Annotated in this window: 53 protein-coding genes (1 of these 53 cut by a window edge); 31 read left to right on the top strand and 22 right to left on the bottom strand. The window is 72.6% G+C overall.

All coding sequences use genetic code 11. The annotated features are described in order from the left end of the window. Positions 1-96: the beginning of an SIR2 family NAD-dependent protein deacylase gene (locus ACZ5CZ_RS06360; RefSeq protein ID WP_385842948.1), read on the bottom strand. Its footprint begins 648 nt before the window's first position; 96 of the gene's 744 nt are visible here — the first part of the coding sequence; the start codon lies at positions 94-96; its stop codon lies off the left edge, out of view. Positions 97-325: 229 nt separating this feature from the next. Between ACZ5CZ_RS06360 and ACZ5CZ_RS06355 the strand changes: the two genes are divergently transcribed. Next, positions 326-1,891 (top strand): MFS transporter, encoded by a 1,566-nt coding sequence (locus ACZ5CZ_RS06355; RefSeq protein WP_468939718.1) that lies wholly within the window; start codon positions 326-328, stop codon positions 1,889-1,891. Positions 1,892-1,996: 105 nt separating this feature from the next. Continuing rightward, the gene (locus ACZ5CZ_RS06350) at positions 1,997-3,553 is read left to right on the top strand and encodes a MurL-like N-terminal domain-containing (protein ID WP_468939715.1); all 1,557 of its coding nucleotides are present in this window, start codon (positions 1,997-1,999) and stop codon (positions 3,551-3,553) included. Positions 3,554-3,729: 176 nt separating this feature from the next. On the opposite strand, the gene ACZ5CZ_RS06345 is transcribed toward ACZ5CZ_RS06350, so the two are convergent. Genes ACZ5CZ_RS06345 through ACZ5CZ_RS06335 form a run of 3 tightly spaced genes read right to left on the bottom strand, consistent with a single transcriptional unit; the run spans position 3,730 to position 5,948 of the window. After that, complete coding sequence (locus ACZ5CZ_RS06345) at positions 3,730-4,224, bottom strand: NUDIX domain-containing protein (protein ID WP_468939713.1); 495 nt, start codon at positions 4,222-4,224, stop codon at positions 3,730-3,732. A 28-nt stretch (positions 4,225-4,252) separates the two neighbouring features. Continuing rightward, on the bottom strand, positions 4,253-5,338 hold the full coding sequence (locus tag ACZ5CZ_RS06340) for an ADP-ribosylglycohydrolase family protein (RefSeq protein ID WP_468939710.1): 1,086 nt from the start codon (positions 5,336-5,338) through the stop codon (positions 4,253-4,255). 40 nt (positions 5,339-5,378) lie between these two features. After that, positions 5,379-5,948 carry a hypothetical protein gene (locus ACZ5CZ_RS06335; protein WP_468939708.1) on the bottom strand — a complete coding sequence of 190 codons (570 nt, stop codon included), beginning with the start codon at positions 5,946-5,948 and terminating at the stop codon, positions 5,379-5,381. Between the two features lie 343 nt (positions 5,949-6,291). Here ACZ5CZ_RS06335 and ACZ5CZ_RS06330 point away from each other — a divergent pair, with 343 nt between their 5' ends. Beyond that, the gene (locus ACZ5CZ_RS06330; RefSeq protein WP_385843027.1) at positions 6,292-7,230 is read left to right on the top strand and encodes a L,D-transpeptidase; all 939 of its coding nucleotides are present in this window, start codon (positions 6,292-6,294) and stop codon (positions 7,228-7,230) included. A 12-nt stretch (positions 7,231-7,242) separates the two neighbouring features. Here ACZ5CZ_RS06330 and ACZ5CZ_RS06325 read toward each other — a convergent pair whose 3' ends face one another. Continuing rightward, on the bottom strand, positions 7,243-7,911 hold the full coding sequence (locus ACZ5CZ_RS06325) for an NAD(P)-dependent oxidoreductase (RefSeq protein WP_468939705.1): 669 nt from the start codon (positions 7,909-7,911) through the stop codon (positions 7,243-7,245). A gap of 151 nt (positions 7,912-8,062) precedes the next feature. On the opposite strand from ACZ5CZ_RS06325, the gene ACZ5CZ_RS06320 reads away from it, so the two are divergent. After that, the gene (locus ACZ5CZ_RS06320) at positions 8,063-9,199 is read left to right on the top strand and encodes a glycerate kinase (protein WP_468939702.1); all 1,137 of its coding nucleotides are present in this window, start codon (positions 8,063-8,065) and stop codon (positions 9,197-9,199) included. A gap of 76 nt (positions 9,200-9,275) precedes the next feature. Here ACZ5CZ_RS06320 and pssA read toward each other — a convergent pair whose 3' ends face one another. The 9 genes from pssA to ACZ5CZ_RS06275 form a co-directional block, all read right to left on the bottom strand. Then, complete coding sequence (gene pssA, locus ACZ5CZ_RS06315) at positions 9,276-10,094, bottom strand: CDP-diacylglycerol--serine O-phosphatidyltransferase (protein ID WP_385843026.1); 819 nt, start codon at positions 10,092-10,094, stop codon at positions 9,276-9,278. 22 nt (positions 10,095-10,116) lie between these two features. After that, the gene (locus tag ACZ5CZ_RS06310; RefSeq protein WP_385842942.1) at positions 10,117-10,773 is read right to left on the bottom strand and encodes a phosphatidylserine decarboxylase; all 657 of its coding nucleotides are present in this window, start codon (positions 10,771-10,773) and stop codon (positions 10,117-10,119) included. Positions 10,774-10,943: 170 nt separating this feature from the next. Next, positions 10,944-12,149 carry an acyl-CoA dehydrogenase family protein gene (locus ACZ5CZ_RS06305; RefSeq protein ID WP_385842941.1) on the bottom strand — a complete coding sequence of 402 codons (1,206 nt, stop codon included), beginning with the start codon at positions 12,147-12,149 and terminating at the stop codon, positions 10,944-10,946. Between the two features lie 3 nt (positions 12,150-12,152). Further along, a complete protein-coding gene (locus tag ACZ5CZ_RS06300; protein ID WP_019757884.1) occupies positions 12,153-12,665 on the bottom strand; it encodes a MaoC family dehydratase in 513 nt (170 codons plus the stop codon). 5 nt (positions 12,666-12,670) lie between these two features. Next, positions 12,671-13,633, bottom strand: coding sequence for an HpcH/HpaI aldolase/citrate lyase family protein (locus tag ACZ5CZ_RS06295; protein ID WP_385842939.1), 963 nt, complete (start codon positions 13,631-13,633; stop codon positions 12,671-12,673). Next, entirely contained in the window at positions 13,630-15,678 is a 2,049-nt protein-coding gene (locus tag ACZ5CZ_RS06290) for a protein meaA (protein WP_385842938.1), read from the bottom strand. The genes ACZ5CZ_RS06295 and ACZ5CZ_RS06290 overlap by 4 nt, the downstream gene beginning before the upstream one ends. 9 nt (positions 15,679-15,687) lie before the next feature. After that, positions 15,688-17,025, bottom strand: coding sequence for a crotonyl-CoA carboxylase/reductase (gene ccrA / locus ACZ5CZ_RS06285; protein ID WP_385843025.1), 1,338 nt, complete (start codon positions 17,023-17,025; stop codon positions 15,688-15,690). A 450-nt stretch (positions 17,026-17,475) separates the two neighbouring features. Beyond that, entirely contained in the window at positions 17,476-18,297 is an 822-nt protein-coding gene (locus ACZ5CZ_RS06280) for a TetR family transcriptional regulator (protein ID WP_450786032.1), read from the bottom strand. A 136-nt stretch (positions 18,298-18,433) separates the two neighbouring features. Then, entirely contained in the window at positions 18,434-20,239 is a 1,806-nt protein-coding gene (locus ACZ5CZ_RS06275) for a 3-hydroxyacyl-CoA dehydrogenase family protein (RefSeq protein ID WP_385842936.1), read from the bottom strand. A 386-nt stretch (positions 20,240-20,625) separates the two neighbouring features. Between ACZ5CZ_RS06275 and ACZ5CZ_RS06270 the strand changes: the two genes are divergently transcribed. After that, positions 20,626-21,210 carry an adenylosuccinate lyase gene (locus ACZ5CZ_RS06270; RefSeq protein ID WP_468939696.1) on the top strand — a complete coding sequence of 195 codons (585 nt, stop codon included), beginning with the start codon at positions 20,626-20,628 and terminating at the stop codon, positions 21,208-21,210. A 20-nt stretch (positions 21,211-21,230) separates the two neighbouring features. Here the strand turns inward: ACZ5CZ_RS06270 and ACZ5CZ_RS06265 are convergent, their stop codons facing one another. From ACZ5CZ_RS06265 to ACZ5CZ_RS06255, 3 genes are all read right to left on the bottom strand, one after another. Further along, positions 21,231-21,629, bottom strand: a complete 399-nt coding sequence (locus ACZ5CZ_RS06265; protein WP_468939693.1) for a RidA family protein — start codon at positions 21,627-21,629, stop codon at positions 21,231-21,233. Positions 21,630-21,679: 50 nt separating this feature from the next. Then, entirely contained in the window at positions 21,680-23,239 is a 1,560-nt protein-coding gene (locus ACZ5CZ_RS06260; RefSeq protein ID WP_468939691.1) for an alpha/beta hydrolase, read from the bottom strand. 135 nt (positions 23,240-23,374) lie between these two features. Continuing rightward, positions 23,375-24,415 carry an Rv2578c family radical SAM protein gene (locus ACZ5CZ_RS06255; protein WP_385842931.1) on the bottom strand — a complete coding sequence of 347 codons (1,041 nt, stop codon included), beginning with the start codon at positions 24,413-24,415 and terminating at the stop codon, positions 23,375-23,377. Between the two features lie 146 nt (positions 24,416-24,561). Here ACZ5CZ_RS06255 and ACZ5CZ_RS06250 point away from each other — a divergent pair, with 146 nt between their 5' ends. The 10 genes from ACZ5CZ_RS06250 (at position 24,562) to ACZ5CZ_RS06205 (ending at position 38,748) form a co-directional block, all read left to right on the top strand. Further along, a complete protein-coding gene (locus ACZ5CZ_RS06250; protein WP_385842930.1) occupies positions 24,562-25,005 on the top strand; it encodes an SRPBCC family protein in 444 nt (147 codons plus the stop codon). A 180-nt stretch (positions 25,006-25,185) separates the two neighbouring features. Further along, complete coding sequence (locus ACZ5CZ_RS06245) at positions 25,186-27,585, top strand: MFS transporter (RefSeq protein WP_468939687.1); 2,400 nt, start codon at positions 25,186-25,188, stop codon at positions 27,583-27,585. Positions 27,586-27,737: 152 nt separating this feature from the next. Next, positions 27,738-30,188, top strand: a complete 2,451-nt coding sequence (locus ACZ5CZ_RS06240) for an ATP-binding SpoIIE family protein phosphatase (RefSeq protein ID WP_385842928.1) — start codon at positions 27,738-27,740, stop codon at positions 30,186-30,188. Between the two features lie 132 nt (positions 30,189-30,320). Continuing rightward, positions 30,321-31,040, top strand: a complete 720-nt coding sequence (locus ACZ5CZ_RS06235; RefSeq protein WP_468939683.1) for a class I SAM-dependent methyltransferase — start codon at positions 30,321-30,323, stop codon at positions 31,038-31,040. 64 nt (positions 31,041-31,104) lie between these two features. Continuing rightward, positions 31,105-31,938 carry a M55 family metallopeptidase gene (locus tag ACZ5CZ_RS06230; protein ID WP_468939680.1) on the top strand — a complete coding sequence of 278 codons (834 nt, stop codon included), beginning with the start codon at positions 31,105-31,107 and terminating at the stop codon, positions 31,936-31,938. Further along, positions 31,931-33,235, top strand: a complete 1,305-nt coding sequence (locus ACZ5CZ_RS06225) for a M20/M25/M40 family metallo-hydrolase (RefSeq protein ID WP_468939678.1) — start codon at positions 31,931-31,933, stop codon at positions 33,233-33,235. Before ACZ5CZ_RS06230 ends, ACZ5CZ_RS06225 begins: the two co-directional genes overlap by 8 nt. A 17-nt stretch (positions 33,236-33,252) precedes the next feature. Beyond that, positions 33,253-35,208 (top strand): prolyl oligopeptidase family serine peptidase, encoded by a 1,956-nt coding sequence (locus ACZ5CZ_RS06220; RefSeq protein WP_468939675.1) that lies wholly within the window; start codon positions 33,253-33,255, stop codon positions 35,206-35,208. Beyond that, complete coding sequence (locus tag ACZ5CZ_RS06215) at positions 35,205-36,128, top strand: S66 peptidase family protein (protein WP_385842923.1); 924 nt, start codon at positions 35,205-35,207, stop codon at positions 36,126-36,128. Before ACZ5CZ_RS06220 ends, ACZ5CZ_RS06215 begins: the two co-directional genes overlap by 4 nt. A 27-nt stretch (positions 36,129-36,155) precedes the next feature. Continuing rightward, the gene (locus tag ACZ5CZ_RS06210; protein WP_385842922.1) at positions 36,156-36,707 is read left to right on the top strand and encodes a GNAT family N-acetyltransferase; all 552 of its coding nucleotides are present in this window, start codon (positions 36,156-36,158) and stop codon (positions 36,705-36,707) included. Between the two features lie 70 nt (positions 36,708-36,777). After that, positions 36,778-38,748: a DUF5107 domain-containing protein gene (locus ACZ5CZ_RS06205; RefSeq protein WP_468940161.1), complete on the top strand. Its 1,971-nt coding sequence runs from the start codon at positions 36,778-36,780 to the stop codon at positions 38,746-38,748. Positions 38,749-38,753: 5 nt separating this feature from the next. Here the strand turns inward: ACZ5CZ_RS06205 and ACZ5CZ_RS06200 are convergent, their stop codons facing one another. Next, positions 38,754-39,104, bottom strand: coding sequence for a VOC family protein (locus ACZ5CZ_RS06200; RefSeq protein WP_468939671.1), 351 nt, complete (start codon positions 39,102-39,104; stop codon positions 38,754-38,756). 80 nt (positions 39,105-39,184) lie between these two features. On the opposite strand from ACZ5CZ_RS06200, the gene ACZ5CZ_RS06195 reads away from it, so the two are divergent. Then, the gene (locus tag ACZ5CZ_RS06195; RefSeq protein WP_468939668.1) at positions 39,185-39,628 is read left to right on the top strand and encodes a phage holin family protein; all 444 of its coding nucleotides are present in this window, start codon (positions 39,185-39,187) and stop codon (positions 39,626-39,628) included. A gap of 31 nt (positions 39,629-39,659) precedes the next feature. On the opposite strand, the gene ACZ5CZ_RS06190 is transcribed toward ACZ5CZ_RS06195, so the two are convergent. Further along, positions 39,660-40,616: an LLM class F420-dependent oxidoreductase gene (locus ACZ5CZ_RS06190; protein ID WP_468939666.1), complete on the bottom strand. Its 957-nt coding sequence runs from the start codon at positions 40,614-40,616 to the stop codon at positions 39,660-39,662. A 164-nt stretch (positions 40,617-40,780) separates the two neighbouring features. On the opposite strand from ACZ5CZ_RS06190, the gene ACZ5CZ_RS06185 reads away from it, so the two are divergent. From ACZ5CZ_RS06185 to ACZ5CZ_RS06125, 13 genes are read left to right on the top strand one after another with little or no spacing between them, the layout of a single operon-like run. Then, positions 40,781-42,223 (top strand): NAD(P)/FAD-dependent oxidoreductase, encoded by a 1,443-nt coding sequence (locus tag ACZ5CZ_RS06185; protein WP_385842918.1) that lies wholly within the window; start codon positions 40,781-40,783, stop codon positions 42,221-42,223. Then, complete coding sequence (locus ACZ5CZ_RS06180) at positions 42,220-44,067, top strand: transketolase (protein ID WP_468939662.1); 1,848 nt, start codon at positions 42,220-42,222, stop codon at positions 44,065-44,067. The genes ACZ5CZ_RS06185 and ACZ5CZ_RS06180 overlap by 4 nt, the downstream gene beginning before the upstream one ends. Beyond that, positions 44,064-44,999 carry a non-homologous end-joining DNA ligase gene (gene ligD / locus ACZ5CZ_RS06175; RefSeq protein ID WP_385842916.1) on the top strand — a complete coding sequence of 312 codons (936 nt, stop codon included), beginning with the start codon at positions 44,064-44,066 and terminating at the stop codon, positions 44,997-44,999. The genes ACZ5CZ_RS06180 and ligD overlap by 4 nt, the downstream gene beginning before the upstream one ends. 44 nt (positions 45,000-45,043) lie before the next feature. Next, entirely contained in the window at positions 45,044-45,415 is a 372-nt protein-coding gene (locus tag ACZ5CZ_RS06170; protein ID WP_385842915.1) for a gas vesicle protein GvpO, read from the top strand. Positions 45,416-45,453: 38 nt separating this feature from the next. Beyond that, the gene (locus ACZ5CZ_RS06165) at positions 45,454-45,876 is read left to right on the top strand and encodes a gas vesicle structural protein GvpA (protein ID WP_385842913.1); all 423 of its coding nucleotides are present in this window, start codon (positions 45,454-45,456) and stop codon (positions 45,874-45,876) included. Further along, complete coding sequence (locus ACZ5CZ_RS06160) at positions 45,873-46,643, top strand: GvpL/GvpF family gas vesicle protein (RefSeq protein ID WP_468939658.1); 771 nt, start codon at positions 45,873-45,875, stop codon at positions 46,641-46,643. The genes ACZ5CZ_RS06165 and ACZ5CZ_RS06160 overlap by 4 nt, the downstream gene beginning before the upstream one ends. A gap of 30 nt (positions 46,644-46,673) precedes the next feature. Then, entirely contained in the window at positions 46,674-46,931 is a 258-nt protein-coding gene (locus tag ACZ5CZ_RS06155; RefSeq protein WP_468939655.1) for a gas vesicle protein GvpG, read from the top strand. A gap of 1 nt (position 46,932) precedes the next feature. Continuing rightward, the gene (locus ACZ5CZ_RS06150; protein WP_468939653.1) at positions 46,933-47,592 is read left to right on the top strand and encodes a DNA primase; all 660 of its coding nucleotides are present in this window, start codon (positions 46,933-46,935) and stop codon (positions 47,590-47,592) included. Next, the gene (locus ACZ5CZ_RS06145; RefSeq protein WP_468939650.1) at positions 47,589-48,731 is read left to right on the top strand and encodes an SRPBCC family protein; all 1,143 of its coding nucleotides are present in this window, start codon (positions 47,589-47,591) and stop codon (positions 48,729-48,731) included. The genes ACZ5CZ_RS06150 and ACZ5CZ_RS06145 overlap by 4 nt, the downstream gene beginning before the upstream one ends. Continuing rightward, the gene (locus ACZ5CZ_RS06140; protein WP_385842907.1) at positions 48,728-49,087 is read left to right on the top strand and encodes a gas vesicle protein; all 360 of its coding nucleotides are present in this window, start codon (positions 48,728-48,730) and stop codon (positions 49,085-49,087) included. The genes ACZ5CZ_RS06145 and ACZ5CZ_RS06140 overlap by 4 nt, the downstream gene beginning before the upstream one ends. Then, complete coding sequence (locus ACZ5CZ_RS06135) at positions 49,084-49,962, top strand: GvpL/GvpF family gas vesicle protein (RefSeq protein ID WP_468939647.1); 879 nt, start codon at positions 49,084-49,086, stop codon at positions 49,960-49,962. Before ACZ5CZ_RS06140 ends, ACZ5CZ_RS06135 begins: the two co-directional genes overlap by 4 nt. Further along, positions 49,959-50,180, top strand: a complete 222-nt coding sequence (locus ACZ5CZ_RS06130) for a gas vesicle protein (protein ID WP_385842905.1) — start codon at positions 49,959-49,961, stop codon at positions 50,178-50,180. Before ACZ5CZ_RS06135 ends, ACZ5CZ_RS06130 begins: the two co-directional genes overlap by 4 nt. After that, positions 50,177-50,467 (top strand): gas vesicle protein K, encoded by a 291-nt coding sequence (locus ACZ5CZ_RS06125; RefSeq protein ID WP_385842904.1) that lies wholly within the window; start codon positions 50,177-50,179, stop codon positions 50,465-50,467. Before ACZ5CZ_RS06130 ends, ACZ5CZ_RS06125 begins: the two co-directional genes overlap by 4 nt. Before the next feature lie 7 nt (positions 50,468-50,474). Here ACZ5CZ_RS06125 and ACZ5CZ_RS06120 read toward each other — a convergent pair whose 3' ends face one another. The 3 genes from ACZ5CZ_RS06120 to ACZ5CZ_RS06110 all read right to left on the bottom strand — a co-directional run bounded on the left by ACZ5CZ_RS06120 (position 50,475) and on the right by ACZ5CZ_RS06110 (position 53,138). Further along, a complete protein-coding gene (locus ACZ5CZ_RS06120) occupies positions 50,475-50,645 on the bottom strand; it encodes a hydrophobic protein (RefSeq protein ID WP_385842903.1) in 171 nt (56 codons plus the stop codon). 42 nt (positions 50,646-50,687) lie between these two features. Further along, positions 50,688-51,509 (bottom strand): class I SAM-dependent methyltransferase, encoded by an 822-nt coding sequence (locus tag ACZ5CZ_RS06115; RefSeq protein ID WP_468939643.1) that lies wholly within the window; start codon positions 51,507-51,509, stop codon positions 50,688-50,690. Between the two features lie 132 nt (positions 51,510-51,641). Continuing rightward, positions 51,642-53,138 carry a phosphatase PAP2 family protein gene (locus ACZ5CZ_RS06110; protein ID WP_468939640.1) on the bottom strand — a complete coding sequence of 499 codons (1,497 nt, stop codon included), beginning with the start codon at positions 53,136-53,138 and terminating at the stop codon, positions 51,642-51,644. A gap of 52 nt (positions 53,139-53,190) precedes the next feature. Between ACZ5CZ_RS06110 and ACZ5CZ_RS06105 the strand changes: the two genes are divergently transcribed. Then, positions 53,191-53,841, top strand: a complete 651-nt coding sequence (locus ACZ5CZ_RS06105) for a histidine phosphatase family protein (protein ID WP_468939637.1) — start codon at positions 53,191-53,193, stop codon at positions 53,839-53,841. A 65-nt stretch (positions 53,842-53,906) separates the two neighbouring features. Continuing rightward, a complete protein-coding gene (locus ACZ5CZ_RS06100) occupies positions 53,907-55,526 on the top strand; it encodes an ABC-F family ATP-binding cassette domain-containing protein (RefSeq protein ID WP_385842899.1) in 1,620 nt (539 codons plus the stop codon). The last annotated feature ends 167 nt before the right edge of the window (positions 55,527-55,693 follow it).

Below are 55,693 nucleotides of genomic sequence, written 5' to 3'. Positions count from 1 at the left end.
CCGCCGCCACAGTCCGTTCGGGCCGCGGTAGTCCGGGATACCGGAGTCGGTGGAGATACCGGCGCCACTGAGGACGGCGACGAGCGGTCTGTTCATGGGCCGAGGGTAGGACGCCCATGCGCGTGAGGCGAACGGATTCCAGGGCGCGGCCGGCCGGGCGGCCGGATCCCGGTGGCCGGCCCCACGGCATCGGTGGCACCATCGCGCCCAGGACGGTGACCAACCCGGACGGCACCGGACCCCACTGGGCCGAATGCCGGTCTTCCGGGCGCGTCGGCCCGGGGAAGCGCGGGGGCCCGCGGGGACCGGGCTACCGTCGACCGGTATGCGGCGCGGAAACACAGGAGACACCGCGGTGCCGGAGGCCGGGCCACGCACTGCCCCGCTGCCGCTGCCGCTCATCGTCGGACTCGCCCTCGCCTTCACGGTCACGGTCGTCGACCCGCTGGTGCTCAGCCTGAACATGCCGGAGGTCAGCCGGGCTCTCCATGTGCCGCCGCAGGGGATCGGGTTGCTGGGCGGAGCGGCGACGCTGGTGATGGCCGCCTCCGTTCTCGGCGCGGGCAGGCTCGGAGACGCCGTCGGCCTCAAGCGGCTGCTGATGCTGGGACTGGTCGTCGTGACCGTCGTCGACCTGCTCGCCATGCTGGCTCCCGGCTACGGCTACCTGCTGACGATGCGCTTCCTGGCCGGGCTGGGGATGACCGCGCTGCTGGGAGTGCCACTGGCCCTGCTGAAGGTGTCCGTGGCACCGGAGAAGCGACCGGTGGCCATCGGTCTCCTGATGGCCGTCGACGTGATCCTGTGCGGACTGGTTCCCGCGTTCACGGGCTGGGCGGTGGAGGCCGTCGGCTGGCGGCTCCTGTTCCTGGTCGCCCCGCTGCTGTGCATGGTCTCGCTCTGGTTGACCGCCCGGTACGCCCCGGAGTCGTCCGTCCGGCAGGGCGGTCGCCTCGACATGGCGGGTATCGCCCTGATCGGCCTGACCCTCCTGGCCCTCGTGGTCGGTCTCGCCGCCGCGCAGAACGGCGTTCTGCGGTTCCAGACCTGGCTGCCGCTGCTGATCAGCGTCCTCGCGGCCGTGCTGTTCGTGCTGCACGAGCGGCGCACCCCCGAGCCCGCACTGGACCTGACGCTGTTCCGCAGCGCACCGTTCAGCGTCGCCCTGGCGGCGACCTTCACACTGAACTTCCTGATCGCCGGGTTCGGCATCGTCCTCGGGCAGTTCGGCAGTGTGGTGCTGGCCCTGTCCCCCGAGTCCGTCGGCCTGCTGTATCTGCCCGGCACGCTGCTGATCGCCGGTGCCGTGACCCTGGCCGGGCGCCTGGTCGGGACGTACACCCCGCGGCCGGTGATGGTCACCGGCCTGCTGGTGATGACGGGAAGCGGGCTGCTCATGGCGGCCACCGCCGGCCCGACCATGGCGGTGTGGCTGCTCGTGCTCGCCACATGGATGTGCAACCTCGGGTCGGTGGTCGCCTCCACGTCGGTGTCCGAGACCGTGCTCTCCCAGGCACCACCCGGGCGTTCCGGCACCGTGGCCTCCGTCCAGATGGCGTTCGCGGTGACCGGCGCCGCGTTCGGTCCCACCGTCTACCTGCTGATCCTCGACTTCTTCTTCCGGCGGCAGTGGCAGGCGGACGCGACGTCACGCGGGCTGTCGGTGACCCAGGCCGATCAGGCCGTGACCGCCGTGCGCAGCGGGATGGCACAGAGCCCGGGCAGCACCGTGTACGACCCCAACCTGCTCCGCCAGGCCTCCGGACTGGACCTCGGGCTGGACTTCGCCCAGGGACTGCGGCTCACGATGCTGACCGTCAGCGTCCTGCCCTTCGTCGTGGCGGTGGTGGCCTTCATGCTGATGCCCCGCCGCCGGGCACCCCGGGCGTAGGCGCGGCTCCTGCCACGGCGGGGCGTCGGCCGGCCCGGTGGCGAACCGACCTCGGCGCTCCTAAGGTGAAAACGGAGTCGCTTTCACAGGAGTGGCGGAGCCCCCATGGCCGTGAAACCGCGTCCCTCACCTCCGGCCCCGACCGGTTCTCTCACCGCCCGGCCGGAATTCGACGCAGTGGTGCGTGACTTCTCGCTCGATGACGGACCCGCCAGGCTGAGTTACCGCGTGCACGTCGGGCGTATGTCCTTCTCCTCCACCATCTCCTACAGCTCGATTCCGGCATGGTCCGACGTGTTCGGTCCCATGCCGACCCGGGAGAACGGTCTGCGACTGGTCAGCTCGCTGATCGCCTGGGATGCCATGCGCTTCCTCGCGCTGGGGGGCGAGCGTCTTGTCCTGCCGCCCGAACTGCCCTGCGATGCCGTGATCAGCAGAGCCTGGCGGCGCTGTTTCCTGAGCCAGTTCGGCGAGTGGCGCTACCGCAACGGGATCCGGTACCGCGACGGCGCACCGGAACTGCTCTCTCCCGCGCACTCGTCGGCCGTCGTGCGCGGCGGAGGCGGCAGGCCGCAGGCCGGAAACAGGGCCCTGCTGACCAATGGCGGCGGCAAGGACACGTTGGCCGGAATGATGATCCTCGCCCGGAGCGGAATCGAGCACGACGTGTACGAGGGGTACCTGCCGGTCGGCGGCGGGCATGACCTCCAGCGCCGGCTGCTGGACGAGGTGAGGTCCGGTGCGGCGGCGCCGGGGACCGGGGTCGTCCGTGTGTACGTCCAGGACGACTTCTACCGCCGGCCGGCCGCGGAGTTCGCCGACGCCGGTGTGACGGTGGACCACTTCCACACCGACTTCGCGGTCGGGCACACCGCTTGCTACGTCGGCTACATGCCGGTCATCCTGCACGGCGGCCATGAACGCGTCTGGTTCAACATCGAGCGGTCCGCGGATGACGCTCACGTGAGGTGGGACGGCGAGGAGATCAACCATCAGTGGTGCAAGAGCGCGGAGTACCAGGCGATATCGTCGCGTCTGTTCTCGGAGCTCACCGGCTGCGACTGGTTCACGGGGTTCGATTCCACGCTGCGCGGCCTCTACGACCACATGATCTACCGCGTGGTCGCCACCCGGCCGGGCCTGCTTCGCCGGACGCATTCGTGCAACTACGCGAAACCTTGGTGCGGCCGATGCCCCAAGTGCTGCTACTGCTATCTCATGACGGCCGCGTTTCTGGGTGAAGATTACGCCCGCGGACTTCTCGGGGTGACGGAAAGCCTGTTGGCGGATCCGCGGAACCTTCCGGTCTGGGAGTCCCTCATGGATGCGTCGCAGGTGGCATGGGAATGCGTACCGTCTCATCAGGAAGTCGTCACCGCAGCGGAGCAGTGCCTGAGCCGGGGCGTCGATCACCCGGTGCTGCGCCGGTACGCACCCGGGCCCGCGACGGCGGCCCGGCTCCGGGCCCGCTTCACCGGCATCGACTGGTCGCGCGTTCCCGCCCCGATCGCGGAAGCCGTGCGGGACCTGGCGCGCGAATCCGCCGGGCCTGCAACGGGCCTCCCCGGGGGCTGGCGAACCGGCACCGGCGGGCCGCGCCGGGTGCCGTCCGTGACCCCATCGGGCGCGGAACCGTCCAGAGGCGCGGGCTGCGGCCCGTGAAGAGACCCTGCGCGAGGGGGACCCCGAGCCGAGGGGCGTCGGGGACCGAGCCGCTCAGGGCGGCGGCCGCACGGGTGCCGTCGCCGCGCGCATACCCCGTTCCGTCAGGCGGGAGAGGTCGGGCAGGGCCGCGGCGACGGCCTCGCGTTCCTACGCCTCGGCGGGGCCCGCGGCCCTCAGGCCACGCGGTGGCCGTTCTCCAGCTCGGCGGTGCCGGAGCCGTCCGCGAGGATGTCGAGCGCGGTCAGCACGCGCCGCCCGAGCGCCCCGGGGAGGTGGTCGGCGAGTTCCGCGCGCGGGACCAGCCGCCAGGACAGCAGCTCCTCCTCCTGCAAGCGGATCGCCTTGAGGTCGGTCTCGGTGAGCACCCCGCCGTCGTACAGGTACGCCACCAGCGGCGGCCGCCCCGGGCCCACCACCCAGTCCACCGCCAGCAGCCGGCCCGGCTCGCGGTCCAGGCCGATCTCCTCCAGCGTCTCGCGGCGCGCGCCCTGGCGCGGGGACTCCCCGTCGTCGGACTCGACGGTGCCGCCCGGAAGGGCCCAGCCGTCACGGTAGTTGGGTTCGACGAGCAGCACGCGGCCCTCGGCGTCGCGGAAGAGCGCGGCGGCACCCACGAGGACGCGGGGCAGGGACGCGATGTACGAGGCGAAGTCAGGCGTCGAGGTCATTCAGGAAGGGTATCCAGCCGCGGCCGGGCTACGGCCCGCTCGTCACCAGGCGCAGGGTGCGTTCGGCCAGCGCACTGATCCGCGTCCCGTCGAAGCCGAACACCGCGCTGCGCACCGTGTCCTGGAGCGGTTCCTTCCATTGGCCGGGGATCGCGGCCGCGCCGGTCAGCACCCCGGCCACCGAGCCGGCCGTCGCCCCGTTGGAGTCGGTGTCCAGGCCGCCGCGCACGGTCAGGGCCAGGGTCCGGGTGAAGTCGCCGGTGCCGTACAGCAGTCCGGCGGTGAGGACGGCGGCGTTGGGCACGGTGTGGATCCAGCCGAGCCCGGCGGTCTCCGCGGACAGGGTGGCCACGGTCTCCTCCCAGGCCAGCCCGGTCTCGTACAGGGTGATCACCCGGCGCACGGTGCGGGCGAGCCGGCTGCTCCCCGGGATCACACCGAGCGCGGTCTCCAGGGCGTCCCGGACGGCCGGCGCGGTGAAGGCGGCCGCGACCAGCGCGGCCGCCCACATGGCGCCGTAGACACCGTTGCCGGAGTGCGACAGCACCGCGTCCCGGCGGGCCAGCCCGGCCGCGCGGGCCGGATCGCCGGGGCAGGTCCAGCCGAAGACGTCGGCGCGGATCAGGGCGCCGATCCACTCCTGGTAGGGGTTGTCGTACGTCGCCGTCAGCGGCGGCCTCAGCCCGTTGGCGAGATTGCGGTAGGCGGCACGCTCGGCGGTGAAGGTCTGCCGGTACGGCAGCCTGAGCAGCCACAGATCGCCGACCTGCTCGGTGCTGAAGCCGAAGCCGTGGGTCTCCAGCAGATGCAGTCCGAGGATCGCGTAGTCCACGTCGTCGTCGCGCACACTGCCGTGCACCCGCCCGCGCACGCAGTCCCGCCACTCCGGGCGCAGGTCGGCGGCGTCGGCCGCGTCGGCGGGTTCCGGGAGGTAGTCGGTGAGCGGGAGGGCGGCGGCCCGGCGCAGATAGCGGTCGATGCGCCGCCGGGTCCACACCTCGCCCTGTTCGACCGGTTTGCCGAGCATGTTCCCCGCGATCCGGCCGAGCCAGCCGCCGTGCACGCGGTCGGCGAGATCGGCGGGGTCCATGGTGGCGGTGGGCGTGCTGCTCATGGGTGGGGTGTACCCGTTTTCCCGGACCCGCCCCGGCCGGTCAGGAGCCGTACAGCTCCGTCATCTCGGTGATCTTGCCGGCGCTGTTGACGGCGATGTCGTAGTAGTTCTCGCCGTAGCAGTCGCTGGTGTCGGCCTTCGGGCCGGTGTCCTGCGCGGTGCCGTCGGCGCAGATCCGCACATGCGAGATGCCGCCGTTCTGCGCGGTCATCTTCTTCGGGCCCTTCTTCATGTGCAGCGGGTAGATCGGGGTGTCGCCCGAGGCGACGGTGTACGTGTTCTCCTTGCCGTTCGCCTGGTAGAAGGCACCCTCGTCGGGGTTGCAGTTCTGCGTGGCGTCCTTGGCGGTGATGGTGTTCATGGCGCCGGAGACGCTCTCGACCAGGACGTACTTGTGGCCCGGGGCGAGGGTGTGGCAGCCGCCCTTGGCGCCGCCCTTGTCCTTGGCGCCGCCCTTGCCGGCGGCGTCGCCCTTGGCGCCCTGGCTCGCGGTGGCGGAGGGAGTGGCGGTGCCGGTGGCGTCGGCCCCGTCGTCGGGCCCGCAGGCGGTCAGCGTGAGCGCGGCGCAGGCGAGCAGGGTGGTGGCCAGGGCATGGCGGATGGACGACACGATTCCCCCGATATGGTGCGGCCGGGCATGCGGGGCCCGGGTAATGGCATGGACGTGGGGCCGCGCGTCGCTGTGTCGACCGACGTCGGGGCCCGGGTCGAAGATCGACCCGGGCCGGAACTATATAGCCATGTGCATGTCTTGATCGCAGCGCTTGCGTCGGCGGGCGTGTCCGTGGCGCCGCCGGGTTTTTGGGACACGCTTTACACAACGTGCGCAACTGGGCCCCGGGATCACACTGTCTGACAGGGAGTCGGGCCCGTGTGGGCCGAGGAGCGAGAGAGCGGGGCAGGTCGTGGGACGGCGCAAGGGCGGCATAGGGATCGCACTGGTCACGGGTGCAATGCTGGTGAGCGCGACCGCCTGCGGCGGGGGCGGCAGCGACAAGACGAGCACGGACGACGCGAAGGCGCCGGGCAAGCCGAGCGCGACCGCCTCTCCGTCGCCGACGAAGCCCGCGGGCCCGCCGATGCTCCTGGAGACGATCACCCCGCAGTCCAACGCCACGGTCGGCGTGGCCATGCCGATCTCGGTGGTCTTCACCGACCCGGTGGCGGCGAAGGCCCGGGCCGCGGTCGAGAAGCACCTGAAGGTGAGCGCCTCCCAGCCGGTGACGGGCGCCTGGCACTGGTTCGGCGACAAGCGCGCCGACTGGCGGCCGAAGGACTACTGGCCGTCCGGTACGAAGGTGAAGATCGACGCCGATCTGACCGGCGTCACCAACGGCAACGGACGCTACGGCGTGCACAACTACACGCACACCTTCACCATCGGCGACGACGTCCGCGCGGACGTCTCGGTGACCGGCCACACCATGAAGGTGAGCCGCAACGGCAAGCCGGTGCGCACCCTGTCGATCAACGCGGGCAGCCCGCAGTACCCGACGTGGAACGGCACCATGGCCGTCATCGACAAGCAGGAGAAGGTCCACATGACCTCCTGTAGCGTCGGCATCAGCTGCCAGAAGGGCAGCCCCAACTACTACGACCTGACGCTGCCCTGGGACGTCCACCTGACCCAGTCCGGCACCTATGTGCACTACTCCACCGGCGACCCCAACCCGGGCAGCGGCAGCGCCCGCGGCTCGCACGGCTGCGTGCACCTGTCCATGTCGGACGCCAAGTGGTTCTACAACCAGGTCAAGCAGGGCGACCCGGTCACCATCACCGGCTCGTCCCGCGCCAAGGCCTCGCCCGACAACGGCTACGCCGACTTCAACCTGGGCTGGACCGAGTGGCTCGCGGGCAGCGCCGCCGGGGAGGGCACGACCGGGACGCTGTGACGGCGGCCCGGGTCAGCCCCGGGCGTCCCACACGAGGGGGGCCTGGCGCACCCAGGTCCCCTGTTCCACCGCGTCCAGCAGGAAGCCCGCGAGGCCGGCGCGGCTGAGCCACATCCCTGGCTTGCCGTGGCCGGCCTCCGCTGTGCGTACCGGGGCGCCAGCCGGCCGGTGCCGGTCCCTGAGGGTGACGGCCCGGGCGAGGGTCCAGTCGGTGCCGGAGGCACGCACGACCCGGTCGACACCGTGGTGGTCGGCGAAGCTCGCCCTGATGCGGGACGCCCGGACGAAGGCCCTGGCCACCGGGTTCATCCGGGCCCAGTCGTCCCCGGCGCCCCGGGTGGAGACCAGGACGATCCGGCGGATGCCCTCCTCGCCCATCACCGTGAGGGTGTCGCGGGCCGCGTCGGTCATGAACATCGGCGGGCTGACGGGCCGGGCCCAGGGATTGTCGGAGGCGCGGGCGTTGTTGAGCGCGCTGATCACCGCCTCGCTGCCCCGGGCGGCCCTGCGCAGATCGCCGAGGTCCGCGGGCGTGCCCCGGATCAGCTCGACGCCGGGCGGGGCCTGGACGGCGTCCGGATCGCGGACCAGCGCGCGGACGCGGTGCCCCCGGGCGGCGGCCTGGGCGAGCACCAGGCGTCCGGTACGGCCGCTGCCGCCGAGGAGGAGCAGGTTGGTCATGGACATCATCGTCCCAGCCCCGGCAGCCTTCCAGCCCTCGGTCGGGGCATGACGGCGAGGGCCCCCTGAGGTTAAGGTCGCAGCGGCGCGACTGGCCCTGACGTGCGCGGGGCCCGGAGAGCAAGGGGAAAGCAAGGTGGCGGACGCTGCAATGGACGACACCCGTCGGGTGCTCATCGCCGCGGACAAGTTCAAGGGCTCGCTGACGGCCGTACAGGTCGCCGAGCGGGTGACGGCCGGGCTGCGCCGGGCCGCGCCGAACGTCTCGGTCGAGGCGCTGCCCGTGGCCGACGGCGGTGACGGGACCGTGGACGCGGCCGTCGCGGCCGGTTTCGAGCGTCGCGAGGTACGGGTCGCCGGGCCGCTCGGCGACGAGGTGACGGCGGCGTTCGCGCTGCGCGGCGACACCGCGGTGGTGGAGATGGCGGAGGCCAGCGGCCTCCAGCGCCTCCCGGCCGGGGTCTTCGCCCCGCTGACGTCCTCGACGTACGGCTCCGGCGAGCTGCTGCGCGCCGCGCTGGACGCGGGCGCGCGGACGATCGTGTTCGGCGTCGGCGGCAGCGCCACGACCGACGGCGGCGCGGGCATGCTGTCCGCGCTGGGCGCCCGGTTCCTGGACGAGGACGGCGAGCCGGTGCCGCCGGGCGGCGGCGGGCTGGCCGCGCTGGCCCGCGCGGACCTGTCCGGTCTCGACCCGCGCCTCGGCTCGGTGGAGCTGGTGCTCGCCAGCGACGTCGACAACCCGCTGACCGGCCCGAAGGGCGCGCCCGCCGTGTACGGCCCGCAGAAGGGCGCCACGCCGGAGGACGTGGCGACCCTGGACGCGGCCCTCGCCCACTTCGCGAAGGTGCTGGAGGCCGAGGCCGGTCCGCGGGCGGCCGGGTACGCGGCGTCCCCGGGGGCCGGCGCTGCGGGCGGCATCGGCTACGGCGCGCTGCTGCTCGGCGCCCGCTTCCGCCCCGGCATCGAGGTCATGCTGGACGTCCTCGGCTTCGCGCCCGCCCTGGAGCGGGCCTCGCTGGTGATCACCGGTGAGGGCTCGCTGGACGAGCAGACGCTGCACGGGAAGGCGCCGGCAGGGGTTGCCGCGGCGGCGCGGGCGGCGGGCAAGGAGGTCGTCGCGGTGTGCGGGCGGCTCGCGCTGCCGCCGGAGGCGCTGGGGCGGGCCGGGATCCGCCGGGCGTACCCGCTGACGGAGGTCGAGCCGGACGTGGCGACGTGCATCGCGGAGGCCGGTCCGATCCTGGAGCGGGTCGCCGAGCGCATCGGCCGGGACTTCCTCGGCTGACGGCCGTACGGACGCGCAAACGGGTGTGGCCCGAGCCAGTCGGCTCGGGCCACACCCGTTTGCGGTGCGATGCGGGTCAGGGCAGCTGGGCCGCCCGTGCCTCCCGCCGGTTGCCGCGGAAGTTGTTCACCCGGCGCGCCGTGGCGAACAGCGGGATCACCGCGGCGGCGACCAGCTGGAGCGCGCAGCCCGTCTGGAGCAGCAGCTGCCCGCTGGGGGCGTCGAAGGCCCAGGCGCACAGCAGCCCCATGGAGAGCACGATCCAGGACAGCATGGCGCCGGCCAGGCGGCCCCGCGGCTTCGGGTACTCGACCCGGCTCACCATCAGCCACGCGGTGCCGAAGATCGCCAGCAGCGTCGCCACGAAGGGCAGATCCAGCAGCACGATCGAGACGACCGTCAGCGCGCCGAACGGCGAGGGCATGCCCTGGAACATGCCGTCCTTCATCGTCACGCAGGAGAAGCGCGCGAGTCTGAGCACCACCGCCAGCAGCACCACGATCGCGCCCAGCGCCGCCACCCTCTGGTGGGCGCCCTCCGCGACCATGCCGTAGACGAGGACGAAGTACGCGGGCGCCAGGCCGAAGCTGATCAGGTCGGAGAGGTTGTCCAGTTCTGCGCCCATGGGGGACGAGCGCAGCTTCCGGGCCACCAGTCCGTCGAACAGGTCGAAGACGGCCGCGCAGAGCATCAGGATCACGGCGGTGGCGGCGCTGTGCCGCGCCATGCCGGTCTCCTGGTCGCCGGTGAGGTGCGGGATCAGGATGCCGGTGGTGGTGAAGTACACCGCCATGAACCCGCACGTGGCGTTGCCGAGGGTGAGGGTGTCCGCTATCGAGAGGCGGAGCGAGAGCGGCATCTCCTCCTCGTCGTCCACGTCGTCCGCCTCGGGCACCCAGCCCGCCTGGGTCTCCGGATCAATCACGGTCAATGCGAGTCACCCCAGCCACGGTCTTCTGTCCGACCTCGACCGCGACCTCCACGCCCTCGGGCAGGTAGAGATCGACACGCGAGCCGAAGCGGATCAGACCGATGCGGTCGCCCTGCTCGACCTTCGTGCCCTGCGGAAGGTAGGGCACGATGCGGCGGGCCACCGCGCCGGCGATCTGGATCATCTCGATGTCGCCGAGTTCGGTGTCGAAGTGCCAGACTACGCGCTCGTTGTTCTCGCTCTCCTTGTTGAAAGCCGGAACAAAGCCGCCGGGGATGTGCTCGACGGACGTCACCGTGCCCGCGAGGGGCGCGCGGTTGACGTGGACGTTGAGCGGGCTCATGAAGATCGCGACGCGGGTACGCCCGTCCTTCCAGGGCATGATGCTCTGCACCACACCGTCGGCGGGCGAGATGACCCGGCCCGTGGCGATCTCACGCTCGGGGTCGCGGAAGAACCACAGCATGCCCGCCGCCAGCGCGGTGGCGGGCACGGCGACGGCCTTCGCGACGCCCGAGCGGCGAGCGCGGGCCAGGCTGAGGGCTGCGGTGGCGACGGTCGGGAGAAGCCACGGCGATGCTCCGCGCGCGAGGCGTACGCCGGCTCGGCTGTCGCGAGGTGCAGAGGTTTGGCTGTGGGGCATGGATGACCTTCGTAGCGGATGATGCCGCGCTCTGACGGGGGACGGCGGCTTTCCGGGGATCGTACCGGTCGGGGCCTACAACTGGGCAAGCCAGGCTGTCGAGTCGGCGGCCGAAGAACGTCTACGGGGTGTGATCTTCTTCTCGAAGAAAACACCCCGTATCCGGACAATCAGCCCTGGAACCGATACTCTTCGAGCAGTCTGCGACCGATGATCATTTTCTGGATCTCGGCGGTACCTTCACCGATGAGCAGCATCGGAGCCTCCCGGTAGAGGCGCTCGATCTCGTACTCCTTGGAGAAGCCGTAGCCGCCGTGGATGCGGAAGGCGTCCTCCACGACCTCCTTGCAGTACTCGGAGGCGAGGTACTTGGCCATGCCGGCCTCCAGGTCGTTGCGCTGACCGGAGTCCTTCTTGCGGGCCGCGTTGACCATCATCGCATGGGCGGCCTCGACCTTGGTGGCCATCTCCGCCAGCTTGAACTGGATGGCCTGGTGCTGGGCGATCGGCTTGCCGAAGGTGTGCCGCTGCTGGGCGTACTGCACACCCAGCTCGAAGGCACGCTGGGCGACGCCGCAGCCACGCGCCGCCACGTTGACCCGGCCGACCTCCACGCCGTCCATCATTTGGTAAAAACCTCGGCCGGTGACGCCGCCGAGCACCCGATCGGCCGGTACCCGCAGGCCGTCCATGATCAGCTCGGTGGTGTCGACGCCCTTGTAGCCCATCTTCTCGATCTTGCCGGGGATGGTGAGGCCCGGACGGACCTCGCCGAAGCCCGGCTCCTTCTCGACCAGGAAGGTGGTCATCGACTTGTGCGGCGCCGTGCCCTCGGCGTGGCCTTCGTCACTGCGCACCAGCACGGCCACCAGCGAGGACGTGCCGCCGTTCGTCAGCCACATCTTCTGGCCGGTCAGGACGTACTCGTCGCCGTCCTTGACCGCCTTGGACGTGATGGCCGACACATCCGAGCCCAGGCCCGGCTCCGACATGGAGAAGGCGCCGCGGATGTCACCGGCCGCCATGCGGGGCAGGAAGTGGTCCTTCTGCTCCTGGGTGCCGTGCTGCTTGAGCATGTACGCCACGATGAAGTGGGTGTTGATGATGCCGGACACCGACATCCAGCCACGGGCGATCTCCTCCACGCACAGCGCGTAGGTGAGCAGCGACTCGCCGAGGCCGCCGTACTCCTCGGGGATCATCAGACCGAACAGGCCGAGTTCCTTCAGCCCGTCCACGATCTGCTGCGGGTACTCGTCGCGGTGCTCCAGCTCGGTCGCGACAGGAATGATCTCCTTGTCGACAAAGTCCCGGACGGTGGAGAGGATCTCCTGCTGGACGTCGGTCAGACCGGCGGTCTGGGCGAGACGGGCCATGGCTTACTTCTCCTGCTGCTTCAGCTCGGGGCGGCCGGGCTGCTCGCCGCCGCGCTCCTTGATGTACGTCTCGGTGGGCACCATGACCTTGCGGCGGAAGACGCACACCAGGGTGCCGTCCTGCTTGTAGCCCTTGGTCTCGACGTAGACGATGCCGCGGTCGTTCTTCGACTTCGACGGCCACTTGTCCAGCACCGTCGTCTCGCCGTAGATCGTGTCGCCGTGGAAGGTCGGCGCCACGTGCTTGAGCGACTCGATCTCCAGGTTGGCGATCGCCTTGCCGGAGATGTCCGGCACGCTCATGCCCAGCAGCAGGGAGTAGATGTAGTTCCCGACGACGACGTTCTTGCCGAAGTCCGTCGTCTTCTCCGCATAGTTGGTGTCCATGTGGAGCGGGTGGTGGTTCATGGTGAGGAGACAGAACAGGTGGTCGTCGTACTCCGTGACCGTCTTGCCCGGCCAGTGCTTGTACGTCGCCCCGACCTCGAACTCCTCGTAGGTGCGTCCGAACTGCATCGCGCTCAGGCCTCCGGGATCTCGAACGTGCTGGTGCGCTGCATGCCGGCGGCGCGTCCCTTGCCCGCGATGACCAGCGCCATCTTCCGGCTGGCCTCGTCGATCATCTCGTCGCCGAGCATCGCGGAGCCCTTCTTGCCGCCCGCCTCGGACGTGTAGTAGTCGTACGCGTCCAGGATCAGCTCGGCGTGGTCGTAGTCCTCCTGGGAGGGCGAGAAGATCTCGTTGGAGGCCTCGACCTGGCCCGGGTGCAGCACCCACTTGCCGTCGAAGCCGAGGGCGGCGGCGCGCTGGGCGACCGCGCGGTAGCCGTCCACGTTGCGGATCTGGAGGTAGGGGCCGTCGATCGCCTGGAGGTTGTTGGCGCGGGCGGCCATCAGGATCTTCATCAGGATGTAGTGGTAGGCGTCCGCCGGGTAGCCGGGCGGCTGCTCGCCCACGACCAGCGACTTCATGTTGATGGAGGCCATGAAGTCGGCCGGGCCGAAGATGATCGTCTCCAGCCGGGGGGAGGCCTCGGCGATCGCGTTGACGTTGTTCAGGCCCTGGGCGTTCTCGATCTGCGCCTCGATGCCGATCTTGCCGACCTCGAAGCCCATGGTCTTCTCGATCTGCGTCAGCAGCAGGTCCAGCGCGACCACCTGCTCGGCGGACTGCACCTTGGGCAGCATGATGCAGTCGAGGTTCTGGCCGGCGCCCTCGACGACCGTGACGACATCGCGGTACGTCCACTCGGTCGTCCAGTCGTTGACGCGCACGACGCGCGTCTTGCCGGTCCAGTCGCCCTCGTTGAGGAACTTGACGATGGTGTGCCGCGCCTCGGGCTTGGCCAGCGGCGCGCAGGCGTCCTCCAGGTCCAGGAAGACCTGGTCCGCCGGGAGGCCCTGCGCCTTCTCCAGGAAGCGCGGGTTGCTGCCCGGCACCGCCAGGCAGGAGCGCCGCGGGCGAAGGCGGTTGACGGTCGTCATGCGGGGACCTCCAGAGGGTCGAGCTTGTTCGCTTTCCGGATCTCGTCGACGATGCGGCCGATGATCCCGGTGATGTCGAAGTCCTTCGGGGTGAAGACGGCGGCCACTCCGGCTTCCCTGAGCTGCTCCGCGTCCCCGTTCGGGATGATGCCACCTGCGATCACCGGTATATCTGTGGCACCGGCCACACGGAGGCGCTGGAGCACGTCCGGGACGAGCTGGGCGTGCGAACCGGACAGGATCGACAGGCCCACCGCGTGCACGTCCTCGGCGAGGGCCGCGTCCACGATCTGTTCGGGGGTCAGCCGGATGCCCTGGTAGACCACCTCCAGGCCGGCGTCCCGGGCGCGTACGGCGATCTGCTCGGCGCCGTTGGAGTGTCCGTCCAGGCCGGGCTTGCCGACCAGGAAGCGGAGCTTGCCGACGCCCATGTCGCGGGCGGTGGCGGCGGCCTTCGCGCGCACCTCGGCGAGCGCGGAGCCCGGCTCGGCGGCGACGGCGACCGGCGCGGAGGAGACCCCGGTGGGCGCCCGGTACTCGCCGAACACCTCGCGCAGCGCCGCGGCCCACTCGCCGGTCGTGACCCCGGCGCGGGCGCACTCCAGGGTGGCCTCCATCAGGTTCTCCGTGCCCTTGGCGGCCTCCTTCAGCCGCTCCAGCGCCTTGCAGGGGCGCGGGTGGTTGAAGGGTGGCTGGTAGCGGGTGTCCCGCCACTGCCGGAGCGACTCGACGACGCGGGCCTCGACCGCCGGGTCGACCGTCTGGATCGCGGTGTCCAGGTCGGCCGTCAGCGGGTTGGGCTCGGTGCCCTCGAAGATGTTGACGCCGACGATCTTCTCCTGGCCGGACTCGATCCGGGCCCGGCGCTCGGCGTGCGAGGAGACCAGCTGCGACTTCAGGTAGCCGGACTCCACGGCGGCCATCGCGCCGCCCATCTCCTGGATCCGGTCGATCTCCGCGAGGGCGTCCGCGACCAGCTGGTCCACCTTCGCCTCGATCACCTTCGAGCCCTCGAAGATGTCCTCGTACTCCAGCAGGTCGCTCTCGTAGGCGAGCACCTGCTGGATGCGCAGCGACCACTGCTGGTCCCAGGGGCGGGGCAGCCCCAGGGCCTCGTTCCAGGCCGGCAGCTGCACGGCACGCGCGCGTGCGTCCTTCGACAGCGTCACCGCCAGCATCTCCAGCACGATCCGCTGGACGTTGTTCTCCGGCTGCGCCTCGGTCAGTCCGAGCGAGTTGACCTGGACGCCGTAGCGGAAGCGGCGCTGCTTGGCGTCCTCGATGCCGTACCGCTCGCGGGTGACCTTGTCCCAGATGCGGCCGAAGGCGCGCATCTTGCACATCTCCTCGATGAAGCGGACGCCCGCGTTCACGAAGAAGGAGATCCGCGCCACCACGTCGCCCATGCGCTCCTGCGGCACCTGGCCGGAGTCGCGGACGGCGTCCAGCACGGCGATCGCGGTGGACATCGCGTACGCGATCTCCTGCACCGGCGTGGCCCCGGCCTCCTGCAAGTGGTAGCTGCAGATGTTGATCGGGTTCCACTTGGGGATGTGGGAGACCGTGTACGCGATCATGTCCGTCGTCAGGCGGAGGCTCGGTCCCGGCGGGAAGACGTGCGTCCCGCGGGACAGGTACTCCTTGACGATGTCGTTCTGGGTCGTGCCCTGGAGCCTGGTGATGTCCGCGCCCTGCTCCTCCGCGACGACCTGGTAGAGCGCCAGCAGCCACATGGCGGTGGCGTTGATCGTCATCGAGGTGTTCATCTGCTCCAGGGGGATGTCCTGGAACAGCCGGCGCATGTCACCGAGGTGCGAGACGGGCACGCCGACCCGGCCGACCTCGCCGCGGGCGAGGATGTGGTCGGGGTCGTAGCCGGTCTGCGTCGGCAGGTCGAAGGCGACCGACAGACCGGTCTGGCCCTTGGCGAGATTGCGCCGGTACAGCTCGTTGGACGCTTCGGCCGTGGAGTGACCGGCGTACGTCCGCATGAGCCACGGACGGTCCTTTTCCCTCCGGCTGTCCGAAGGCTGACGCTCTGTCATCTGCGGCTCTCAGACGTTCCGGAAGCGGTTGATGGCGTCGATGTGCTTCGCGCGCATCTCCGGGTCGCGCACGCCGAGGCCTTCCTCGGGGGCCAGGCACAGCACGCCGACCTTGCCCTGGTGCAGGTTGCGGTGGACGTCGTAGGCGGCCTGGCCGGTCTCCTCCAGGGAGTAGGTCTTCGACAGCGTCGGGTGGATCTTGCCCTTGGCGATGAGGCGGTTGGCCTCCCAGGCCTCGCGGTAGTTCGCGAAGTGCGAGCCGATGATCCGCTTCAGCGACATCCACAGATACCGGTTGTCGTACTCGTGCATGTAGCCCGAGGTCGAGGCGCAGGTGGTGATGGTGCCGCCCTTGCGGGTGACGAACACGGAGGCGCCGAAGGTCTCGCGGCCGGGGTGCTCGAAGACGATGTCGATGTCCTCGCCGCCGGTCAGCTCGCGGATGCGCTTGCCGAAGCGCTTCCACTCCTTCGGGTCCTGGGTGTTCTCGTCCTTCCAGAACTTGTAGCCCTCGGCGTTGCGGTCGATGATCGCCTCGGCGCCCATCGAGCGGCAGATCTCCGCCTTCTGCGGGCTGGAGACGACACAGATCGGGTTGGCGCCGCCGGCCAGCGCGAACTGGGTGGCGTACGAGCCGAGGCCGCCGCTCGCGCCCCAGATGAGCACGTTGTCGCCCTGCTTCATGCCGGCGCCGTTGCGGGACACCAGCTGCCGGTAGGCGGTCGAGTTGACCAGGCCCGGGGCGGCGGCCTCCTCCCAGCTCAGGTGCTGCGGCTTCGGCATCAGCTGGTTGGACTTGACGAGCGCGATCTCGGCGAGACCGCCGAAGTTGGTCTCGAAGCCCCAGATGCGCTGCTCGGGATCGAGCATGGTGTCGTTGTGGCCGTCGGAGGACTCCAGCTCGACGGACAGGCAGTGCGCGACGACCTCGTCACCGGGCTTCCAGGCGTTCACGCCCGGGCCGGTGCGCAGGACGACGCCCGCGAGGTCGGAGCCGATGATGTGGTACGGCAGGTCGTGGCGCTTGGCCAGCTCGTTGGTGCGGCCGTAGCGCTCCAGGAACCCGAACGTGGACAGCGGCTCGAAGATCGAGGTCCACACCGAGTTGTAGTTGACGGAGGAGGCCATCACGGCCACCAGCGCCTCGCCCGGGCCGAGTTCGGGCACGGGGACCTCGTCGAGGTGGATCGACTTGCGCGGGTCCTTGTCGCGGGTCGCGAGGCCCGCGAACATCTCCGTCTCGTCCTTGTGCACGGTGATCGCGCGGTACGACTCGGGGATCGGCAGGGCGGCGAAGTCTGCGGACGTGGCGTCCTTCGACTGGATCGCGTCCAGGATGTCCTTCACGGTCACGGTGTTGCCTCCGGCGGTGAGCGCCCTGAGGGAGGGGCGCTGGGGGTTCGTCGGTGCTGCTTGGAGTGCTGCTGAGGGTGGAAAAGTGCTGCTGAGGGTTTTTGAAGGGGTGCCGTCGGTTCGGCTCGGTGGTGCTTCGGCAGCGCTTTGTGGCGCGGGAGGTTGCCTGTGACGCAGGCGTCCGGGCGCGCGAGCCGGCGGCTTGCGGGGACAGCCGGCGAACGCATGGTCTCTGCTCGCCGGCCGCCCGGACACCTTCAACGTATGACACCGCGTGTCAGGTGACAAGGCACTGAGTGCCAGAACCTCGTCTCAGATGAAATCTTTACGTAACAAATGAGCGATGATCGATCGAACGGGCCCTGAAATCTGCTCGAAAAGGTGCCCTGACATGCCAAAACGGCCACCCCGTCGGGTGGCCGTCGTCACAGCGGTGAAGCGGGATCAGCGCTCCTTGAGCGCCTCCTCGATGGTGCGCATGACCTCCTCCAGCGGGGCGTCGGTGCGGGCGACCGTGACCAGCACCTCACCGTGCGGGGAGACCGTCGCCGGGGCCGGGGTGCCGGCCGGCCGGCCGGCGGGGGTGCGCCCCGCCCCGATGCCGGTGCCGAAGGTCTTGCGGACGATCGCGAAGGCGTGGTCGAGCTGGGCCTCCACATCGCCCTGGCCGCCCGCCCGCAGCCAGCGCCGGAGCACATGGTTGTGGGCGGTGACCACCGCCGAGGCGGCCACCTCGGCGAGCAGCGGGTCGTCGTTGGCGTCGTCGGCGTGCGCGTGCTCGTCGAAGTGCCCGAGGAGGTAGCGGGTGAACAGGCGCTCGTAGCGGGCCACCGAGGCGATCTCGGCCTCGCGCAGGGTGGGCACCTCGCGGGTGAGCTTGTAGCGGGCGACCGAGATCTCCGGCCGCGCCGCGTACATCTTCATGACTTCCTTGATGCCGCGGCACACGGTGTCGAGCGGGTGCTCGTGCGCCGGGGCGGCGTTGAGGACCGCCTCGGCACGGATCAGTGTGTCGTCGTGGTCCGGGAAGATCGCCTCTTCCTTGGAGCGGAAGTGGCGGAAGAAGGTGCGGCGGGCCACCCCGGCCGCGGCCGCGATCTCGTCGACGGTGGTGGCCTCGTACCCCTTGGTCGCGAACAGCTCCATGGCTGCGGCCGCCAGTTCTCGGCGCATTTTCAGCCGCTGGGCGGCGGCGCGACTGCCTGCGGCACTTTCCGGCGCGTCGGGCGTAGCTGGTGTACGTGAGGACTTGGCGGGCTGGGACATGACCCGAAAGTACTGCATGTGCGCAGCTCGGTGCGCAGGTGCGGGGCATCCCCCGCCCCCGGGGGGCGGGGGTCCCGCGGCCGGGCCGAGCAGTCCGCCCCAGTCCGTCTCCGCGTCGTACCAGTCGCCGGCGCCGTCAGCGGCGGGCATACTCGCGGAAGCCGCGGCCCGTCTTGCGGCCGAGGCAGCCCGCGGCCACCAGGTGCTCCAGGAGCGGCGCCGGGGCCAGCCCCGGGTCGCGGAACTCGCGGTGCAGCACCTTCTCGATGGCCAGCGAGACATCCAGGCCGACCACGTCCAGCAGCTCGAACGGGCCCATCGGGTAGCCGCCGCCCAGCCGCATCGCCGCGTCGATGTCGTCCAGCGAGGCGTAGTGCTCCTGGACCATCTTGACCGCGTTGTTGAGGTACGGGAACAGCAGCGCGTTGACGATGAAGCCGGCCCGGTCGCCGCAGTCCACCGCGTGCTTCCTGATCTTCGTGCAGACCTCGCGGACGGTGGCGTGGACGTCGTCCGCGGTGAGCACCGTGCGGACCACCTCGACCAGCTTCATCGCGGGGGCCGGGTTGAAGAAGTGCATGCCGATCACGTCCTGCGGGCGCGAGGTGGCGCGGGCGCAGGCGACGACGGGCAGCGAGGAGGTGGTGGTGGCCAGCACCGCCCCGGGCTTGCAGACCTTGTCCAGCGTCTGGAACAGCTGCCGCTTGATCTCCAGGTCCTCGGCGACCGCCTCGACGGCCAGGTCGACCTCGGCGAAGGCGTCGTAGGACCCGGCCGGGGTGATCCGGTCCAGCGTCTGCGCGGCGGCCTCGGCCGTCAGCCGGCCCTTGTCCACGGAGCGGGCCAGGGACTTGCCGATCCTGGCCTTGGCGGTCTGCGCCTTCTCCTCGCTGCGGGCGGCCAGCACGACCTCGTACCCGGCCTTCGCGAACACCTCGGCGATGCCGGAGGCCATGGTCCCGGAGCCGGCGACGCCGACCGAGCGGACGGAGCGGCCGGCCGCGCCGGTGCCGTCCGCGCCCGGGGTCAGCGCGTCCGGCACCACCGTGGCGCTGCCCGGCGCCGCGTAGGTGTAGAAGCCGCGCCCGGACTTGCGGCCGGTCAGGCCCGCCTCGCTGAGCTGCTTCAGGATCGGGGCGGGGGCGTGCAGCCGGTCCTGGGACTCGGCGTACATGGCCTCCAGGACCGTGCGCGCGGTGTCGACGCCGATCAGGTCCAGGAGCGCGAGCGGGCCCATCGGCAGGCCGCAGCCGAGCCGCATCGCCGCGTCGATGTCCTCGCGGGAGGCGTACCGGGACTCGTACATCGCGGCCGCCTGGTTGAGGTAGCCGAACAGCAGCCCGTCCGCGACGAACCCGGGGCGGTCGCCGACCGCGACCGGTTCCTTGCCCAGCTCGACCGCGAGGTCGGTGACGGCGGCCACGGCCTGCGGGGCCGTCAGCACCGAGGAGACGATCTCGACCAGCTTCATCGCCGGGGCCGGGTTGAAGAAGTGCAGCCCGAGCACCCGCTCGGGGCGCGCGGAGTCGGCGGCGAGCCGGGTCACGGACAGGGCGTTGGTGCCGGTCGCGAGGATCGTCTCGGGGCGGACGATGCCGTCCAGCGCACGGAAGATCTGCTGCTTGACCTCGTACGACTCCGGGGCCACCTCGATGACGAGGTCGGCGTCGGCCGCCGCGGCGAGGTCGGTGCCGGTGCGCAGCCGGGCCAGGGCGTCGGCGCGCTCCTGCTCGGAGATCCGGCCGCGCTCCACACAGCGGGCGGTGGAGGCCTCCAGGGCGGCCAGCGAGCGGGCGGCCTGCGCCTCGCTGATGTCGATGCCGATCACCTCGCGGCCGGCCTTCAGAAGGACTTCGGTGATGCCGGTGCCCATGGTGCCGAGACCGACGACGGCGATCGTCTTGAGCGGGGACAGGCTTGCGTCGGAGCGGGGAGTGGCCATCGCGGGGCTCCAGGGATGAGGGTGACGACGAGGAACGCGCCGGGTGTGCCCGAAGGCACACCACGGAGCGGAGAAGAGGTGCGGGTGTGGCCGGGCTGCGAGCGCACACGCCCGGTACTGCCGGTGCCACGGGCGCGCACACGCCCGGCAGCGGCGGATCTCCGACCGGCTCTGTCCCGGAGCCGGGTCGTACTGCGGTGTTCGGCGGTACTCGCCGCACCGAACCGACAGATGCCCGCGACGGCCGCGTCACCAAACCGTCGCCAGCGAGGATGCGAGAGGGTGTCTCGCTCGTATGAGCTTAACCGGCGGGTAACGAGCGCGCCAGCCCCCGGAGTTTGTGATGTACCTCCCTCTGTGCCCGCGGGCCGCCTACGCTGGACCCCGTGGACGAAGAGTTGCGAGCGCTCACGGAGCGCTTACGGCAGGAATCGGGCGGCTCGGCGGCGTTCGACCGCCTGCTGGCGACCGAGGACCACGACGAACTGGCCGAGGTCCTCACCGCCCCCGGCCAGCCCCTCTGGGCGCGGGAACTGGCCGCGTTCCGGCTCGGCCGCGCGGGCGACCGGCGCGCCTTCGAGTCCCTGGTGCTGCTGCTCAACCACCGCGACCCGCCGCGCTGCGCCGCCGCCGCGCACGCCCTGGCCCGGCTCGACGACCCGCGTACGGCCCGCGCGGCCGCTGCCCTCGCCACCAACGAACTGCGCGTGGCCTACGCCCTGCACCCGGTCCGGCTGCTGGTCGCCCTGCGCGCCCCCGAGTCCGTGCCCGCGCTGATCACCACCCTGGAACGCCGCCTCCGCCCGCACGACCCCTACCGCCGCGTCGCCCTCGCCTGCGTGGAGGGGCTCGGCACCCTCGCCGACCCCCGGGCCCGCCGCATCCTGACCGAGGCCCTGGCCCACCCGGCCCTGGCCGAGGCGGCGGTCCACGCCCTGGCCCGCATCCCCGAGCAGAAGCAGACGCGCTGACACCCCGGCCGTGAGCGGGGTCAGGCGTCCAGTACGGCCAGTGCCTCCACCTCCATCAGGAAGTCCGGGGAGACCAGGGCGGCCACCTGGACGGCGGAGGAGGCCGGCAGGCGGGTGTCGGGTATGTGGGCGGCGCGGGCCGTGCGGAGGGCCGGCAGGTGGGACATGTCCGTGACGAAGTACGTCAGCTTGATCACGTGCTCGAAGCCCGCCCCGGCCGCGGCCAGACAGCGCCGGAGGTTCTCGAAGACCTGGCGGGCCTGGGCGGCCGGGTTGCCCGGGCCGACCAGCCGGCCCTCCTCGTCCAGGGGGAGCTGGCCGGAGACGGCGACCAGGCGGCCGGTCGCCGTGACCACATGGCTGTACTGGGCGGCGGGGGCGACCCCGTCGGGGGCCGGGATCCGGATGGGTTCGGTCATGGCGCCATTGTGGATCACGCCACTGACAACGCCCCCGGCCTCCCGCGGAGTTACCGGCGGAAGCCCAGCAGGCGGTGCAGCACCGCACCGGCGGAGGAGAGCGGCGCCGCCTTCGCTTTGAGCGGTTCCGGCTCCGGGGACCTGTGGCACACCGCGTCCGCCACACCGGCACCGCGCGGCACCGTGCCGTCCGTCAGATACGCGGCCAGATACCGGTCCGGACAGGCGTTGCCGCCGAGCGTGACGCCGTGGTTGCCGCCGCCCTGCTCGACCACCAGGCTGGAGCGGGCCAGCAGATGGTGCACCGTGACACCGCCCGGGTACGGGGTCGCCGCGTCGTCCGTCGCCTGGAACAGCAGCGCCGGCGGGAGCTTGGCGTTGGCGATGTTCACCGGCGTACCGGAGCCGACCGGCCAGAACGCGCACGGCGCGTTGTACCAGGCGTTGTTCCAGGCCATGAAGGGCGCCTTGCCGTACACCTTCCAGGTGTCCGCACGCCACCGGCTCCAGCCGCGCGGCCAGGCCACGTCACGGCACTGCACGGCCGTGTAGACGCTGTAGCCGTTGTCGCCGGCGGAGTCCACGGCTCCGAGACTCTTGTACGCCTCCACCAGCGGCGCGGTCTCCTTGTGGTGGACGTAGGCCGCGAACGCCTCGGCGAGATAGGGCCAGTAGCCGTCGAAGTAGCCGCCCGGGATGAAGGTGTCCTCCAGCTCCGCGGCGCCGACCTTCCCCGCGGCGGGCCGCTTCGCCAGCGCCGCCCGCATCGCGTACCAGGCGGCCTCCACCTTCTCGGGGTCCCTGCCGAGCCGGTATGCCGCGTCGTGCCGGGCGATCCACGCCATCAGCGCGCGGTGGCGGTCGTTGAAGGCGTAGTCCTGGCCCAGGTTGTCCCGGTACCAGACACCCGACGGATCCACGATCGAGTCCAGCACCAGCCGGCGCACCCGCTGCGGATACAGCTTGGCGTAGACCGCGCCCAGGTAGGTGCCGTAGGAGTAGCCGAAGTAGCTGATCGTGGGCGCGCCCAGCGCCTCCCGGATCGCGTCGAGGTCCCGCGCGGCGCTGACCGTGTCCATGTAGGGCAGGACGTCGGCGTGCCGGCGGCCGCACGCGGCGGCGAAGGACCGTGCCCGCTTCAGGTTCGCCTGTTCCACCGCGGCCGTGGCCGGCACGGTGTCCGGGCGCACCGGGGCGAAGTGGCGGGGCGCGCAGTCCAGGGCCGGGCCGCTGGCGCCCACCCCGCGCGGATCGAAGCCGATCACGTCGTACCGGGCCGCCACGCTCCGCGGCAGCGCGGCGGCGACGAAGCCGGCCAGCGCCAGCCCGCTGCCGCCGGGGCCGCCGGGGTTGACCAGCAGCGGCCCCTGGGAGGCCGCGGCGGTGTGCGGGACGCGCGAGAGGGCGAGACTGATCGTCCGGCCGGCCGGGTTCGCGTGGTCCAGCGGCACCCGCAGCGACGCGCACTGCATGCTCGGGTACTCGCTCGTGCCGCACTTCTTCCAGGCGAGCCGCGGAACGGGGGCGGCGGTCGCGCGCGCGGGGGCGGCGGTGACCGAGCCCGCCAGCACCGCGGCGGCTGCGCACAGCACGGCCGTGCGTCTTCTCATGGGGCCTCCCGGGACGGAGGGATCGGCGAACCGTGAGGTCACGGCTCTCGCCGGATCGTCCCGGCAACGGCGGCCCGAGGAACGCGTCCCGGCCGGAGTTGACCCGATTGGGCCGAGGGATGCCCTCGAACGCGCTCAGATGAGGGTCAGCTGGGTGGGCTCGGACCCGGTCGCGGGTTCGGCCGGCCGGATCCGGCGCGCCGCACGCGCGCGCGTGGGTCCGATGCCGTACTCCTGCGCCAGCTCGTGCACCTGACGGGTGATCCGGCGCTGGTACCACGTCGGCGCGTAGGCTCCTTGCGCGTACATGCGCTCGTAGCGGCCCACCAGGTCCGGGTGGTGGTGCGCCAGCCAGGCCATGAACCACTCGCGGGCGCCCGGCCGCAGATGCAGCGTGAGCGGGGTGACCGAGGTGGCCCCGGCCTCCGCGATGGCCCGTACCGCGGCCCGCAGCTGCTCCGGACGGTCGCTCAGGAACGGGATCACCGGCGCCATCAGCACCCCGCAGCCGATGCCGTGCTCGCCGAAGGCCCGTACGACGTCCAGTCGGCGCTCGGGCGCGGGGGTGCCCGGCTCCACCGTGCGCCACAGCTCGGTGTCGAGGAAGCCCACGGAGACCGAGACGCCCACGTCCGTCACCTCGGCCGCCCGCACCAGCAGCTCCAGGTCGCGCAGGATGAGCGTGCCCTTGGTGAGGATCGAGAACGGGTTCGCGTGCTCGGTGAGGGCCGAGATGATCCCCGGCATCAGCCGGTAGCGGCCCTCGGCGCGCTGGTAGCAGTCGACATTGGTGCCCATCGCGATGTGGTCGCCGCGCCAGCGCCGGGAGGCGAGCTGACGGCGCAGCACCTCGGGGGCGTTCACCTTGACCACGATCTGGGAGTCGAAGCCGAGGCCCGTGTCGAGGTCCAGATAGCTGTGCGTCTTGCGCGCGAAGCAGTACACGCACGCGTGCGTGCAGCCCCGATAGGGATTGACCGTCCATTCGAACGGCATGCGCGAGGCGCCCGGCACCCGGTTCAGCACCGAGCGCGCCCGGACCTCGTGGAAGGTGATCCCGCGGAACTCGGGCGTGTCGAAGGTGCGGGTCGTCACCGCGTCCGCGCCGAACAGGGCCGGCTCGGCCCGTCCGTGCTCGGTCTCCTCGGCGGGATCGGTGAGGTTGTCCCAGCGCATGACGCCTCCTCGGTAGCACTGCGGCACAGAATAGAACATGTGTTCCCATGATCGTGCGGACCCCGATTTGGGCGGCCGGGCGCCGGGGTGGTTGGCTTGCCGTGGTTGGTTACCAACCCCGAGCAACCAGGTCCTGGAGGAACGCAATGGCGCAGGTCGAGGCCACAACGGAGCGGGTCGTCGCGGCGGACGCGGAGAAGGTGTTCGACGCCCTCGCCGACTATTCCGGCACGCGGCAGAAGCTGCTGCCCGAGCACTTCAGCGAGTACGAGGTGCGCGAGGGCGGCGACGGCGAGGGCACCCTCGTCCACTGGAAGCTCCAGGCCACCAGCAAGCGGGTGCGCGACTGCCTGCTGGAGGTCAGCGAGCCCACCGACGGCGAGCTGGTCGAGAAGGACCGCAACTCCTCCATGGTCACCACCTGGCGCGTCACCCCGGCCGGCGAGGGGAAGTCCCGCGTCGTCGTCACCACCACCTGGCAGGGCGCCGGCGGCATCGGCGGCTTCTTCGAGAAGACCTTCGCGCCCAAGGGCCTCGGCCGGATCTACGACGCCCTGCTCGCCAACCTGGAGCGCGAGGTCACCCAGTAGCCTCAAATGGCAGCCGGTGAAGGGGAGTTGACTTCCGGAACCGACCTCCGGAGTTGACCCCCTTCACCGGTTCGGGTGGATCTCCACCCCGGCCCCCCGCGCACCGTAACCCGCCGCAGTTGTCCGCAGTTGCCTGCCTTAGGCGCGACATGTGACAGGTGTGACTGAGGGGAGCGGCACATGGGCGGGACGGCACTGGTGAAGCACGAGCCGGACACGGCACCGGCTCCGGACGCCGTCGAGGCACCGCCGCCGCCCGCTCCGGCCGCCGCACTCGGCGCGGGCCGCGTCCGGCTCGTCTTCTTCGGGCTGATGCTCGCCCTGCTCCTCGCCGCGCTCGACCAGATGATCGTCGCGACCGCCCTGCCGAAGGTCGTCGGCGAACTGCACGGCCTGGACCGGATGTCCTGGGCGATCACCGCCTACCTGCTCACCTCCACCATCGGACTGCCCCTGTACGGCAAGCTCGGCGACCTCGTCGGCCGCAAGGGCGTCTTCCAGTTCGCCATCGCCGTCTTCGTGGCCGGCTCCGCGCTCGCCGGCCGGTCCCAGTCCATGGACCAGCTGATCGCCTTCCGCGCGGTCCAGGGCGTCGGTGCCGGCGGACTCATGATCGGCGTGCAGGCGATCATCGCCGACATCGTGCCGCCCCGCGAACGCGGCCGCTACATGGGCCTGATCGGCGCCGCCTTCGGCCTCGCCTCCGTCGCCGGCCCGCTGCTCGGCGGCTACTTCACCGACCACCTCTCCTGGCGCTGGTGCTTCTACGTCAACGTCCCCTTCGGCCTGGTCACCCTCGCCGTCGTCACCGCCGTCCTGAAACTCCCCAGACCCGCCACGCGCGGCCGCCTCGACGTGCCGGGCGCGCTGCTCCTCGCCGTCGCCTCCACCTGCCTGGTCCTGCTGACCAGCTGGGGCGGCACCGAGTACGCCTGGGGCTCGAAGCAGATCGTCGGCCTCGGCGCCGGCGCGGCGGCCGCCGCCGCCCTCTTCCTCGTCGCCGAGCGCTTCGCCGCCGAACCCCTCATCCCGCTCCGGCTCTTCCGCGACTCGGTGTTCAACGTCAGCGGCCTGGTCGGCCTGGTGGTCGGCGTGGCCCTGTTCGGCGCCGCCAGCTATCTGCCGACCTTCCTCCAGATGGTCGACGGGGCCAGCGCCACCGGGTCCGGGCTGCTGATGCTGCCCATGATGGCCGGGATCGTCGGCGCCTCCGTCGTCGGCGGACAGCTCATCAGCCACACCGGCCGCTACAAGGTGTTCCCCGTGCTCGGCAGCGCCGTCGCCGCCGTCGGCATGTGGCTGCTGTCCCGGCTCCAGACCGACACGCCCCGGCTGCACTACAGCATCTGGATGGCCGTCCTCGGCGCCGGCATCGGCCTGGTGATGCCCGTCCTCGTCCTGGCCGTGCAGAACTCCGTACGCCCCGCCGACCTCGGCACCGCCACCAGCGCCAACAACTACTTCCGGCAGATCGGCGGCAGCGTCGGCGCCGCGATCTTCGGCACCCTCTTCGCCGACCGGCTCAGCCGCTCCCTGCGCACCGCACTGCCCCCGCGCGCGGGCGGCCGGCTGCCCGACCCCGACTCCCTCACCCCGCAGCTCGTCCACGCGCTGCCCCCGGCCCTGCGCGACGCCTACATCCGCGCCTACGCCGACGCGATGCCCCGGATCTTCCTCTACCTCGTCCCGGTGCTCGTCCTCGGCCTGCTCATCGCCTTCTTCCTCAAGGAGAAACCCCTGGTGTCCCACCACACCCCCGCCACCGATCCGCAGCCCGCGCCGGTGCCCGCCCCGCTTCCGCAGCCCCGGTCGTCGTACGCCGCCGGAGTCCCGGTCTGCGGCACCGTGCAGCACCCGGACGGCACCGTGGTGCCCCGCGCGGCGCTCACCCTGATCGACGCCGCCGGACAGCAGATCGGCCGCGGAGCGAGCGGCGAGGACGGCCGGTACGCGCTGTCCACCCCGGGCTCCGGGGCGTACGTCCTGATCGCCGCCGCCGGCGGCCACCAGCCGCAGGCCGTCTCCGTCACCGTCGGCGAACGCCCCGTGGAACTCGACGTCGTCCTCGGCGGCGCCGGCCGCCTCGCCGGCTGTGTCCGCACCGCCGACGGCACCCCCGTCCGGGACGCCACCGTCACCCTCACCAACGTCCACGGCGAGGTCGTCGCCGCCGTCCGCAGCGGCCGCGAGGGCGGTTACGTCATCACCGAACTGGTCGCCGGCGAGTACACCCTCGCCGCCAGCGCCCCCGCCTACCGGCCCGCCGCGCTCCCCGTCACCGTGCAGGCCTCCCGGGAGACCCGCCAGGACGTCGAGCTCGCCGGCGGCGCCGTGCTGCGGGGCACCGTCCGGGCGAGCGGCGGACGCCCCGTGGAGGACGCGCGCGTCACCCTCCTCGACGCCGCCGGCAATGTCGTCGACACCCTCACCACCAAAGCGGACGGCACCTTCCGGTTCGTCGACCTCTCCTCCGGCGAGTACACCGTCATCGCCGCAGGTTACCCGCCGGTCGCCACGGTTCTCCAGGTCGCGGGCGGTGGCCGGACCGAGCGGGATCTCCAGCTCGGCCACGAGGACTGACCCGGGCGCCGGGCCGCGCACCGCCGCGACCGGCACCGATCCGGGGTGACCAATTCCAGGATTCGGCACACATCGCGACCGGACGTCGCCGTACGGTAGTGGCGGGCGGCACAGATCGTTTTGTACAGCCGTGGGGAGAGAGGGCCTGGGCCATGGACCGTGGCAGCGAGCGGGACACACCTCCCGGTCGCGGCGCCGGCAGCGCCGCGCCCGGCCGGATTCCGCTGGCCGTTGTCGTCGTCGACCGCAACGGCCTGGTGTCGCACTGGAGCAGCGGCGCGGGCCGGTTGTTCGGCGTGGCACGGCAGCAGGCGGTGGGGCAGCCCGCGGCGGATCTGCTGCCCGTCTCCGGCGCGCTCCCCGACCAGGGCGACCCCACGCCGGACGCCTTCGAGTCCTACGACGGGCTCGGCCCCGACCTGGAGGCCTCGCTCGGCGGCGACACCGCCTACGCCACCGCGGGCCGCGCCCGCCTGGTGCCGCCCGGCCGGCACCCCGAGGGCGAGCGGATCGACGTGCTGTGGTGGGCCTACCCGCTGGTCGGCCCCGACGACTCCCGGCTGCTCGTGCTCGCCACCGACGCCACCCGGCTGTGCGAGGACCGCGGCCACGAGGACGAGACCGCCGAACGCATCTCGCCCGGCTTCGCCCGCCACACCGAACTGCCCGCCTCCGCGGAACTCGAACGGCGGCTGCCCGAGATCCTGCCCAACATGGGCCCCGGACTCAGCGGCCGCATCGTCTCCCAGGTCCTGGAACTCGGCTACCCCGTCCTGGAGTTCAGCCAGTTCGACCGGGTGCCGGTGACCCCGTACTGGGGCGTTCCGCGCCGCCCCGGACGCGGCAGCCGTGCCCAGGCCGTCGTACCGCAGCCGCGGGCCGCGGGCGCCGTCGTGGTCCCGGCGGGCGCCGAACAGGAGCTGGAGTACGCCGCCGTCCGCGAGCGGCTGGAGTTCCTCAACGAGGTCAGCTCCCGCATCGGCTCCTCCCTCGACCTCGGCGAGACCATCCGCGAGGTCACCAGCGCCGCCGTCCCCCGGTTCGCCGACTTCGCCGGCACCCATCTGCGGGCCGCGGTCCTGGCCGGCGAGGACTTCCCGGACGGGCCGCCCGACGCCAGCACCGTGATGTTCCGCGTCTGGGTCGAGCACAACGACGAACCCGGCCGCTGGGACGACACCGTGCCCGTCGGCGAGGCCTTCGCCTTCCCCGAGCACACGCCGTTCTACCGGTGCATGGTCACCGGTGAACCGGTGCTCGTCCCACGGGTCACCGAGGAGCTGTCCGAGCGCATCTCCGGCGAGTTCGAGAAGCGCGACCTCAGGCCGCTCATCGGCGGCAGGTCCCTGCTGATCGTCCCGCTCAAGGCACGCAACGTCGTCCTCGGCTTCATGGTGCTGATGCGCCGCCCGGACCGGCCCGCCTTCGACGACATGGACCGCACCACCGGCGCCGAACTCGCCGCCCGCGCGGGCCTCGTCCTCGACAACGCGCGCATGTACACCTACCAGGAGAACGTCGCCGACACCCTCCAGGACAGCATGCTGCCGCAGGTCGAGCCGAGGATGGCCGGCTGCGACATCGCCACCCGCTATCTGCCCGGCACCCGGCTCGGCCGGATCGGTGGCGACTGGTTCGACACCATCAAACTGCCCGGCTCACGCACCGCCCTCGTGGTCGGCGACGTCATGGGCCACGGCCTCAACTCGGCCGCCATGATGGGCCAGCTGCGCACCGCCGTGCAGACCATGGCCGCCATGGAGACCCCGCCCGCCCAGCTGCTGCGCAACCTGGACGACCTGGCCCGCCGGCTCGGCGACAACTACCTCGCCACCTGCCTCTACGCCGTCTACGACCCCATCCGCGGCGAACTCCACCTCGCCAACGCCGGACACATCCCGCCCGTGCTGGTCCGGGCCGAGGACGGCAGCAGCCGGCTCCTCGAACTGCCCACCGGTGCGCCCATAGGGGTCGGCGGTGTCCCCTTCGAGGCGATCCGGGTCAAGGTCGCGCCCGGCGACCGGCTGGTGCTGTGCACCGACGGCCTGGTCGAGGTGCGCGGCACCGACATCGGCGAGGGTCTCGCCGCGCTCTGCGAGTCCGCCGCCCACCCGGCCGCCTCCATGGACGACGCCTGCGACACCATCATCCGCGCCCTCAACACCCGCGACGGCCGCAAGGACGACGTCGCCCTGCTCATGGCCCGTCTCAACGGCATCCCGGACGACCATGTCGCCGCCTGGCGGCTCGGCGCCGACCCCCGCGAGGTGGGCCGGGCCCGCCGCCTGGTCCGCGAACGGCTCCTCGACTGGGGCCTGCCGCAGGCCGTGGACACCGCCGAACTGCTGGTCAGCGAGGTCGTCACCAACGCGGTCCGGCACGCCGGGAGCGACCCGGTCGAGCTGCGGGTGGTCCGCACCAACGCCCTGCTGTTCGAGGTCACCGACGACGAGCCAGCCCTGCCGGCCATGGTGAGCGCCGCGCCCGACGACGAGTCCGGCCGTGGACTGCGGGTGGTCAGCCGGCTCGCCCGCGAGTGGGGCGCCAGCGCCAGCGGCCACCGCAAGACGGTCTGGTTCGAGCAGGCGCTCACGGAACGGTAGTAAGGGGGGCGTGCCGTTGTCAGCGCGCCCCCTCGCAGCTCCGTATATCTCGTGAAGGTGGCTCCAGGCCTCTTGCCCTGTCCCCGATCACCACGATATTCCGATCACGGAACCGACCCGTGGGGAGATCGTATGAACGTCTCGGACAACTACCGCAGCGCCTGGGAGAGTTACTGGAGCGCCACCTCCGAGGCCCGGGGCGAGGCCATATGGGACTCCGACCCCTCCCTCGGCGCCGCACCGCACGCCGAACTGCTCCTGCCGTACGCCGACCCGGGCCGCACCGTGGTCGACCTCGGCTGCGGCAACGGCACCCAGACCCGCTACCTCGCCACCCGCTTCGCCCGCGCGGTCGGCGTCGACCTCTCGCACGCGGCGGTCGCCCACGCCCGCCGCGCCTCGGGCGGTGACGGGCCCGAGTTCCAGCAGCTCGACCTCACCGACACCGACGCCGTACGCGCCCTGCACGACCGGCTCGGCGACAGCAACGTCTATATGCGGGCCGTCACCCACCAGAGCGAACCGGCCGCACGCCCCGCGGTCGCCGCCGCCGTCGCCACGCTCCTCGGCACCGAGGGCCGTGCCTTCGTCGTGGAGCTGACCTCCGGCTCCCGGGACGTCCTCAAGCGCGCCGCCTCCCAGCCGGGCGGGCCGGGACCCAAGCTCCAGCGTGTCTTCAAGCACGGCCTGAAGCCCGCCGACGCCGACGACGAGGAGATCCCCCGGCTGCTCGGGGAGGCCGGCCTGGCCGTCCTGGACAGCGGAGAGACGGTCCTGCCCCAGACGGAGCACCTCCTGGACGGCACCCGCATCGACCTACCCGCCCGGTGGTTCGTACTCGCCGCCAAGTAAGGAGTTCCGCGTACCGGCCCGGGGTCGTGGTGCCGGTGGGGTGGGGCGCGTAACGTGAGCCGGCATGAAGATCCTCATCAGTGCGGACATGGAGGGGGCGACCGGTGTCACCTGGCCGGCGGACGTGCTGCCGGGGACGCCGGAGTGGCAGCGGTGCCGGTCGATGTTCACCTCGGACGTGAACGCCGCCGCCCAGGGCTTCTTCGACGGCGGCGCCGACCAGGTGCTCGTCAACGAGGCGCACTCGACCATGCGGAACCTGCTGCTGGAACACCTCGACGAGCGGATCGAGATGCTCACCGGACGGCACAAGGCGCTGTCCATGGTGGAGGGCGTCCAGCACGGGGACGTCGACGGCATCGCGTTCGTCGGCTACCACGCGGGCGCCGGCATGGAGGGCGTCCTCGCCCACACCTACCTCGCCAACCAGATCACCGGGGTCTGGCTGGACGACGTCCGCGCCAGCGAGGGGCTCCTCAACGCCCGCGTCGTCGCCGAGTACGGCGTCCCGGTCGTCCTGGTCACCGGCGACGACATCGCCTGCGAGGACGCCCTCGGCTATGCGCCCGAGGCGCTGAAGGTCGCCGTGAAGGACCATGTCTCGCGGTACGCGGCCGTCTGCCGCACCCCGGCCCGTACCGCCGCCGACATCCGCGCCGCCGCCAAGGAGGCCGCACGGCTCGCCGTCCGGTACGAGCCCGTGCACGGCGGCCCGCACACCGTCGCGGTGGAGTTCGACGCCGAGCATCTGGCGATGGCCGCAACCGTCGTCCCCGGTGTGCAGCGGACCGGGGAGCGCAAGGTGGCGTACCGCAGTCCGACCATGTACGAGGCCATTCGCACGTTCAAGGCGGTCACCACGATCGCCTCCGCCGCCGTGGAGGAGCAGTATGGCTGACCAGCAGGCCCTGGACGAGGTGGTCGAGTTCACCTCCGGCCTGATCCGGATCGACACCACCAACCGCGGCGGCGGCGACTGCCGGGAGCGGCCGGCCGCCGAGTACGCCGCCGAACGGCTGGCCGGCGCCGGCCTGGAACCGCTGCTGCTGGAGCGTACCCCGGGCCGTACCAACGTGGTCGCCCGGATCGAGGGCACCGACCCGTCCGCCGACGCGCTGCTGGTCCACGGCCATCTCGACGTGGTTCCGGCCGAGGCCGCCGACTGGAGCGTGCACCCCTTCTCCGGGGAGGTCCAGGGCGGCGTGGTGTGGGGGCGGGGCGCCGTCGACATGAAGAACATGGACGCGATGATCCTGGCGGTCGTCCGCTCCTGGGCCCGGCAGGGGGTACGGCCCCGCCGCGATCTCGTCATCGCCTTCACCGCGGACGAGGAGGCCAGCGCCGAGGACGGCTCCGGCTTCCTCGCCGACCACCACCCCGAACTCTTCGAGGGCTGCACCGAGGGCGTCGGCGAGTCGGGCGCCTTCACCTTCCACGACGGCGCCGGCCGGCAGATCTATCCGATCGCCGCGGGGGAGCGGGGCACCGGCTGGCTGAAGCTCACCGCCCGCGGCCGCGCCGGACACGGCTCCAAGGTCAACGAGGAGAACGCGGTGACCCGGCTCGCCGCCGCCGTCACCCGCATCGGCGAGCACCGGTGGCCGTCCCGGCTCACCCCGACGGTGCGGGCCGCCCTCGCCGAACTCGCCGCCCTCTACGGCATCGACGCCGACCTCACCGACCCGGACCTGCTGCTGGACAAGCTCGGCCCGGCCGCCCAGCTGGTGGAGGCGACCGTCCGCAACAGCGCCAACCCGACGATGCTGGCGGCCGGTTACAAGGTCAACGTCATTCCGGGCGAGGCGGTCGCCCATGTCGACGGGCGGTTCCTCGCCGGCACCGAGGAGGAGTTCCGCGCCACCCTGGACGAGCTGACCGGCCCCGACATCAGCTGGGAGTTCATCCACCGGGAGGTCGCCCTCCAGGCACCGGTGGACACGCCGACCTTCGCCCGGATGCGGGCCGCCGTCGAGGAGTTCGCGCCCGAGGGACACGTCGTGCCGTACTGCATGCCGGGCGGCACCGACGCCAAGCAGTTCTCCCGGCTCGGCATCACCGGCTACGGCTTCACCCCGCTGAAGCTGCCCGAGGACCTCGACTACCAGGCGCTGTTCCACGGGGTGGACGAGCGCGTACCGGTGGCGGCACTGGAGTTCGGCGTGCGGGTCCTCGACCGCTTCCTGCGCACCGCCTAGCCACGGAGGACCGCCGGATGACCGAGGCGCCGTACGGATCCTGGCCGTCGCCCGTCGACGCGGCCCTGGCCGCCGCGCACGACGGCCGGCCCGAGTGGGTCGGCTTCGTCGGCGACGAGGTGTGGTGGACCGAGCCCCGGCCCGCCGAGGGCGGCCGCCGGGCCCTGGTCCGGCGCCGCGCCGACGGACGGGCGGAAACGGTACTGCCCACGCCGTGGAACGTGCGCGGCCGCGTCATGGAGTACGGCGGCCGGCCCTGGACCGCGGTGTCGCGCGACGGGCATCCGCTCGTCGTCTTCGCGCACTTCGCCGACCGGCGGCTCTACCGGTACGAGCCGGGCGGCGAGCCCCGCCCGCTGACCCCGGTGTCCGCGGTGGGCGGCGGGCTGCGCTGGGCGGAGCCGCGGGTGGACCTCGCGCGCGGCGAGGTGTGGTGTGTGCTGGAGGAGTTCACCGGGGACGGCCCGGGTGACGTACGACGGGTCCTGGCCGCCGTACCGCTGGACGGCTCGGCCGCCGAGGACCGCCGCGCCGTACGCGAACTCGCCCCGGCGCGGCACCGGTTCGTCACCGGGCCGCGGCTGTCGCCGGACGGCCGGCGCGCCGCCTGGCTGGGCTGGGACCATCCGCGGATGCCGTGGGACGGCACGGACCTGCTCGTCGCCGAGGTGACGGACGGGGGCACGCTGGAGCGGGTGCGCACCGTCGCCGGCGGACCGGACGAAGCCGTCGCCCAGGTCGAGTGGTCGTACCCGGACGGCGCCCTGCTGTACACCAGTGACCGCGGCGGCTGGTGGAACCTCTACCGCGACGGCACCCCGCTGTGCCCCCGCGAGGAGGAGTTCGGCGGGCCGCTGTGGCAGCTCGGCCTTCAGTGGTTCGCGCCGCTGGAGAACGGGCTGATCGCGGTCGTCCACGGCCGGGGGCCGGCCGTGCTCGGGATACTGGACCCGGCATCGGGCGAGGTCGTCGACGCCGCCGGGCCGTGGACCGAGTTCGCGCCCACCCTCGCCACGCACGGCGACCGGGTGGCCGCCGTCGGGGCGAGCCCGCGCAGCGGCTACGAGGTCGTGGAGCTGGACACCGCCACCGGCCGGGCCCGCCCCGTCGGCGCCCGCCACCGCGACCCCGTCGACCCCGCCTACTACCCCGAGCCGCGCGTCCGCACCTTCCCGGGGCCCGGCGGCCGCCCGGTGCACGCCCAGGTCTATCCGCCGCACCACCCGGAGTACTCCGCCCCGGACGGCGAGCTGCCGCCCTATGTCATCTGGGTGCACGGCGGTCCCACCGACCGGGCGCCGCTCGTGCTGGACCTGGCGATCGCCTGCTTCACCTCCCGCGGCATCGGTGTCGCCGAGGTGAACTACGGCGGCTCCACCGGATACGGCCGGGCCTACCGCGAGCGGCTGCGCGGGCAGTGGGGCGTGGCCGACGTCCAGGACTGCGCGGCCGTCGCCCGCGCCCTCGCCGAGGAGGGCACCGCCGACCCCGCCCGGCTCGCGATCCGGGGCGGCAGCGCGGGCGGCTGGACCGCCGCCGCCTCCCTGACCACCACCGACGTCTACGCCTGCGGCACCATCCGCTACCCGGTCCTGGACCTGGCCACCTGGGGGCCGCAGGACACCCACGACTTCGAGTCCCACTACCTCGAGTCGCTGGTCGGCCCGTTCGCCGAGGTGCCACAGCGGTACGCCGAGCGCTCGCCGACCCGCCACGCCCACCGGCTCACCGCGCCGTTCCTGCTGCTCCAGGGCCTGGACGACGCGGTCTGTCCGCCCGCCCAGTGCGAACGCTTCCTCGCCCGCCTCGGCGGCCGGGGCGTGCCGCACGCCTACCTCACCTTCGCGGGGGAGGGGCACGGCTTCCGGCGGGCCGAGACCACCGTGCGCGCGCTGGAGGCCGAGCTGTCGCTGTACGCTCAGGTGTTCGGACTGGACATGCCCGGTGTCCCGAGGACGGAGCTGCACACGTGAAGGAACTCCAGCGCCCCCGGCGCCTGGCCCCGGGCGCCCGGGTCGCCGTGGTCGCGCCCAGTGGGCCGGTGCCCGAGGAGCGGCTCCAGCTCGGGCTCGACGTGCTGCGCGGCTGGGACCTGGACCCGGTCGTGGCCCCCCATGTCCTGGACCGGCACGACGGGCTGCGCTATCTGGCGGGCCGGGACGCCGACCGCGCCGCCGACTTCCAGCGGGCCTGGTGCGACCCGTCCGTCGCCGCCGTGCTGTGCGCCCGCGGCGGCTACGGCGCCCAGCGCATGGTCGACCTGCTCGACTGGGACGCGCTGCGCGCCGCCGGACCCAAGGTGCTGGTCGGCTTCAGCGACGTCACCGCCCTGCACCAGGCCTTCGCCACCCGCCTCGGCCTGGTCACCCTGCACGGCCCGGTGGCCGCCGGGATCGACTTCGTCAAGAGCGCCCGCGCCCAGGACCACCTCAGGGCCACCCTCTTCCACCCGGAGACCGTGCAGTCCGTGGCCACCACCGGCACGGCCCTGGTGCCCGGCCGGGCCCGTGGTGTCACCCTCGGCGGCTGCCTCAGCCTGCTCGCCACCGACCTCGGCACTCCGTTCGCCCGGCCCGGCGCCCGCGGCGGACTGCTGCTGATCGAGGACGTGGGCGAACGGCCGTACGCCGTCGACCGGTTGCTGACCCAGCTGCTGCGCACCGGCTGGCTCGACGGGGTCACCGGGATCGGACTCGGCTCCTGGCACGGCTGCGGGCCGTACGAGGAGCTGCGCCCCGTCCTCGCCGACCGGCTCGCCGGGCTCGGCGTCCCGGTCCTGGAGCAGATGGGCTTCGGGCACGGCGCGGACGCGCTCACCGTCCCCTTCGGCGTGGCGGCCGAACTCGACGCCGACGCGGGCACCTTGACCCTGGACACGCCCGCGCTGCGCTGACCGGCGGCAGGACCGTAGGCTGACCGCATGCCGCACACCGCACCCCACTACCTCGCCGAGGGCCCGCGGGTGGCCATCCGCCACTTCACCCTCGCCGACGGGCCCGAGTTCACCGCGCGGGTCCAGGAGAGCAAGGACCTGCACCGGCCGTGGCTGTTCCCGCCGGACACCGAGCAGGCCTACGCCGACTACGCCGGCCGGCTGATCGAGGACCCGGGCCGGGCCGGTTTCCTGGTGTGCGAGAAGGACAGTGGCGACATCGCCGGATACATCAACATCAACAACATCGTGCGGGGCGCCTTCCAGTGCGGCGCCCTCGGCTACGGCGCCTTCGCCCACGCCGCCGGGCGGGGCCTGATGCGCGAGGGCCTCGACCTGGTGATCGGGTACGCCTTCGGCCCGCTCGGACTGCACCGGCTGGAGATCAACGTCCAGCCCGAGAACACCGCCTCGATCGCCCTCGCCCGCGGCGCCGGATTCCGCAACGAGGGCTTCTCGCCCAGGATGCTCTACATCGACGGGGCCTGGCGCGACCACGAACGCTGGGCGCTCACCCAGGAGATGCGCACCCCCCGCTGAGCCCGCCTGGCACCCTTTGCGCAATCCTGACCGGCAGCGCCCCTGGCCGACTCGCCGGCCGCCCGGTTCCCTGGTCGTCGTGACGAGGATCCGACGTGAGGAACTGACGCTGCCCGCCGCACCGCTGGGCCCCGACAACCCCCTTCCCGCACTGCGCCCCCTCGACGAGGTGCACCGCACCGACGACCGTGACCGCGACCGGGCCGGTCCGCTGCGCCACGCACCGCTGCGCAGCCTGCTCCCGGTCCGGGTCCGCGACGGCTACGACCGGCACCGCGAGCCGCGCACCCTCGACGCGCTGGTGATCGAGAACGACCGGCTGCGCGCCACCGTCCTGCCGGGCCTGGGCGGCCGCGTCGTCTCCCTGCTCCACCTGCCCACCGGACGCGAACTCCTCTACCGCAACCCGGTGTTCCAGCCGGCGAACTTCGCCCTCAACGGCGCCTGGTACTCCGGCGGCATCGAGTGGAACATCGGCGTCACCGGCCACACCACCCTGTCCTGCGCACCCCTGCACGCCGCCCGGGTCGCCGCTCCCGACGGCGGGGAGATGCTGCGGCTGTGGGAGTGGGAGCGGCTGCGCGACCTGCCCTTCCAGGTCGACCTCTGGCTCCCCGACGGCTCCGACTTCCTGTACGCCGCCGTCCGCATCCGCAACCCGCACGAGCACCCGGTGCCCGCCTCCTGGTGGTCCAACACCGCAGTCCCCGAGGAGCGCCGCATCCTCGCCCCCGCCGAGGAGGCCTGGTCCTACGGCTACGAACGCCGTCTGCGCCGCGTCCCCGTCCCCGTCCACGACGGCATCGACCGCTCCCACCCGCTCGACAGTCCCTACGCCGCCGACTACTTCTACGACATCCCGGACGGCCGCCGCCGCTGGATCGCCGCTCTCGACGCCGACGGCCACGGCCTGGTGCAGACCTCCACCGACCTGCTGCGCGGCCGCAAGCTCTTCGTCTGGGGCAGCGGCCCGGGCGGACGCCGCTGGCAGGACTGGCTCACCGCCCCGGGCACCGGCGGCTACTGCGAGATCCAGGCCGGCCTCGCCCCCACTCAGCTGGAGTACGTCCGCCTCGACGCCGAGAGCGAGCTGTCCTGGCTGGAGGCGTACGGCCCGCTCGACGCACCCGTCGAGGGGGAGTGGACCGGGGCCGTCCGGGGCGTGGCGGAGCGGCTGGAGTCGGCACTGCCCCGCGCCCGGACCGAGCAGGCGTACGCGGCCTGGCTGCCGTACGCCGACACCGAACCCGGCGAACACCTCGCCACCGGCTCCGGCTGGGGCGCGCTGGAGGTGCTGCGCGCCGGATGGAAGCTGCCCGGCACCCCCTTCGCCGACTCCACCCTCGGCCCCGCCCAGGAACCCTGGCTGACGCTGCTGCGCACCGGCTGCCTGCCCGAGCCGCGCCGGGCAGGGCCGCCCGGCGAGACCCTGGTCGCCCCGCACTGGCGGGACATGCTGGAGACCGCGCCCGCCACCCCGCACACCGAGTACCACCTCGGCATCGCCCAGTGGCACGCCGGCGACCGCGCCCAGGCGGTGCGCAGCTGGGAGCGCGCCCTCCCGCTCGCGCCCGCGCGCTGGCCCGGCTTGCGCTGCCTGGCCGTCGCCGACCGGGAGTCCGGCCACCACGAGCGCGCCGCCGACCGCTACCGGGACGCCTTCGACGACCTGTGCCGCTCCCTGGCCGCGGCCCCGGGTGACGACGACGGGATCCGGACCGCCGACCTCGCCGCCCTCGCCGCACTCGGCCGGGAGACCCTCGACGCCCTGCTCCGCGCCCGCCGCACGGCCGAGGCCCGGGCGGTGTGGGACCGGCTGCCGGCCGCCCTCCGGGGGCGCGGCCGGTTCCGGCTGCTGCTGGCCGAGCTGCTGCTCGCCGAGGGCCGCCCCGCCGAGGCGCGCGCCGTCTTCGACGAGGGCTTCGAGGTCCCCGACCTCCGGGAGGGAGAGGACGCCCTCGGCCGGCTCTGGGCCCGCCTCACCGACGAGCCCCTGCCGGCCCCCTACGACTTCCGGATGCACCCGGACCCGGCGGTCTGACCGGCTCAGGCCCGCTGGTGGTCCACGTACTCGAAGACCGCCCCGTCCGGGTGCACCGCGAGCAGATTGCGGCCCACCGGCGTCGGAACCGGCCCCGCCACCACCTGGGCGCCCAGCTCCGTCAGCAGCCGGTGGGCCTCCTCGACATCCGGTACGGCGATGGTCGCGGCCACCTTGCGCAGCAGCTCCAGCTCCTCCTCGGGCCCGCTCATCAACAGGAACGACCCCACCGCGGCCACCCGCACACCACCGCGCTCGAAGCGCTGGGCTCTGCCTCCCGCCAGCCGTTCGTAGAAGGGGACGGCGGCTTCGAGGTCGTCGACGCAGATGCGCAGCGAGGCGCCCAGAATCTCCATGCGCCCGAGCCTAGTTGGCCCGGCGGCGGGCGTGCAGGGGGCGGGCGTTACCGGGCGTGAACGGCGGGTACCCGCAGGGTATGGACCGTTTGGATCACCTGGAACATCTCGACAAAGCCCTGGTCGACGAGCTGGCGCAGGTGGCACGCGAGACGGTGCGGGACGAGCTGCGCGAGCAGACCCGCAAGCAGCGCCGTACCGCCCTGCTCTACGCCGCGTCCGGCACCGCCGCCCTGTACGCGGGGGCCGCGCTGTCCCTCGCGCTCGGTCTGGCGCTGGCCCTGGGCCTGCCCGGCTGGGCGGCGGCCCTGATCACCGCGGCGATCCTGGGTGTGATCGCCTATGCCCTGCGCAGCGCCGCCCACCCCCATCACCCCAACACGGGCCGCCCCGCCGCCGGGCATGTCGTCGGAGGCACCGCCCCCACCGGCCCGCCGAGCGGCCTGGGCGTCCCCTATCCGCCGATTCCGCAGACCCCGCCGCGGCCCCCGGAGGACCCGGCAGCCCCGCACCACCGGGCCTGAGCGAGGGCGTGAGCGCCTCGGCCGATCGGCGTCAGCCGGTCAGCCGGGGCAGCACCTTCGTCCGGTAGAAGTCGAAGAAGCCGCGCTGGTCCGGCCCGATCTGGTTCACGTACACCCGGTTGAAGCCGGCGTCGGCGAACGCCCGCAGCGCCGAGACGTGCTGCTCGACGTCGTCGCCGCAGACCACGTTCTCCCGCACCGCGTCCTGTGTGACCAGCTCGTGCAGCTGCTCGAAGTGGCGCGGTGACGGCAGGATCTGCCCCATCTCGCCGGGCAGCAGCTCGTTGTACCAGAGCCGGTGCACCGTCCGCACACACTCCTCGCGGTCGGTGCCGTAACAGACCTTCGTGCCGCCGCTGACCGGCTTGGCCCCGCCCCCGCCCTTGCGGAACCGGGTGACCATCTCCTCCTCGGGCGCCATGGTGATGTAGCCGTCGCCCACCCGGGCGGCCAGCGCGGTCGCCTTCGGACCGAAGCCGGAGATGTCGATCGGCACGGGCTCGTCGGGGACGGTGTAGAGGCGGGCGTTCTCCACGGTGTAGTGGGTGCCGCGATGGCTGACCTCCTCGCCGGTGAACAGCCGCCGCATCACCTGGATCGCCTCCTCCAGCATCTCCAGCCGGACGGGCAGCGGGGGCCACCGGTCGCCGAGGATGTGCTCGTTCAGTGCCTCGCCGGTGCCGACGCCGAGCCGGAAGCGGCCCTGGGTCAGCACCGCGCTCGTCGCGGCGGCCTGCGCCACCACGGCCGGGTGGGTCCGTACGGTCGGGCAGGTCACGGCGGTCTCGATGGGCAGCGACACCGCCTCGGACAGGGCGCCGATCACGGACCACACGAACGCGCTCTGGCCCTGCGCGTCGTTCCACGGGTGGTAGTGGTCGGAGATCCACAGCGCCTGGAAGCCGGCCTGCTCGGCCATCCGGGCCTGCTCGATGAGGTCGGCCGGGCCGTGCTCCTCGCTGGCCAGGAAATAGCCGTACTGGGGCATGGAAAGTACCTCCGCGCGGGCGAAGCTGTGCTTGGTGTGCTCCGGTCCCGGGCCGGGTACCGGGGGCCCGGCGGGCGAAACGCCACGAGCGCGGCCCGCGGGCGCGGACCGGGCGTACGGGTGACCGGCCCGGCGTTTGGGTGCCCCCGCCCCGGTTACGCGGAATGCCTCGGACGAGCCGTGTCCGAGCCGCACCACAGCCATACCGCCGGAGGCGCACCGTGAGCCGACCTCACATCGTGATCGTCGGCGCCGGTTTCGCCGGGTACCGGGCTGCCCGCACCCTGGCCCGGCTCACCCGGAACCGGGCCGACATCACGCTGCTCAACCCCACCGACTACTTCCTGTACCTGCCCCTGCTGCCCCAGGTCGCGGCCGGGGTCCTGGAGGCCCGCCGGGTCACCGTCTCGCTGCCGGGCACGCTGCACCGGGTGCGACTGGTGCTGGGCGAGGCGGACGGGGTGGACCTCGACGGCCGTACGGTGCGGTACACGGACCCCGAGGGCGGCGCCGGCACTCTCCGCTACGACCGGCTGGTGCTGGCCGTCGGCAGTGTGAACAAGCTGCTGCCGATCCCGGGGGTAGCCGAGCACGCGCACGGCTTCCGCGGGCTGCCCGAGGCGCTCTACCTGCGCGATCACGTGACCCGGCAGATCGAACTCGCCGGTGCCTGTGACGACCCGGACGTCCGCGCCGCCCGGTGCACGTTCGTCGTGGTGGGCGCCGGCTACACCGGCACCGAGGTGGCCGCGCACATGCAGCTGCTCACCGACCGGCTGGCCCGCCGGCAGCGGCTGCCGGAGGGCCTGCGGCCGCGCTGGATCCTGCTGGACGTGGCGAAGCGGGTGCTGCCGGAGATGGACGAGCGGCTCTCCCGTACGGCGGACCGGGTGCTGCGGGCGCGCGGGGTCGAGGTCCGCATGGGCACGTCGGTGCAGGAGGCCACGCACGACGGGGTGCGGCTCACCGACGGCCGGGCCGTCGCCTCCCGGACCCTGGTGTGGTGCGTCGGCGTGCGGCCCGACCCGCTGGTCGAGGCGGTCGGGCAGCCGCTGGAGCGCGGACGGCTGGTCGTCGACGAGCATCTGCGGGTGCCCGGCCGGTCCGAGGTGTTCGCCTGCGGTGACGCGGCCGCCGTACCCGATCCGCGGGCCCCGGGGAAGTTCACCCCGATGACCGCCCAGCACGCCTGGCGGCAGGGCCGGGTGGCCGGCGAGAACGTGGCCGCCTCGCTGGGCCTCGGCCGGCGCCGGCGCCCCTACCGCCACCGCGAGCTGGGCTTCGCCGTCGACCTCGGCGGCATGCGGGCCGCCGCCGATCCGTTCGGCGTGCCACTGTCCGGGCCGGCCGCCGGCCTGGTCACCCGCGCCTACCACCTGGCGGCGCTGCCGGGCAACCGTGTCCGGGTCGCGGCCGACTGGCTGCTGGACGCCGTACTGCCCCGCCAGGGTGTCCAGTTGGGCCTCGTCCGCGCCTGGTCGGTGCCGCTGGACACCGCCTCCCCGGAGCTCGCCCGGATCCCGGGCGGGCCCACCGATCGACCGGCCGGCACTCCTGCCGGGCGCCATCCCGACGACTTCGTGCAACGAGACCGAGGAGACCGATGAAGACCGACGAACTCGCCGCCCTGGGACAGCAGCTGCGCGTGGACAGCGTGCGGGCGTCCGCCGCCGCGGGCTCGGGCCACCCCACGTCCTCGATGTCCGCGGCCGACCTGCTCGCCGTGCTGCTCGCCCACCATCTGCGCTACGACTTCGAACGCCCCGACCACCCCGCCAACGACCGCTTCGTCCTGTCCAAGGGACACGCCTCGCCGCTGCTGTACGCCGCGTACAAGGCGGCCGGCGCCATCGAGGACGGCGAGCTGGTCACCTTCCGCAAGCTCGGCAGCCGGCTGGAGGGGCACCCCACGCCCCGCCGGCTGCCGTGGGTGGAGACCGCCACCGGCTCGCTCGGCCAGGGCCTGCCGGTCGGGGTCGGCATCGCCCTCGCCGGCAAGCGGCTGGAGCGCAACGGCCACCGGGTGTGGGTGCTGTGCGGGGACAGCGAGCTGGCCGAGGGCTCGGTCTGGGAGGCCGCCGAACACGCCGGGTACGAGCGGCTCGACAACCTGGTCGCGATCGTCGACGTCAACCGGCTCGGACAGCGCGGGCCCACCCGGCACGGCCACGACCTGGACGCCTACGCCCGCCGCTTCCAGGCCTTCGACTGGCACACGATCGAGGTCGACGGCCACGACGTCGACGCGATCGACCGGGCGTACGGGGAGGCGCTGTCCACGGCCGGGCAGCCCACGGTCATCCTCGCCCGCACCCTCAAGGGCAAGGGCGTCGCCGCCGTCGAGGACCGCGAGGGCCACCACGGCAAGCCGCTGCCGGACGCCGACGAGGCCGTCGCCGAACTCGGCGGCCGGCGCCAGGTGCGCTTCCGGGTCGGCGAACCGCCCGCCGCCGCCGTACTGCGCGACCTGACCACCGAGGTCCTCCGGCTGCCCCGCTACGACACCGGCGACGAGGTCGCCACCCGGGACGCCTTCGGCACCGCCCTCGCCGCGCTCGGCGCCGCCCGCGGTGACGTCGTCGCGCTGGACGGCGAGGTCGGCGACTCCACCCGCACCGAGGAGTTCGCCAAGGCCCACCCGGACCGCTTCTTCGAGTGCTACATCGCCGAGCAGCAGCTGGTCGCCTCGGCCGTCGGCATGGCCACCCGCGGCTGGGTGCCGTACGCCGCCACCTTCGCGGCCTTCCTCACCCGCGCCCACGACTTCGTGCGGATGGCGTCCATCAGCGGCGCCGGCATCAACCTGGTCGGCTCGCACGCCGGGGTCGCCATCGGCCAGGACGGGCCCTCGCAGATGGGCCTGGAGGACCTGGCGATGTTCCGGTCCGTGCACGGCTCGACCGTGCTCTACCCGTGCGACGCCAACCAGACCGCCCGGCTGGTCGCCGCCATGGCCGGCCTCGACGGCATCCGCTATCTGCGCACCTCGCGCGGCAAGACCCCGGTGATCTACGGCCCCGACGAGGAGTTCCCGGTCGGCGGCAGCAGGACGCTGCGCAGCGGCGAGCAGGACCGGCTGACGATCGTCGCGGCCGGGGTCACCGTGTTCGAGGCGCTGGCCGCGGCCGACCGGCTCGCCGCGGACGGCATCCCGGTCCGGGTCGTCGACCTGTACTCGGTCAAGCCCGTGGACGCGGCCACGCTGCACCGGGCCGCCGAGGAGACCGGCTGCCTGCTCACCGTGGAGGACCACCACCCCGAGGGCGGCATCGGCGACGCCGTCGCGGAGGCCTTCGCCGACGGCCGGCCCGTGCCCCGGCTGGTCCGGCTCGGCGTACGCACCATGCCGGGCTCGGCCGCGCCCGACGAACAGCTGCACGCGGCCGGGATCGACGCCGCCGGTATCGCGGCGGCCGCGAAGCTGCTGGTCGAGGAGGCGATCGTGCGGTGAGCGGCGGTGCCGCACGGCACATCCGGGCGGGCCGCCGCACGGTCGCGATCCAGCGGCCCGGCAAGGTCCTCTTCCCGGCCGGCGCCGGCGCGCCCGAGTACACCAAGGGCGACCTCGCCGACTACTACCGGTCCGTCGCCCGGTATCTGCTGCCCCACGTGCGGGGCCGCCCGCTGATGCTGGAGCGGTACCCGGACGGGGTCGGCGGGCAGCGGTTCATGCAGAAGCACACCCCCGAGCACTACCCGGACTGGATCACCCGGGCCGAGGTGGCCAAGGAGGGCGGCACCGTCACCCATGTCGTCTGCGACGACACCGCCACCCTCCTCTACCTCGCCGACCAGGCCTGCCTCAGCCTGCACCGGTGGCTGTCCCGCACCGACCGGGCCCACGGCCCCGACCACCCCGACCGGCTGGTCCTGGACCTGGACCCGCCGGTCGAGGACTTCGCGCCTGTCCGCGAGGCCGCCCACTGGCTGCACGAGCTGCTGGACGACCTGGGACTGCCCGCCGCCCCGATGACCACCGGCTCGCGCGGAGTGCACCTCGTCGTCCCGCTCGACGGCCGTCACCATGTCGACGAGGTACGGCGGTTCGCCCGCGACCTCGCCGAGTTCGCCGTGTCCCGGCACCCCGACCGGCTCACCACCGCCGCCCGCAAGGACGACCGCGGCGACCGTCTCTACCTCGATGTCCAGCGCAACGCCTACGCCCAGACCGCCGTCGCCCCCTACACCGTCCGCGCCCGCCCCGGCGCCCCCGTCGCCGTGCCCCTGTCCTGGGAGCAACTGGACGACCCCGGCCTCGACGCGCGCCGCTGGACCATCGCCGACGCCGCCGACCAGGCCCGCAGCGGACCCTGGGACGGACTCGCCAGCCGCGGCCGCGCCCTGGGACCGGCCCGGCGCCGCCTCACCGAGATGCGGCACTGAAGGTTTGGCCAAGGGATGAACGGCCACTCGCAGGGAGAGGTGCCATGTCGAACACAGATCACACGGATAAGCCACAGAGTTCACAGAAAACCCAGAAGTCACGGGAGGTGCACGGCACCCCGGACAGTGGCGCGGACGCCCCACGGCCGGAGCCGATGGAGGTACTGCGCCAGGCCCGCACCCAGCTCGCCGAACTCACCGGATACGCCCCCGAGTCGGTGTCCGCCTTCGAGCAGACCGACGACGGGTGGGCGGTGGAGGTGGAGGTGCTGGAACTCGCCCGGGTCCCCGACACGATGAGCCTGATGGCGAGCTACCAGGTCGAGCTGGACCCGCAGGGTCGGCTCACCGGCTACCGCCGGGTGAGCCGCTACGAGCGCGGGCGGGCCGACGCACGACGGTCCGGCGGCCGCTAGGCCGCCGCCCGAAACCAACCAAGAGGAGGAACGGCCGCATGACCGTTGTCCCGGCACAGCAGTCCGGCGGCGCAGGCGGCACGAGTGGCCTGTACGACGTACTGGAGCTGGTGCTCGACCGCGGGCTCGTCATCGATGCGTTCGTACGCGTGTCCCTGGTCGGCATCGAGATTCTGAAGATCGACGTACGGGTCGTCGTGGCCAGCGTCGACACCTATCTGCGCTTCGCCGAGGCGTGCAACCGCCTCGACCTGGAGGCCGGCCCGAACAAGTCCCCCGGACTGCCCGAGATCGTCGGTGAGATCACCGAGGACGGCGCCCGCGGCAAGGCCAAGGGCGCGCTGTCCGGCGCCGCGCAGACCGTCTCCGACGCCTTCAAGCAGGCCCGCGGCGAGGCGGAGGAAGAATCCCGGCCGCGGCCGCGCAAGGCACCGACCCGCCGGAAGGAGGAGCAGGAGTGAGCACCTACGTCTACGGCATCACCGCGCGGTCGCACCCGCCACTCTCCGAGGGGATGACCGGTGTGGGCGATCCGCCCCAGCCGGTGCGCACCCTCACCACGGGCGAGCTGGCCGCCGTGGTCAGCGACGCCCCCGAGGGGCTCCGGGCCAGGCGCAGGGATCTGCTCGCCCACCAGAACGTGCTCGCCGCGGCGGGTGCGGCGGGCTGTGTGCTGCCCATGCGGTTCGGCAGCGTCGCCCCCGACGACGACGCCGTCACCGCGGTCCTCGCCGAGCGCGAGGAGCACTACCAAGAACGCCTCGCGGCCCTGGACGGCAAGGTGGAGTACAACGTCAAGGCCACCCATGTCGAGGACGCGGTGCTGCACCGGGTGATGGCCGAGAACGCGGACATCCGCGCCCTCGCCGAGGAGAACCGGCGGGCGGGCGGCGGCGGTTACGAGGCCAAGCTCCGCCTCGGCGAAATGGTCGCGGCCGCCGTCAAGGCCCAGGAGAGCCAGGACGCCGCCGAGGTGATCGCCCTGCTGGAGCCGGCCGCCGCCGCGGTCAGCGCGGGCCCCGAGTCGACCGGCTGGCTGCTCAACGTGTCCTTCCTGGTGCCCCGGGACGGCGCCACCGAGTTCCTGGCCGCCGTGGAGCGCGTGCGGGAAAGCCGTCCGCACGTCGACCTGCGGGCCAACGGTCCGCTGCCGCCGTACAGCTTCGTGGACCCCGGCCCGGCCCAGCCCGCGAGCAGCACGGCCGATGCCGGCAGCGGAGCGCGATAGCGGCCGGTGCGCGGTCGGAAGGAGGCCCCCGTGGGACTGATCGGCGAGGTGCTGCTGCTGCCGTTCGCGCCGGTACGCGGCACCGGATGGGTGGTCCGGCAGCTGCTCCGGGAGGCGGAACGGATCTACTACGACCCCGCCACCGTGCGGGCCGAGCTCGCCCGGCTGGAAGAGCGGCTGGAGGCGGGTGAGATCACCGAGGAGGAGTTCGAGCGGCGCGAGGACGAACTGCTCGACCGGCTGGAGATCGCGCTTGGCTCCGGCCACCCCACAGGCGACGGGATGTGACATGAACCGAACGGCACTGGGCCTCGCGGTAGGGGCCGGATACTTCCTGGGACGGACGAAGAAACTCAAGATGGCCCTCGCGGTCGGATCCCTGGTCGCCGGGAAGAAGCTCAACCTCAGTCCGAAGATGCTCGCGGACCTGGCGAGCCAGCAACTGAAGAACAACCCGCAGTTCAAGGAGATCGGAGACCAGATACGCCAGGACCTGCGAGGGGCCGGCAAGGCCGCCTCCGGGGCCCTGGCGGAGCGGCAGATGAACGCGCTCGCCGACCGCCTGCACAACCGCACCTCCCAGCTGCGCGACGGCCTGGCCGGGGCGGCGCCCGGCACCGGTTCCGCCGAGTCCGACGACGAGGAGCCGGAGGGCGAGGAGCCGCGGGACGAGGCCCAAGGCGACGAGGACTCCGACGAGGGCTCGTCGCGCCGCGAGGGCGGTGAGAAGGCCGACCGGCGGGGCGACGCGCCGCGCAAGAAGGCGGCCGAGACGGCGCGCGACAAGAAGGCGACGGCGAAGGCCCCCGCCAGGACGGCCCCCGCCGGGAAGGCGACGGCGAAGAAGACGGCCGCGGCCCGCAAGAAGGCCGCGAAGAAGACGGCCGCCGCGGGCGGCGCCGCCCGCGGCGGCTCCTCGGGGCAGTCGAAGGGCGGCGATGACCGATGACCGAGGCTGTCGGATCCGCCACGTCCGCGGCCGGCAAGGCCAGGGACGCGGCCGAGGAGAACCCGCTGGCCGGCCTCGCCCACAGCGAGGCAGCCGACCGGCTCAAGGCGGAGGCCCAGGACTTCCTGGCCGCCCAGGCCACGAAGATGCTCACCGGCCTCGGCCGCAAGCTCGGCGAGACCACGGGCAAGCTCAACGACATCGCCGAAGGCAAGAGCCCTGGATTCGCGGGGCTCGCGCTCGACGGCGGGCGCAAGCTCGCCGAGGGCAAGGGGCCGCTGCGTACCGCCCTGGAACTGGGCGGCTCCCGTGTCAAGGAGAACGTGATGAACGCCGTCAAAGGCCTCGGTGGGAGCAAGGGCAAGAAGGGCGGCGCGGGCAAGAAGCCGACCGTCATCATGGAGTCCATCGACGTGGGCGTACCGCTGCGCACCGCCTACGACCAGTGGACGCAGTACAAGGACTTCAGCGGCTTCGCCAAGGGCGTGAAGAGCGCGAGCCGCTCCGACGACACCCACTCCGACTGGCAGGCGAAGATCTTCCTGTCCAGCCGCAGCTGGAAGGCGCAGACCACCGAACAGATACCCGACTACCGCATCCAGTGGACGTCGGAGGGCGCCAAGGGCACCACCAAGGGCGTGGTCTCCTTCCACCGGCTGGAGGAGAACCTCACCCGGGTCCTGCTGGTCATCGAGTACTACCCGACCGGTCTGTTCGAGAAGACCGGCAATATCTGGCGCGCCCAGGGCCGCCGGGTCAGGCTGGACCTGAAGAACTTCGCCCGCTTCATCACCCTCAAGGGCGAGGCGGAGGACGCCTGGCGCGGTGAGATCCGCGACGGCGAGGTGGTGCGGAGCCACGAGGACGCCCTGGCCGAGGAGGAGCAGGAGAAGGAGCAGCGGGACGACGAGGGCGCCGAGGAGCCGCCCGAGGAAGAGGAGGAAGCGGAGGAAGAGGAGGACGGGGGCGAGCCCCGGTACGAGGACGAGGACGAGGAGCCCTACGAGGACGAGGCCGAGGAGGGTGAGGAGCCCGAGGAGGAGTACGAGGAGGACGAAGCGCCCGAAGGCGAGTACGACGAGGAAGAAGAGGAAGAGGAAGAGGAACCCGAGTACGCGGGAGGCGGGAGCCGTCGATGACGACCCCCAGCCGCTTCGGCGACTCCGGCAGCCGCTTCCCCGAGCCCTACGGACAGGGCGGCGGCGCCAACCTCGCCGACATCCTCGAGCGCGTGCTCGACAAGGGTGTCGTCATCGCGGGCGACATCCGGATCAACCTGCTCGACATCGAACTGCTCACCATCAAACTGCGCCTGATCGTCGCCTCGGTGGACAAGGCCAGGGAGATGGGCATCGACTGGTGGGAGAGCGACCCCGCACTCTCCTCCCGGGCCCGCCGCGACGAGCTGGCCCGGGAGAACGCCGAGCTGAAGGAACGGCTGGCCCGGCTCGAGGAGCTGGAGCCGGGCCGGGCGCCGAAGGAGGAGGCACCATGACCGGACTGCGGTATGTGTATGCCGTCTGCCGCCCCTTCGAAAAGCCTCTGCAATCCCAGCTCAGCGGCATCGGGGGCGCCCCGCCGGCGCTGCTGCGCCACCACGGGCTGGTCGCCGTGGTCAGCACGGTCCCGGAGGCCGACTTCTGCGAGGAGGCGCTCAAGGCCCACCTGGAGGACCTGGACTGGCTGTCCGCGACCGCCCGCGCCCACCAGGGCGTGATCGACGCGCTCACCACGGTCACCACCCCGCTGCCGCTGCGGCTCGCCACCGTCTTCCGGGACGACAGCGCCGTTCGCGTGATGATCGAGGCCCGTGAGAACGACTTCCGGAAGGTTCTCGACCGGCTGGAGGGCCGGGTCGAGTGGGGCGTGAAGCTGTATCTGGAACCCGGGTCGGACGAGTCCGCCGAGCCCGTTTCCGCCGCCGCGGCACGGCCCGCGAGCGGCCGCGACTATCTGCGCCGGCGGCGCGCGCACACCCATGCGCACGAGGAGCGGTGGCAGCGCGCCGAGGCGTTCGCGCACTCCCTGCACCAGCGGCTGTCCGGGCACGCCGAGGACTCCCGGTTGCACCCCCCGCAGAACTCCGCGCTGTCCGCGGCGCCCGGCCGTAATGTGCTGAACGCCGCCTATCTCGTCCCCCGGGCGCATTCCGAGGAATTCGTGGAACTGGTGGACCGCACGAAGGACGAGGAACCGGGAATCCGGGTGGAACTCACCGGCCCCTGGGCCGCCTATTCGTTCACCGGATGGCCGCCCGAGGCCGAAAAGGACGAGGAAACGGGCGAAGAAACGAGCGTGGAAAAGGGCGGGGAAACGCGCGGCGAAACAGGCGCCGAAAGGCGTGAGAAAACGGGGGAGGGGCGGCCGTGACCGTCATCGAGCGCCGTGAGATCGCGCTGGTCGACCTCCTGGACCGGCTGCTGGCCGGCGGAGTCGTCATCACCGGCGACATCACCCTGCGGATCGCGGACGTCGACCTGGTCCGCATCGACCTGAACGCACTGATCAGCTCGGTGAACCGGTCGGTCCCGTCCCCCTTCGAACCGTTCGAACCGTTCGAACCCGAAGCCATCGAGGAGGCCGAGTGACCCCGCCCGACCGGACGCGCCGGCTCGACCTGGAACCCGACACCGTCGAACGGGACCTGGTGAAACTCGTGCTCACGGTCGTGGAACTGCTGCGCCAGCTGATGGAACGGCAGGCCGTGCGCCGGTTCGACACCGGTGAGCTGACCGAGGCGCAGGAGGAGCGGATCGGGCTCACGCTGATGCTCCTGGAGGAGCGGATGACCGAGTTGTGCGACCGCTACGGACTGCGGCCCGAGGACCTCAATCTGGACCTCGGGCCGCTCGGGCCGCTGCTTCCGCGTGACTGAGCTCAGGTCACCATCGGTACCAGCGACCCCTGCCGCCGCTCGCGTCCGTACTGCGCACCAGGAATCCCAGCAGCCAGATGACCAGGACAGCCAGCGCGATCCACCACAGAATCTTTACCGCGAATCCGACGCCGAAGAGAATCAGCGCGAGAAGCAGTACCAGCAGGATGGGAACCATAGTGTGAACCTCCTGCATTCCGGGTTTCCAGAAATTCGCGGTTCAGGCTTCTTTTCGGCACAGAATCTCCCCGTGCAGGACCGCGAACCAGCCGTCCTCGCGCCGCCCCCACTCCCGCCAGGCCTCTGATACGGCCCGCAGCTGCTCCTCGGTGGCATGACCGCCCCGCACGGCCCGCCCGGCGTAGGCGGAGGCCAGGGTGCGGTCCGCCCACAGGCCGCTCCACCAGGCCCGCTCCTCGGCGGTGGCGAAGGTCCAGGTGTCGGTGGTCGTGGTGATCCGGCGCAGCCCGGCGGCCAGCGCCCAGGCCTTCAGCCGCCGCCCGGCGTCCGGCTCGCCGCCGTTGGCCCGGGCCACCCGCTCGTACAGGTCCAGCCAGTCGTCCAGGCCGGGCAGCTCCGGGTACCAGGTCATCGCCGCGTAGTCCGCGTCCCGTACGGCGATGTACCCGCCCGGTCGGGTCACCCGCACCATCTCGCGCAGCGCCTGCACCGGGTCGCCGACATGCTGGAGCACCTGGTGGGCGTGGACCACGCAGAAGGTGTCGTCGGGGTAGTCCAGGGCGTGGACGTCGGCGACCGCGAAGTCGACGTTGGCCAGGCCGCGCTCGGCGGCGGTCGCGCGGGCCTGCTCCAGGACGTCCGGCGCCCGGTCGACACCGGTGACGTGCCCGTCCGGGACCAGCTCCGCCAGGTCCGCGGTGATCGTGCCCGGGCCGCAGCCGATGTCCAGGATCTTCATATGGGGCTTGATCGAGCCGAGCAGATAGCCCGCCGAGTTGGCGGCGGTCCGCCAGGTGTGCGAGCGCAGCACCGACTCGTGGTGGCCGTGCGTGTAGACGGCGGTCTCCTGTGCTTTCGGCATGACGCTGCCCCCTTGTCGTCGTACCGGCCGCAGTGGCCGGCGGTACGGATCACCGTACGCGCCCATGCCGAATAGTGAGACTCCCGTTTCGTCATACGGACTGATGGAGTATCAGCTCAAGATGGACGGCCGTCAGAACCGCGTGCGCAGCGGGCGGTAGACCGTCAGGGCCTCCGGCAGCTTCTCCACCGTCACCTCGCCCGACACCGCCGTCACCTCGCCGTCGTAGGCCAGTGGCGTGCCCGGCGCGACGCCCGACAGCCGGAGCCGGTTCACCTGCACCGCGGAATGCGCCGGAGACCGGGTGAGCGGGCCCGCCAGGGCCGCGGCGAGCAGCCGCAGCGCCGGCCGCCGGCCGCCGTGCACCACCCGCACGTCCAGCAGCCCGTCCGCCAGATCCGTACGGCGGCCCGGCGCGAGCCCCACCCGGTGGTAGACGCCGTTGCCGACGAACAGCAGCCACAGCGCCCGGCGTTCGTCCCCCACCTCCACTTGCAGCGGCCGCCGGTGGGCGCGCAGCACCCGCAGCGCGCCCAGCACCCCGGCCGGCCAGCCGCCGATCCGGGACGACCAGGTGTCCCGCTCGCGCACCAGCTCCGGATACACGCCGAGGCTCAGCGTGTTCAGGAACAGCCCCTCCGCGCCGTCGCAGACGAACCGGCCCGCGTCCACCCGGACCGCCTCCCCGTGCCGTACCGCCCGGGCCAGCGCCCGCTCGTCCTCCACCGTCAGGTCGTGCGCGAAGTGGTTGAGGGTGCCGCCGGGCAGCACCGCCAGCGGCAGACCGTGCCGCAGCGCGACCAGGGCCGCCGCGTTCACGGTGCCGTCGCCGCCGCACACCCCCAGTACCCGGGCCCGCGCCGCCGCGTCCGCCAGCGCGGCCCCGACGTCCTCGGGCGCGCACTCCACGACCTCCGCCCGCGGTAGCGCCGCCCGCAGCGCGCGCACCCGGTCCGCCGTGCCCGAGGCCCGGTTGGCGACCACCACCAGCCCCTCGCCCTCCGGCAGCGCGGGCGCCGCGGAGCGCGGTCGGGCGGGCCGCCGCAGCTGGGTGCGGGTCGGCACCAGCCGCCGTACCAGGAAGGCGGCGCCCACCCCGAGCGCCGCCCCCGCGAGCACATCGCTCGGGAAGTGCACCCCCGTGTACACCCGGGACATCGCCACCGAGAACGCCACCGGCGCCACCGCCGCGCCCCACGCGGGGGACTCCAGCGCGACCCCGCACGCGAAGGCGGCCGCCGACGCGGCGTGCCCGGACGGGAAGGACGTGGTGATCGGCTGCCGCCGCAGCCGCCGTACCAGCGGGACGGGATCGAGCACCGGGCGCGGCCGGCGCACCGACCGCTTGCCGATCGTGTTGATCGTCAGCGAGGCCACGGCCAGCGAGGCCAGCCCCCGCACCGCCGCCCGGCGCGCCCTCGGGGTGCGGCTCCAGGCCATCGCGGCGGCCGTCGCCCCCCACAGCACCCCGTGGTTGGCGCTCCGGCTGAGCCTCGGCAGCACGCGCTCGGCCCCGGGCCAGTGCCAGGCGGCGGCCGACTCGAACAGCTGGGCGTCCAGGCCGAGCAGCCGCTCGCGCAGGGCGTGCCGGCCGGCCTTCGGAACAGTCAGATCCACATCTGGGCTCATGGGGAGCGACTACCCTGAAGTGCCCGTTTCCTGCGTCGGAGGGGACCGTCGGATGCGCCTGCTCCTCGTCCGCCACGGCGAGACCCCGTCCAATGTGCGGGGCCTGCTCGACACCACCACGCCGGGCCCGGGCCTGACCCCGCTCGGCGAACGGCAGGCCGCCGAGCTGCCCGAGGCCCTCGCGGACGAGGAGATCGAGGCCGTCTACGCCTCCCCCCTGGTCCGCGCCCGGCTCACCGCCGCCCCGCTGGCCGCCGTCCGCGGCCTGGACGTCCTGGTCCGGGACGGGATCCGCGAGCTGTCCGCCGGCGATCTGGAAATGGAGCCCGGCGACTCCCCGGGCGGCGAGCTGTTCCTGCGCACGGTGTTCGCGTGGGCGGCCGGCGACACCGCGCTGCGCGTTCCCGGCGGGGAGAGCGGCGAGGAGGCCCTCGCCCGCTACGACGCCGTGATCGCCGAGGCCCACGCGAGCGGCGCCTCGACCGTCGCCATGGTCAGCCACGGCGCCGCCATCCGGGTGTGGACCGCCGCCCGCGCCGGGAACATCGGCGTCTCCTTCGCCGCCGCCCGCCCCCTCGCCAACACCGGCGTGGTGACCCTGGAGGGCACCCCGGCCGACGGCTGGACGGCACTGAGCTGGCAGGGCGCCACCATCGCCCCGACGGGCGAGCCGGGGCCCACGGGCGAACCACTGCGACCCTGACCGCCGCCCCCCGACCCCCTAACCCGTTTGCCTCCGTCCCCGGTCACCCCGGAGAATTCCGCCCCATGGGACACCTGGAAGCCGCGCATCTCGAGTACCACCTCCCCGACGGGAGGACCCTCCTCGGAGATGTGTCCTTCCGGGTCGGCGAGGGCACCGCCGTCGCCCTCGTCGGACCCAACGGCGCCGGCAAGACCACCCTGCTGCGGCTGATCTCCGGGGAGCTGAAGCCGCACGGGGGCACCGTCACCGTCAGCGGTGGCCTCGGCGTGATGCGGCAGTTCGTCGGTTCCGTACGGGACGAGACGACCGTACGCGACCTGCTCGTCTCGGTCGCCCCGCCCGGGATCCGCGCCGCGGCCGAGGCCGTGGACGCCGCCGAGCACGCGATCATGACGGTCGACGACGAGGCCGCCCAGCTGCGCTACGCCCAGGCACTCTCCGACTGGGCCGAGGTACGCGGCTACGAGGCCGAGACGCTGTGGGACATGTGCACCACGGCCGCGCTCGGCATGCCGTACGAGCGCGCCCAGTGGCGGCAGGTGCGCACCCTCTCCGGCGGCGAGCAGAAGCGGCTCGTGCTGGAGGCCCTGCTGCGCGGCACCGACGAGGTGCTGCTGCTCGACGAGCCGGACAACTACCTCGACGTCCCCGGCAAGCGCTGGCTGGAGGAACAGCTCCAAACCACCCGCAAGACCGTCCTGTTCGTCTCCCACGACCGGGAGCTCCTCGACCGCGCCGCGCAGCGCATCGTCTCCGTCGAGCCCGGCCCGGCCGGCGCCGACGCCTGGGTGCACGGCGGCGGCTTCGCCACCTACCACGAGGCCCGCCGCGAACGCTTCGCCCGCTTCGAGGAGCTGCGCCGCCGCTGGGACGAGAAACACGCCCAGCTGAAGAAGCTCGTCGTCAACCTCCGCCAGGCCGCCGCCGTCAGCCACGAGATGGCCTCCCGGTACGCGGCCGCCCAGACCAGGCTGCGCAAGTTCGAGGAGGCCGGTCCGCCGCCCGAGCCGCCGCGCGAGCAGGACATCACCATGCGCCTGAAGGGCGGCCGCACCGGCGTCCGCGCCGTCACCTGCGCCGGACTCGGCCTGACCGGCCTGATGCACCCCTTCGACCTGGAGGTCTTCTACGGCGAACGGGTCGCCGTCCTCGGCTCCAACGGCTCGGGCAAGTCGCACTTCCTGCGCCTGCTCGCGGGGGAGGACGTCGCCCACACCGGACAGTGGAAGCTCGGCGCCCGGGTCGTCCCCGGCCACTTCGCGCAGACCCACGCCCATCCCGAGCTGGCCGGCCGCACGCTGCTCGACATCCTCTGGAAGGAACACGCCCAGGACCGGGGCGCGGCCATGTCCCGGCTGCGCCGCTACGAACTCACCCAGCAGGCCGAGCAGAGCTTCGACCGGCTGTCCGGCGGTCAGCAGGCCCGCTTCCAGATCCTCCTGCTGGAGCTGGCCGGCGCCACCGCCCTGCTGCTGGACGAGCCCACCGACAACCTCGACCTGGAATCCGCCGAGGCGCTCCAGGAAGGCCTGGAGGCCTTCGAGGGCACGGTCCTCGCCGTCACCCACGACCGCTGGTTCGCCCGCTCCTTCGACCGCTTCCTCGTCTTCGGCAGCGACGGCCGCGTCCGCGAGACCCCCGAACCGGTCTGGGACGAACGCCGGGTGGAGCGGGTCCGGTAGGACAGAGGAACCAACGCGGGGTGGGGGGGGGGGGGAGGGGAGCACCCCCCCCCCCCCCCCCCCCCCCCTCCCCCCCCCCCACCCCCCCCCCCCCCCCCCCCCCCCCCCACCAACCCCCCCCCCCCCCCCCCCCCCCCCCCCCCCCCCCCCCCCCCCCCCCCCCCCCC

The organism is Streptomyces sp. NPDC031418, from assembly GCF_055581605.1.
The sequence above is the reverse complement of the archived record's forward strand: the minus strand, read 5'-3'. Positions and strand labels throughout refer to the sequence as shown.

Excerpts from the sequence above, each read along its gene's own strand:
- ACZ5CZ_RS06355 (WP_468939718.1), top strand. The coding sequence starts at position 326 with ATGCGGCGCGGAAACACAGGAGACACCGCGGTGCCGGAGGCCGGGCCA.
- ACZ5CZ_RS06350 (WP_468939715.1), top strand. The coding sequence starts at position 1,997 with ATGGCCGTGAAACCGCGTCCCTCACCTCCGGCCCCGACCGGTTCTCTC.
- ACZ5CZ_RS06345 (WP_468939713.1), bottom strand. The coding sequence starts at position 4,224 with ATGACCTCGACGCCTGACTTCGCCTCGTACATCGCGTCCCTGCCCCGC.
- ACZ5CZ_RS06340 (WP_468939710.1), bottom strand. The coding sequence starts at position 5,338 with ATGAGCAGCACGCCCACCGCCACCATGGACCCCGCCGATCTCGCCGAC.
- ACZ5CZ_RS06330 (WP_385843027.1), top strand. The coding sequence starts at position 6,292 with ATGCTGGTGAGCGCGACCGCCTGCGGCGGGGGCGGCAGCGACAAGACG.
- ACZ5CZ_RS06325 (WP_468939705.1), bottom strand. The coding sequence starts at position 7,911 with ATGACCAACCTGCTCCTCCTCGGCGGCAGCGGCCGTACCGGACGCCTG.
- ACZ5CZ_RS06320 (WP_468939702.1), top strand. The coding sequence starts at position 8,063 with ATGGACGACACCCGTCGGGTGCTCATCGCCGCGGACAAGTTCAAGGGC.
- ACZ5CZ_RS06310 (WP_385842942.1), bottom strand. The coding sequence starts at position 10,773 with ATGCCCCACAGCCAAACCTCTGCACCTCGCGACAGCCGAGCCGGCGTA.
- ACZ5CZ_RS06305 (WP_385842941.1), bottom strand. The coding sequence starts at position 12,149 with ATGGCCCGTCTCGCCCAGACCGCCGGTCTGACCGACGTCCAGCAGGAG.
- ACZ5CZ_RS06300 (WP_019757884.1), bottom strand. The coding sequence starts at position 12,665 with ATGCAGTTCGGACGCACCTACGAGGAGTTCGAGGTCGGGGCGACGTAC.
- ACZ5CZ_RS06295 (WP_385842939.1), bottom strand. The coding sequence starts at position 13,633 with ATGACGACCGTCAACCGCCTTCGCCCGCGGCGCTCCTGCCTGGCGGTG.
- ACZ5CZ_RS06290 (WP_385842938.1), bottom strand. The coding sequence starts at position 15,678 with ATGACAGAGCGTCAGCCTTCGGACAGCCGGAGGGAAAAGGACCGTCCG.
- ACZ5CZ_RS06280 (WP_450786032.1), bottom strand. The coding sequence starts at position 18,297 with ATGTCCCAGCCCGCCAAGTCCTCACGTACACCAGCTACGCCCGACGCG.
- ACZ5CZ_RS06275 (WP_385842936.1), bottom strand. The coding sequence starts at position 20,239 with ATGGCCACTCCCCGCTCCGACGCAAGCCTGTCCCCGCTCAAGACGATC.
- ACZ5CZ_RS06265 (WP_468939693.1), bottom strand. The coding sequence starts at position 21,629 with ATGACCGAACCCATCCGGATCCCGGCCCCCGACGGGGTCGCCCCCGCC.
- ACZ5CZ_RS06260 (WP_468939691.1), bottom strand. The coding sequence starts at position 23,239 with ATGAGAAGACGCACGGCCGTGCTGTGCGCAGCCGCCGCGGTGCTGGCG.
- ACZ5CZ_RS06255 (WP_385842931.1), bottom strand. The coding sequence starts at position 24,415 with ATGCGCTGGGACAACCTCACCGATCCCGCCGAGGAGACCGAGCACGGA.
- ACZ5CZ_RS06250 (WP_385842930.1), top strand. The coding sequence starts at position 24,562 with ATGGCGCAGGTCGAGGCCACAACGGAGCGGGTCGTCGCGGCGGACGCG.
- ACZ5CZ_RS06245 (WP_468939687.1), top strand. The coding sequence starts at position 25,186 with ATGGGCGGGACGGCACTGGTGAAGCACGAGCCGGACACGGCACCGGCT.
- ACZ5CZ_RS06240 (WP_385842928.1), top strand. The coding sequence starts at position 27,738 with ATGGACCGTGGCAGCGAGCGGGACACACCTCCCGGTCGCGGCGCCGGC.
- ACZ5CZ_RS06235 (WP_468939683.1), top strand. The coding sequence starts at position 30,321 with ATGAACGTCTCGGACAACTACCGCAGCGCCTGGGAGAGTTACTGGAGC.
- ACZ5CZ_RS06230 (WP_468939680.1), top strand. The coding sequence starts at position 31,105 with ATGAAGATCCTCATCAGTGCGGACATGGAGGGGGCGACCGGTGTCACC.
- ACZ5CZ_RS06225 (WP_468939678.1), top strand. The coding sequence starts at position 31,931 with ATGGCTGACCAGCAGGCCCTGGACGAGGTGGTCGAGTTCACCTCCGGC.
- ACZ5CZ_RS06220 (WP_468939675.1), top strand. The coding sequence starts at position 33,253 with ATGACCGAGGCGCCGTACGGATCCTGGCCGTCGCCCGTCGACGCGGCC.
- ACZ5CZ_RS06210 (WP_385842922.1), top strand. The coding sequence starts at position 36,156 with ATGCCGCACACCGCACCCCACTACCTCGCCGAGGGCCCGCGGGTGGCC.
- ACZ5CZ_RS06200 (WP_468939671.1), bottom strand. The coding sequence starts at position 39,104 with ATGGAGATTCTGGGCGCCTCGCTGCGCATCTGCGTCGACGACCTCGAA.
- ACZ5CZ_RS06195 (WP_468939668.1), top strand. The coding sequence starts at position 39,185 with ATGGACCGTTTGGATCACCTGGAACATCTCGACAAAGCCCTGGTCGAC.
- ACZ5CZ_RS06190 (WP_468939666.1), bottom strand. The coding sequence starts at position 40,616 with ATGCCCCAGTACGGCTATTTCCTGGCCAGCGAGGAGCACGGCCCGGCC.
- ACZ5CZ_RS06185 (WP_385842918.1), top strand. The coding sequence starts at position 40,781 with ATGCCTCGGACGAGCCGTGTCCGAGCCGCACCACAGCCATACCGCCGG.
- ACZ5CZ_RS06180 (WP_468939662.1), top strand. The coding sequence starts at position 42,220 with ATGAAGACCGACGAACTCGCCGCCCTGGGACAGCAGCTGCGCGTGGAC.
- ACZ5CZ_RS06170 (WP_385842915.1), top strand. The coding sequence starts at position 45,044 with ATGTCGAACACAGATCACACGGATAAGCCACAGAGTTCACAGAAAACC.
- ACZ5CZ_RS06165 (WP_385842913.1), top strand. The coding sequence starts at position 45,454 with ATGACCGTTGTCCCGGCACAGCAGTCCGGCGGCGCAGGCGGCACGAGT.
- ACZ5CZ_RS06150 (WP_468939653.1), top strand. The coding sequence starts at position 46,933 with ATGAACCGAACGGCACTGGGCCTCGCGGTAGGGGCCGGATACTTCCTG.
- ACZ5CZ_RS06145 (WP_468939650.1), top strand. The coding sequence starts at position 47,589 with ATGACCGAGGCTGTCGGATCCGCCACGTCCGCGGCCGGCAAGGCCAGG.
- ACZ5CZ_RS06140 (WP_385842907.1), top strand. The coding sequence starts at position 48,728 with ATGACGACCCCCAGCCGCTTCGGCGACTCCGGCAGCCGCTTCCCCGAG.
- ACZ5CZ_RS06135 (WP_468939647.1), top strand. The coding sequence starts at position 49,084 with ATGACCGGACTGCGGTATGTGTATGCCGTCTGCCGCCCCTTCGAAAAG.
- ACZ5CZ_RS06120 (WP_385842903.1), bottom strand. The coding sequence starts at position 50,645 with ATGGTTCCCATCCTGCTGGTACTGCTTCTCGCGCTGATTCTCTTCGGC.
- ACZ5CZ_RS06115 (WP_468939643.1), bottom strand. The coding sequence starts at position 51,509 with ATGCCGAAAGCACAGGAGACCGCCGTCTACACGCACGGCCACCACGAG.
- ACZ5CZ_RS06110 (WP_468939640.1), bottom strand. The coding sequence starts at position 53,138 with ATGAGCCCAGATGTGGATCTGACTGTTCCGAAGGCCGGCCGGCACGCC.
- ACZ5CZ_RS06105 (WP_468939637.1), top strand. The coding sequence starts at position 53,191 with ATGCGCCTGCTCCTCGTCCGCCACGGCGAGACCCCGTCCAATGTGCGG.
- ACZ5CZ_RS06100 (WP_385842899.1), top strand. The coding sequence starts at position 53,907 with ATGGGACACCTGGAAGCCGCGCATCTCGAGTACCACCTCCCCGACGGG.